The organism is Streptomyces pratensis (genome assembly GCF_037137275.1).
Taxonomy (GTDB): domain Bacteria; phylum Actinomycetota; class Actinomycetes; order Streptomycetales; family Streptomycetaceae; genus Streptomyces; species Streptomyces pratensis_B.
Map to the genome: position 1 here is coordinate 1 of NZ_JBBBEN010000077.1, position 41325 is coordinate 41325.

Below are 41325 nucleotides of genomic sequence, written 5' to 3' on the forward strand. Positions count from 1 at the left end.
CACGTCCGACGGCGCGATCGACAGTTCGAGGGAGTCCACCAGCACCTTGCGCAGCCGGGCCTTTACCGCCTCTGTCTCCTCCATGTTCCTCTTCCCTTCCTCGGTGTCGCGGCGACTCAGAGGTATCCCATCTCACGGAGTCGGCTGCTCGTGTAGTCGTCTTCGTCCGCGGTGTCCCCGGCCGGTTCGGCGTCAGGGGCCGTCGCGTCGCGGGCCGTCACCCGGGGGTCGGAGGCGGGGACCGGGAGGTCCTCGGTGAAGATCCCCGTACGGGGGCTCCCGTCGATGTCCGAGGGCCAGGAGGCGCCCAGGTCCATCAGCAGGGTGGGCAGGGCGTCCACGAGCGGCATCGTGCCTCCGGCGCGTCCCGGGCGCACCCGGGGCGAGCGCTGCGCCCAGATCCCCTGGTGGCGGTGGAGGCCCGTCTGCGCGCTGGGGGCCCACAGCGCGCCGGCGAGGTCGGTGACCGGCAGGACGGACTCGTCCGCGGGCACCATGAGCAGGTCGGGGGCCCGGCCGCGCTGCTGCCCCGGATAGGCCTCCGCGCTCGGCAGGACGGCCTGGAACACCGGTTCGCCGGCCGGCCCCTTGAGGCCGCACAGGAGGTCGACGACCTCGGCCGTGACACGGTCCCGGTCCCTCGGGGCGACCTTGCCCCTGGCCTGCCTCGCCCGGAGGTTGATGTTGAGCCCGTAACTTCCGGGGACCGGCATGTAGACCGCGGTGCGGGCGAAGTCGACGCGCCGGCCCCCGCCGGCGAACCAGCTGGCCTCGTCGGCCGCGGGCCCGTCGCCCGGCTCGGTCGCGAGCAGGCCGGCCTCCTCCAGCAGCTGGTGGACGGCGAGGGCGTGTGTGCCCTGCCCGAGACCGTGGTCGGAGACGAGCGTGACCACCGTGTCCTCGTCCACCAGGGAGAGCAGTTCGCCGACCGCGGTGTCGATGGCCTGGTAGGCCCGGGTGTTGGCCCGGTCCCAGCCGGAGCCGGCGGGGGCCTTCTCGTGGCGCGGGTGCGTCGTGTCCTCGTAGTGCCAGTAGTGGTGCCCGACGCGGTCCGCCTCGGTGAGGACCACCATGACCACGTCGGTGGGCCGGGTCGTCATGAGGTGGCGCACCGAACGGACCCGGGCCTCGACATTGCGTTCGGCCTGCTCCAGGTAGCCCATGTCACCGCGGAACATGGTGGCGAGATCGGACTGGAAGTGGGCCTTGGCCGCTGCCAGTTCGCGAAGCAGCGAGTCGGGGCGGCAGTGCCGCAGCGTGCGTTCGAGCGGCCAGGTGATCTGGTAGCCGGGCAGGTCGGCCGGCGGATGGGACATCGGGATGTTCACCAGCCCGAGGGTGTACTCCTGCGCCGCCAGCCAGTCCCAGGCGCCCGTGCGCCCCAGGTCTCCGGCCCGGGTCAACCGCGCCCTGTAGGAAGGGTCCTGGGTGTCGTAGAACTGGTAGATGCCGTGGTTGCCGGGGTGGCCCGCGGTGACGAAGGTGCTCCACCCCGGAGCGGTGTGCGCCGGCCAGGTGCAGGTCGTCCTGCTACTGGCCGAGGATCGCAGCAGGCGGTCGATGTTGGGCAGCAGCCCACGGGCCGCCAGGGGGTCGATGACATCGAATGTCCCCCCGTCTATACCGATGACGAGGGCGTGCGGCGAAGGTGGCATCAGTCGTCTCCAACTGTGGACAACACCTGCATCAGTAAGCGGCGGCAAGAGGGCCGTCGGTGATTTTGCCGACCGTAACACCGAACGGATGCCTCCCTCCATGGCACCATCAATAGGGATCTTGGGACTGTCCAAAAGGTGCGCCGCGCCACCGCGGCGCCCGCATACCCCTCCCCCTGATCGCCCTTGCCGGAAGCCCCAGCCCAGAGGCGCTTTCACCACCGCTCCCCCTGCGCCGAAATATCAGCCAGGAGCTCTGCGGCATGGCTGAAATATTTCGCTTCCTCGGCCGCGGCCCCTCTCCGGCCCCCTTGATCTTGGGCGTCCCATGCGATCAAGGAGGCAGTGTTGACTTGGCTCCCTCCGGTAGTGGAGCCTCAAGTGGCAAGCCGTACGAGAGTGCCCTTGGCATAAGTCTGTCCTTTTCTCGTCCGGCTCCTCTCATTTCCGGTGACGCCCCATGATTCCTCCCTTCGGGAACGGACGAGGAAATGCGAAGGGCAGCGCACGTTTCGCCCTGCTGATGGAGAGGCCGACCTTCGATGTCTCCGCCTGCGCCCACCCCCCCGGCCCTGGCCGTGGTGGTCCCCACCCGGGGCGACCACGAGCAACTGCGGCTCACTCTCGCCTGCCTCGCAGCCCAGACCGACCCACCGCCCCACGAGGTCGTCGTGGTCGACGACAACGACCTCGGCGGCGAGGACTCCCGCGCCCTGGCCGCCGTGCTGGAGGAGGTGCGCGGGCTCCTGCCGGTACGCTCGGTGACCGGCCCCGGACGCGGACGCGCCGCGGCGCGCAACACCGGGGCGGCGGCCGCGGGCGCGTCCTGGATCGTCTTCCTGGACGCCGACGTGGTGGTGGGGCCCGGTTTCCTGCGCGCGTACGGCGAGGCGGCCCGGCCGGGCCGCTTCCTGCACGGCACGATGCGTGAACTCCCGGCCGCCAGGCGGCTGCTGGGCCGACTGCGGGACGCGCCGCTCGCCGAGGTCCAGGCGAGTGGAGCCGCACTGCACACCGCCCCCTGCGAGGGCGCGGACCGCGGCCCCGCGCGGCGCACGATGACCAACGCGCTGGAGCGCGCGATCGAGTCGATGGCCCGGGGCGCACTGCCGGACGTCGCTCCGTGGCTGGGCCTGGTGGGCGCCAACTCGGCGGTGGAGAAGGAGTCCTGGCACCGGGCAGGGGGCTTCGAGGAGAGCTTCGGCCGGGTGTGGGGTTGCGAGGACCTCGAATTCGGTCTCCGGCTCCACGAGACGGGCCTGCGGCGCCACCTCGTGCCGCGCGCCCTGGGCATCCACCTCAGCCACGTCCGGCGCGACCGGTGGGAACAGCACCGCGTGAACATGGACCGCTTCACGGCTCTGCACCCCCGGCCGTCCGTCCGCGCGCTGCCCGCCCTGCTCGGCGCCGACGGCAGCCCCGAGCGGTATGTGGCGGCCGTCCTGGCCTACGCCCCGGCGCCCGGACGCGGGGACACGCCGTGAGCGCGGCGGCCGGCGCCGGCGGACACGTCGTCATCTCCCCGCACCCCGACGACGCGGTCTGGTCCCTCGGGGGGAGGCTGGTGCGCTGGGTCGCCCATGGCGTCCCGGTCACCGTCGTCACCGTCTTCGACGGCGGGGCGGTCCCGGGTGTGCGGAGCGACGGCGTCCCTCCCGGTGCGGCAGGGAGCGGAGGCCCGCGGGCCGATGACGCGCGAGCGGACGGCCCGACGACGGACGGTGCGCGGCACGCCCGGGAGGCGGTCGACGCCCGGGCGCCCGGCCGCGCGCACGACCGGGACGGCTGGCGCTCGATCGCTCAACCCGACCTCCGGCGCCGTGAGGACCGGGCCGCGCTCACGCTCCTCGGCGCCGCGCACGTCTCCCTCGGCTTCACCGACGCCGCCCTGCGCGCGTCGGGCGGTCGCTACCGGTACAGCTCCGCGCCCCGCGTCCGCGGCCCCCGGCACGCCGACGACGCACCCCTCGCGGTCGAGTTGAGCGCGGCGCTGCACTCCTGTTGCCCGCCCGGCGTCCGCGTGCACGGGCCGTTGGCGGCGGGCCGCCACGTGGACCATGTGCTCGTCAGGGAGGCCGTGGAGCGGCTGGGGCGGCCGGACACGGCGTGGTACGAGGACTTTCCCTACCCCTTGCGCCACCGCGACCACGCGGGCATGGCAGCGGACTACACGCCGCTCACGCCGATGGAGATAGACGCCTGGCTGGCCGGCGCGGCGGTGTACGCGAGCCAGGCGCAAGCGCTCTTCGACGGTACAGACAGGCTGCGCGAGGCCCTCCTCGCCCGGGTCAGGGCCCATGGCGCGGCAGCACAGCTCCCCGGTGCCGAGCGCTTCTGGCTGCGCTCGGCACACGTCGCGACGGACGCCGGCCCCCGGCCGCCGGGCGAACCGCTGCCTCCACCGGACGACCGGAACACCCCCGCGCCCCTCGGACGACCGTGAAAGGAACCCACCGTGCCTCCTCACACTCCGCTGCCGCTGATCGGCAACGACCTCGTCATCAACGAGGACTCGTGCAACCTGAGCTGCACCTACTGCCTCACGGGGCAGAGCAACCTCAAAGAGGGCCACTCGCTGCAGCTCATCTTCGACCCGCCCAAACGTGACGACTACGGGCCGGCCACGGAGCTGGGCAAGCGCATCAACACGGTGGCCGACCAGATCAACGGCCGCTTCGACCTGCCGCTGTTGAAGGTCACCGGCGGGGAGATCTTCCTGGTCCGCGGCATCATGGACTTCCTGGAGGAGCAGTCCCGGCACTACGAGGTGCTGGTCATCCAGACCAACGGCGTCCTGGTCACGGACGAGCATCTGGAGCGGATGCGCTCCTGGGGCAACGTGGTGCTCCAGATCTCGCTGGACAGCCACCTCTACCCGGGCAACAGCTACCGCGTGCAGTCCGAGTCGCTGCACGGAAAGGTGCTGCGCTCGATCGTCCGGGCGCTCGATTCCGGCCTCCCGGTGGAGATCTACGGCGTGCTCAACGACCGCAGCGTGGCCGAGCTGACCCAGTTCGCCGGATGGCTCAACGCGTTCGAGCACCCGCCGACGTTCTTCCCGTTCCCCGTGCGCGGCCCCGACTCCGACAACTTCAAGATACGTCCCGAGCAGGTCAGCCACATCGAGGAACTGGTCGGCCGCTACGACGAGTTCGCCGGCATCCTGCCGCCACGCCCGTACTTCGACCGACTGCTGAGCTTCTACCGCGAGGGCAAGCGGACCTTCCGCTGCCATCTGCCCCGGCTGGTCGTCTCCAGTTTCAGCGACGGCGTCATCACCCCCTGCCCCAACATCTGGTTCTCCGACATGGGCAACATGCTGGGCGACGAGGCCGGACAGGTCCTGGACAAGCTCGGCAGCAGCGGGCTCTACCAGGCGCTGCTCGCCCCGAAGCCGAGGCTGAGCGCCTGCCACGGCTGCTTCACTCCCTGGGACACGCTCTCGATGTACTTCGAGGACGAGATCACTCTGGACGAGCTGTGCGCCGCGCCGACCTACGCCCCGCCGCGCATCCGCGGCATGATCGAGAAGGCCAAGACCGACTACCTGGCGGGCGCCGGTGCCTGAGGTCACCGCGTCCCCCGGCACACTCCTCGACGCCGTCCACCGCCTCGACCCCGGGCGTCCGGCCCTGGAGGGGCTGACACGCGGCGAGCTGACGTCGAGGGCGCAGGCGGTCGCCGAGGCCGTACGGGCTCACGAGGCCGTCGGGGAGGCGGTGGTCCTGCGGATGCCGAACGGCCCCGACTGGGTCGTCGCCTTCCTCGGGCTGCTCGCGGGCGGCTGCCTGCCGCTTCCCGTGGCCCCGGACACCCCCGGCCCCGAAGTGCGGAGGCTGCTCGAACTCGCCGGCGGCGGAAGGGTGCTGGTCTGCCCGGAGCGGCGCGGCGAGGACATCGCGCTCACCGGTTCGCCGGGGGCGCGCGTCGACGGCGGACCGGCGGTCCTGCTGCCCACCTCCGGCTCGACCGGCTCACCCAAGCTCGTACGGCGCGACGAGGCGAGCTGGCTGTCGGAGGCCCGGCGCTACCGCGACGGAGTCGGCGTCACGGAAGAGGACACCGTCGTCCTGCCCGTGCCCCTCTCCCACGCGTACGCGCTCGGCTGGCTGTGCGGCGGGCTCCTGTCGGGCGCCACCCTGCGTCCCGTGCCGCCCACGGCCCTCGGACAGACGGCGCGGGAGCTGGCCGACGGCGCCACCGTGATCGCGCTGGTGCCCGCCACCGCCCGTCTCCTGGCCACCCGGCAGCAGCTGCGCGCCCGGCGCGCGGGCCCGGACTCCCCTGGACCGGCCCCGCGTCTGCGGATCGCCATGGTCGGCGCCGGTCCGGTCGACGCCTCGCTGGACGCCCTGTTCACCGAGGCCTACGGGATCGGTGTGGCCCGCAACTACGGCTCCACCGAGCTGGGATCGGTCTTCGCCGGCCCCGCGGGCCTTCCTCCTCTGTGTGTTGGCGCGCCCCTGCCCGGCGTCGAGCACCGGTTGGTGGACCCGACCACGCAGGAGCCCGCGCCGCAGGGCCCCGGAGCGCTCCAGATCCGTACCGATGCGGTGCCCGACTGGCACGACACGGGCGACCTCGCGGTGCCCGACGAGGGCTCGCTGCGGATTCTCGGCCGCGAGGGCACCGCCGTGCGCCGGGGCGGGCGCTGGGTCGCCCCCTTGGAGATCGAGGCGGTCTTCCGCGCCCACGAGGCCGTGCGCGAGGTGCGGGTCACCGGCAGGCCCCGGGCCCACCGGGGCGAGGACGGGATCGCGGCCGAGGTGGTGGTCGCGCCGGGAGGGCCCGACGAGACGGAGCTGCGCGCCCACGCGGCCCGGCATCTCGCGCCGTACAAGGTCCCGGACGCCATCGTGCTGCGCACCGCCCTGCCGAGGACCGCGAGCGGGAAGACGGCGGCCGCGGCCCGGTACCGGCTCACACCCCGCGCGATCGAAGCGGCCCGCGCGTACAAGGCGTCGGAACTGCTCTTCGCCCTGCACGAGCTGGGCGCTCTCACCGCCTTGGCCGAAGGGGCCGCCCTGGGTCCGCTCAGCGCGGAACTCGGCTGCGACGCACGGGCCCTGGAGGTCCTGCTGGACACGGCGGCCTCGCTGGGCCTGCTGTCCACCGCCGCGGAGCCCCAGGACGCCGCCCGTGTCCCGCTCGCCGAGCTGACCGCCTTCGTGCGTCTGGAGGAGCGGCTCTCCCGCGACCTGGTGACCCGGGAGGCGCTCGCCGCCGTCGCGCGCTCCGGGCAGGCCCGTCGGCCCTTCGAGCGCCGGGTCGAGGACGCGGACCACGCGGAGCTGGTCTCGGTGTACCAGGGGGCCATGAACGGCCCCTCGGCCGTGGCCCGTGCCTCCCTCGGCCTGCGCCTGCTGCGTCCGCGCCCCGGCGCCCGGCTGGTCGAGGTGACCGCGGGGCCGGGCCGCTATCTCGACCGGTTGTTGGCGAAGGACCCGGCGGCGGGCGGCCATCTGTGGCAGGTGGGCCGTCTCAGCGGTCCGGCGGCCGACCGGGTACAGGACGCCGTCGCCGCCGGCCGGGTGAGCACGGGCCCCGGGCTGCCGGTGGGCCGGGCCGACTTGTGCGTGGTCTCCAACGCCGTGCACGACCCCGCGTCGGGCGCGTTGCTGTCCACCGTGCTGGCCGCCCTGAGGCCGGGGGGCCTGCTGCTGGTGGACGACGTGTTCCTCCCGTCCGGCAGGCCGGACGCCGAGGGCGGCGGGCCCGCGGCCGGCGGCGAGCTGGCGCTGGACTGGCTCACCCACGGCGGCACCGCCTGGAGCACCGTCGAGGCTCTCACCACCGGCCTGGCCGAGGCGGGCGCCGACGTCGTGCGCCACCTGCCGTTCGCACCCTCCCCCTGTCATCTCGTCATCGCGAAGGAGGCCGACTGATGGGCGAACTCTCCGCCCGCATCGCGGAAAACATGGGCCAGCGCGGCCGGGTCGTCGTGGTCTCCGGAGCTTCCGGGGACATCGGCAGCGTGTGCGCCCGCCAACTGGCCGAGCTGGGCGCCACGGTGGTGGCGGGTTACCACCGGCGCGAGGAGAAGGCACAGAAGCTCGCCGTCGAGGTCGAGGCGGCCGGCGGGACCCTCGTGCCCGTGCGGGCGGACCTGTCGGCACCGGACGGGCCCGCCCAGCTGGTGCGCGCGGCCGTCGAGCGCTTCGGCCGCGTCGACGGTCTGGTCGCCGCGGCCGGGCTGCGCACCCGGCGGCTGGCGATGGCCACCGACGCGGCGGCGCTGGACGAACTCCTCCAGGTCAACCTCGCGGGGACCATCAACCTCGCCAAGGCCTGCCTGCGCCCGATGATGCGCGCCAAGTACGGCCGGATCGTCCTCTTCGGCTCCCGGGCGGGCACCAGCGGCCTGCCGGGCCACGCCGCCTACGCCGCCACCAAGGGCGCCCTGCAGCCCTGGGCGGCCTCCCTCGCCGGTGAGGTGGGCGGGCACGGCATCACCGTCAACGTCATCGCGCCGGGTGCGATCCGGGCGGAGGTCATGGACTTCTCCCCCGAGGAACGCGACCTGGTCATGAAGTTCATCGGCGCGGGCCGGCTGGGCGAGCCGGAGGAGGTCGCGGCAGCGGTCTCCTTCCTCCTCTCGCCCGCGGCCTCGTACGTCAGCGGCAACACCCTCGTGGTGGACGGCGGTGCGCGCTTTTGAGGCCCGGCGCGTCGGGTGCGCCGCCCCTGCGCATCGCGATCCTGGGGGCCGGCTGGGTGTCGCGCACCGTGTGGCGGCCCCTGCTGGAGGCGCACCCCGCCTTCGAGGTGGCCGCGATCGTGGACACCGACCGGGCGGCGGCCCGGGAGGCGGCGGCCGGGCTCCGGGGGGTCCCCGCCCTGTCCCGGAGAGCGGAGCTGGCAAATCTGGAGCTGGACGCCGCGGTGATCGCGCTCCCCAACCACCTGCACGTGCCCGCCGCCTGCGAGCTGCTGGGCAGGGGCGTGCCGGTGTTCGTCGAGAAGCCGGTGTGCCGCACCCTCGCCGAGGCACGGACCCTGGCCGCCGCCGCCCTGGAGGGCGGGACGGTCCACGCCTGGAGCGCCGCCCGGCACCGCGGTGACGTCCGGGCACTGGCGGGGCTGCTGCCGCGACTCGGCGAGGTGCGGGCCCTCGGCCTGAACTGGACTCGGGCGTCGGGGGTGCCGCAGCTCGACGGCTGGTTCGTCGACCCCGACCTGGCCGGCGGCGGCTCCCTGCTCGACCTGGGCTGGCATCTGCTGGACGTGGGGCTCGACCTGCTGGGCTGGCCGCAGGTGACCCGGGCGCTGGGCACCCTGTCGCTCGACTGGATGGGCCGTGCGGAGGCGACCTCCGACTGGCGTGTCCGGGCCGATGCCGCCGGGCCCGGCGCGGTGCGCGCCGCGCTCGTGGAGGACACAGCGCGCGGCTTCCTGCTCACCGACACGGGGGTGGCCGTCTCCCTGGAGTCGCGCTGGGCCTCGCACCACGCCCTGGACAGCACCACGTTCACCGTCGAGGGGACCGAGGGAGTCGCGGTGCTGCGCTGCACCTTCGGCTTCAGCCCGCACCGGGCGGAACGCTCCTCGCTGACCCTGCTGCGCCACGGCGAGGAGACCGGGGTACCGCTGCCGGAGGAGCCCGTCGGCGTCGAGTACGAACGTCAGGTCGCCGAACTGGCGGCGCGTCTCACCGGCGGTCGTGACGGCGGCGCCGCGGACGGCGCCGGCTCGCTGGCCGAGATCACCTCGCTGGCCTCGTGCGTCGATCGCCTGTACGAGGCGGCCCGCGACCCCGGGCCCGCCCCCACCCTGGAAACCACCCACCCCCGGCTCCGGAGCCGCTAATGGAATCCGCGTACTTCACCCATGTCTGGGGACGGCAGAACGTCACCGTCCGCGAACGCTACGAGCAGTTGTGGCAGGAGGTCGAGGCCGCCGACCGGCTGGGCTTCGACTACGCCTTCTCCGTGGAGCACCACTGCACCCCGCACGAGAGCTGGATGCCCTCCCCGGCGGTGTTCTGCACCGGTGCGGCCCTGCGCACGGAGCGCATCCGGGTCGGCCCCATGGGCTGGGTGCCGCCGCTGCGGCACCCGCTGCACGTGGTCGAGGAGGTCGCCACCCTGGACCAGCTCCTCGGCGGGCGGCTGGAGGTGGGGCTGGCCTCTGGCGTCAGCGAGGAGCCCTTCCTTCCCTTCGGGGCCGACTTCGCGGGCCGCAAGGTGCTGAACCGGGAGTGCGCGGACCTGCTGCGTACCGCCCTGACCGCCGAGGGCCCCTTCGACTTCGACGGCCCCGTCCACCGGCTCACGAACGTGGAACTGTCGTTCGGGGCCCATCAGCGGCCGCATCCACCGCTGTGGATTCCCACGACGGACCGCAACACACTGCGCTATCTGGCCCGCACCGGGGGACACACCTCCTCGACGATGATCGTGCCGCGCGCGGCCATGGGCCTCGTGTACCGCCACTACATCGACTGGTGGCGCGAGGAGGGGCAGCCGGGCCTGCCCCGCATCGGTTACTGGAGCCTGGTGCACGTCGCGGAGACGGACGCCGAGGCGGAGGCGCGCGCGGCCGAGCAGGTGACCGACACCTTCGTGAACACCCTGCGCTACGGCTCGGTGAAGAGGTCGGGCACTCCGGCCGCCCCCGCGAGCCGGCTGAGCACGCCCGACATCCTGGCCGGCAGCGGCGACTTCCGGTTCCTGATGGACCAGAACCTGGTGTTCGTCGGCTCCCCGCGCACCGTGGCCGAGCGCATCAAGGCGGCCGCGTCCGAGGGCCTCTTCAACACCGTCCTCGGCGAGTTCACCTTCGGCGACATCGCGGGCGCGGAGTCCATCGCCTCGATGGAGTTGTTCTCCCGCGAAGTGATGCCCCTGCTGGCCGACTTCACCCCCTACCAGCCCGAGCGGACGGACGAGTCCCCCGTCGCCGTCTCCTGAACGACAGGAATACGCGTTCCATGACTGCACCGGAGAGTGTTCTCATCGGCTTCTCGGGCGGCGACGACGACGCCGGCCGTGCCCTCGCCCGGCGTCTGGCCGACGCCGTGATCGAGCGCGGCGGCCGGGCCGCCGTGCTCAGCGGTGACGCGGTGCCGGAGGTCGCACGGACGGCCGCCCCTCCCCCGGAGGGCCGGACCGCCCTCGCCGTGGAGGTGACGGGCGGGCCCCGGGCGGACGAGCCGCTGGTGGCCGGCGCCGCGGAGCCGGACCCGCTGGGCAGGTTGCTGGGCGAGCTGGAGCGGCACGGGCTGCCGGGGGGCGCCCCCTCGGCGCCCTACAGCGCGGAGGAACAGAACGAGGTCGCCCGTCGCCTCGAAGCCCTCGGGTACATCGACTGAAAGCAGAGGACTCCGTGATGGTGACGTCCCTCGGCGGCACGGCCCGTGATGCCCCCGCCCCGGGCCCGGCCCCCCTCGACGACCTCGTGCGGCGGCTGCGCCAGGTGCCCGACCGGCATCGCCGGTTCGCGGTCACCGCGGCCGGGGTGCGCCGGCTGTACCGCATTCGCCCCGAGCTGCTGGACGAGCTGATCGGCGCGGGGCTGCCGTACGTCGGGGAGGGCGCCGACCGGCTGTACGACGGGTACGACCTCGGCAACGCGGCCCTGCACCTCGGACTCGTCTCGGTGCAGAGCCGCTCCATGCGCTCCTGGTCCAAGGCGCTGCAGTCGGCGGCCGCGCACAAGCCGCGCTACCGCGTCGAGGTCGTCTCCTCCTGCCCGGTGCCCGGGCACCGGGGGCCGTGCCCGTACTCGGTCCTGCTGCCGGACGGCGCCCGGCTCGTCCAGGGGCCCGCGGCCGATGCCCGCCTCGCCGCGTTCGAGGTGTCCCCCTTCTCGGGGTGGCCCGCCCTGCCCGACGCCGTGCGGGCCCTGTTGCGCGAGGTGGACGGGATCGGGTTCTTCCTGCTGCCGGAAGCGGTGCGCTGGGACCCGGAGTTCATGTGGCGCACCCGGATGGCGGACTGCGGGGGCGCTGCCGCGTGGCTGGTCGCGGAGGGCGCCCGCAGAGGGCTGGCGGTCCGGTTCTCCTTCGGGCTGCTGGTGGCCAGGCCGTACTCCACTCCGCACTGCTGGGCAGAGTTCCTGGTCGACGGGGTGTGGGTGCCGGTCGACCCCCTGCTGGTGCGGGCGCTGAACCAGTGGGGCGGGCTGGACGCGGACGCTTTCCCGCCCGACGGCCGGCCCGGGGCGCTCTTCCACCGGCTGACGGACCGTTTCACCAAAGTCGTCAGCCACGGCGGGGTCTGGGCCCACGCGTCCCTGCCCACCGAGCCCGCGGACTGAGGGGTCGTCTCCACGTCCGCGGGGCGGGAGCATCCATTTTCGGCCTTCCTGGTGAGTCGGTTGTGGCGCGGCTCCAGCCGCCCGGAACACGCCCTAGGGTGGTCCATGTCCCTGGAGCCCCATAGGCCCCACCGCTCCTTCGACGACGAGAGGACGGGCATGACACCGCAGCAACTGGCGGACCACGCCTTGGAGTTGCCCGGCACCACGGACGACGAGGCCTTCGGGCCCGGCGCCACGGTGTTCAAGGTCGAGGGCAAGGTCTTCGCGATTCTCCAGGACCCGACGCCGGAGCAGCCGGCGCAGGTCACTCTCAAGTGTGAGCCGAACCTGGCCCTGCACCTGCGGGACGAGTACCCGGCGGTGGGCCCCGGCTACCACGTCGACAAGCGCCACTGGAACACGGTCGTCCTCGACTCCTCCGTTCCCGCGTCCACCGTGCGGGAGATGGTGGACCACTCCTGGGACCGCGTGGTCTCGGGTATGAGGAAGGCCGATCGCGAGCGGCTGACACTCCAGCGCGGCTGAGGCGGTCGCGACCCGCCGACCCTCTCTCCCCGCACCATCGCACCCCCTAAGAGAAAGAGCACCACTCATGGCAGTTCCCCGGCTGACCCTGTTCGCGATCGTGTCGAAGAACATGGCCGAGTCCCTGGCGTTCTACCGCCGGCTCGGGCTCGACATCCCGGCCGACGCCGACTCCGCCCCGCACGTCGAGACGGTGCTGCCCGGCGGCATCAAGCTCGCCTGGGACAGCGTCGAGACCGTCCGCAGCTACGACCCCGACTGGAGCGCCCCCACCGGCGGCCACCGCTCCGCCGTGGCCTTCGAGTACCCGGACCCCGAGGCCGTCGACACCGCGTACGCGGAGCTGGTCGACGCCGGCTACGTCGGCCACATCAAGCCGTGGGACGCGGTCTGGGGCCAGCGCTACGCGATCGTCCTCGACCCGGACGGCATCGCGGTGGACCTCTACGCCGCTCTGCCCGCCTGAGGACTGTCCGATGACGCCGCGCGGGACAGCGGGCGGTGTCGCCCGCGGTGACTGGCAAGGCGCCCGCACGTCTCCGCGCGGGCGGGCGACGCCCGGCGCGGCGCCTCATGGGATGGCCGGCAATCCCTCCCGGCTCCGTCGGAAAGGATCGCCAGCCCCCGGCCCCCTGCCGGGGTTCCTCCCCGTCGCGGTGCAAGGCGACTCACCGAAGGGGCCGAGCCGTTGTCGTACCTCGGGATCGACATAGGCGGGACCAAGACGGCGCTGCTCATGGAGCGGCCCGGCGCCCGCCCGGCGTACATCCGGTTCGACTGGCCCGCGGGAGCGGACGCCGACGCGGACCTGGCCGCTCTCGCCGGGGCCGTCTCCCGTCTCACGGGCGCGGGCGGCCCCCGCACCGTGCGGGCCGTGGGCATCGCGCTGCCGGCCACCGTCCAGGACGGGGTGATGGTCGCCTGGCCCTCCCGCCCCTCCTGGGCGGGGGTGCGGGTCGGCGCCCTCCTGGAGCGGGCGCTGCCGGGCGTCCCGGTCGCCCACGGGGACGACGGCTCGCTGGCCGCCCTCGCAGAGGCCGCCGCGACCGGGGCGCGGGATCTCGCGTACCTGGGCGTGGGCACCGGCGTCGGCGGCGGCCTGGTGCTCGGGGGCGCGTTGCACAGCGGACCGCGTGGCGGGGCCGCCGAGATCGGCCACATGGTGGTCGACCCCGGCGGCCCCGTCTGTGTGTGCGGCCGGGTCGGCTGCCTCCAGGCGGTCGCGTCGGGCACGGCGACCCTGACGCGGGCCGCGGCCCTGCTCGGGGCGCCGGTCTCCCCGGAGGCCTTTGGCGCGGGCCTCGGCCAGGACCGCCCATGGGCCACGGAGGCTCTGCGGCCGACCGTCGCGGCCCTGTCGGTCGCGGTGATCAACCTGGGCGAGCTGGTGCAGTGCGCCGAGGTCAGGATCGGCGGCGGCTTCGGTCACGGGGTGCCGGGACTGGTGGCCGCGGTGCGCGAGGGGTCCCGGCGGCTGGCCCGGCCGGGCGCCCCTGCCCCGGCCGTGCGCAGGGCGGCCGCCGGGGCGCGCGCCTCCCTGCGCGGGGCGCTCCTGCTGGCCCGCGCCACGGCCCCGGGGCCGAGGGCCGGGTCCGCCGGCTGAGCGGACGGAGCGCTCGTCGGGGCCCTGCGGCTCAGCCGGGCAACCGGCCTCCGCCGGGGAGGCCCAGCAGCTCGCGCAGGGCGGGAGCGACGTCGTACAGCGACAGGCCGTCGGCCGGGCCCGGGGCGAGGCCGGGGTGGCTCAGCAGGAAGATCCCGGTGTCCCCGTGGTTGGCGTGGTCGGGGCCGGTGTCGTTCTCCGTGGTGTAGAGGCCCTGTCCCATCCCGAGGGTGGCCAGCGCGCGCCAGCGGAGATTGCCCACGTAGACCAGCAGGTCGGGGGCGATCCCGTTGACTTCCGGGTAGAGCTGGTCCGGACGCATGGCCCGGGTGCCCATCGGCTGCCCGGCGTCGTCGTCCATGCCCTCCAGGGCACGGACGATCTTGTCGAGTGTGCTCTCGTACTCCTTGGCCGGCACGGTGCCCTGGGGTTCGCGGCCCTCCACGTTGAGGAAGACGCGTCCGTAGTAGCCGCCCTCCGCCCAGGCCGTGGTCCGCTTCCAGTCGACCTCGGCCTTGGCCATCGGCGTCGGGCCGGCGGGCTCCTTGGCGAGGACCAGCAGGCCTTCTCGGATCAGCCACTCGTTGATGAACAGTCCGCCGACCATGGGCTGGGCCCCGTGGTCGGACACGACCATGACCGAGGTGTCCTCTGGAAGGCATTCCAGGAACTCGCCGATGTGCCGGTCCAGGGACCGGTAGTAGTCGCGGAAGAGGTTCTCGTACGGATTGCCGGGCTCGTGGCGCGGGTGGGAGGGATCGCAGTACTTCCAGAAGCCGTGGTGGAGCCGGTCGGGCCCCATGTCGACGAAGGAGAAGAAGTCCCACTCCTGGCTGGTGGCCAGGTGCCGGGCCACCTGGAAGCGCTGCTCGCTCAGGTCGAAGATCTGCTGAGAGACCCGGTCGAGTTCGGGTGAGCGGAAGTTCTCCACGTCGAGCAGGTATCCGCCGGTCAGCTTCTCCAGGTCGTCGCGCAGACCGGGTGGAGAGGTGTACTGGGCGCGGGTGGACGGCGCCAGGAAACAGGAGACCATGGCGCCGCGGATCGGTGTGGTCGGGTAGGTGCCGGGGACACCGAGCACCACGCTCTCGCGGCCGGCGGCCGACATCTCGTCCCAGATCCGGGGCGCCTTGATGCTGTGCGACGTCGCGAAGGCGAGCGGCCCGTAGTCGTGGGCCGCCCGGTCGCGGAAGCCGTACACGCCCAGCTCCCCCGGGGTCCGGCCGGACATCATGCACGACCAGGCGGGCATGGTGATGGGCGGATCGACGCTGCGCATCGGGCCCCACAGCGAACGCTGACGCAGGGCGCTGAGGACGGGCATGTCCTCGGCGAAGCGGTCGAAGAGGAGCTGGGGGGTGGCCGAATCCAATCCGATCACGGCGACCCTGCCGGCGTGTGGCATCTGGTTCTCCCTCGGTCGTAGGGGGCCGGACGGTCAGGAGGCGGTGACGAGCCGGGTGAGCGCGCCCGCGGCCAGTCGGTAGCCGAGTGCCCCCATCCCCATGACCACGCCCGCGGCGAGCGGTGCGGTGACGGACGTGTGGCGGAACCCCTCGCGGGCCCAGACGTTGGAGAGGTGCACCTCGATCCAGGGCGGCGCGTAGTCGGCCAGCGCGTCCCGCAGCCCCCAGCCGGCGATCATCAGGGCGCCGGGGTTGACGATCGCGCCGAGCGCGTCGCCGTGGTCCTGGAGCAGGTCGATGAGTTCGCCCTCCCCGTTGCGCTGCTCGGACACCACCTTCCAGCCCCGCGCGGAGATCTCGTCGGCCACCATCTCCTCGATCTGCGCGAGGGTGGTGGTGCCGTAGATCTCCGGCTGCCGAGTGCCGAGCGTGCCGAGATTCGGTCCGTTGAGCAACAGCACATGGCTCATTACCGGCCCCCGCCCACCACGCCGAGGACGAGATCGCCGTCCAGCCCCAGCGGCCGTACCCCTATCGAGGCCAGCACGGTCGGGGCCACGTCCACCATGTCCACGGGGGCGTCGCCGTCGGGGGCAGGCGCGCCCCGGCGGTAGAACAGGGCGTTGTCGCGGGTATGGGTGCCGGTCAGCATGGCGTCGGCCCGTACGACCCCGTGCCCTCCCCAGGCGCCGCGCAACTGCACGCCCTCGGCCGGCAGGACCAGCAGATCGGGGGCCTGGGGCAGCAGGGGCCCCTCGTACAGGGCGTCGGCGCGCAGCACCTGCGAGACCAGGAGCGGACCGTCCACGTCGGAGCCCGCCCGCGTCCCGTCCGAGCGCAGTCGCAGGAGTTCGTCGGCGATCTCCGCCGCCATGTCCTTCGCCTCCGCGTCGGAGAGCCGGCCGCCGGGGAAGCGACTCTCGCGGTGGAGGTAGATGCGGGCCGGGTCCAGCGCGAAGGCGGCGCTGCGGGAGTCGAGGTCGGTGAGCTTCTTCGTGGAGTCGAGGTCGGCCAGGTAACCGGACTCCCGCAGCCAGGTGTTGACGTAGCACTGCCGGTCGGCCGGGCCGAATCCGTGGTCGCTGACCAGGAACAGTTCGTCGTCCGGGCGCAGCAGGGCCACGAGTCGGCCCACACACGCGTCGACCAGGCCGTAGAAGTCCCGTACGGCCTGGTGCAGGGGGTCCTCGGGGTCGGCCACGGCTCGCCACAGGAAGTGGTGCACGCGGTCGGTCTCGGTGAAGACCGCGACTCCCAGCTCCCAGAGCTCATGGGCGAGAAGGTGCTCCAAGGCGTCGGTCCGGGCGCGCAGGGCCCGGATCGCGCGGTTGAGAAACCCCTCCGGGTCGGCGACCACGTCGCCCACCTCGACGTCGAGTTCGTAACCGAAACGGCGGAGTTCGGGCAGGACCCGGGCGGGGGTGACCGCCTGTTCGAAGTTGGGCGCGACGAATCCCGCGACCAGGACGCTGTCCATGGCGACGGCGGGGTAGGTGCCCGGCACGTTGACGCACACCGTCCGCCGTCCCGCCGCCGCGGCCAGCGCCCAGAGGGCGGGCTCGCGCAGGTGCAGCAGGTTGGGGAAGTGCACGCGGTAACCCTCGCCGGGGACCAGGTCGGTGAAGCCGAAGATCCCGTGGCGGGCCGGATTGGTGCCGGTGAGGAAAGTGGCCCAGGAGGTGGAGCTGATCTCCGGTACGGGGGCCCGTAGTTCTGCGCAGACGCCCTCGGCCAGCAGGCCCGCGACATGGGGCAGCACCCCTTCGGCGGCGAGCTGGGTGAGCAGAGTGCGGGGCATACCGTCGAGCCCGATGATCAGGGCGCGCTCTGCCATGTGTCCCGTCTCCTCTCGTCAGGATATGGGGGTGTCGGCGGGGGCCATGCGCTGGCCGACGTAGTCGGCGAGGAGGTCGAGGTCGTCGATCAGTCTGATCGACAGATCCTCGTCGGCGATCTCCACGCCGAATTCGCTCTCCACCCAGATGAGGAACTCGATGGTGTTGATGGAGTCCAGCCCCAACGCCTCCACGAGTCCCCGGTCGGGCACGTCCGACGGCGCGATCGACAGTTCGAGGGAGTCCACCAGCACCTTGCGCAGCCGGGCCTTGACCTCATCCACAGTGCAACGTCCTTTCACGGGGCCGAGCGAGCCGGGAGGGCGACGTGATCCCTGGCGACAGGGGGTGTGTGCGGCGCCGGGCGCCGGTGACGGCAAGGGTCCGCACCATGGGGAAGATCGCCGGAAAAGAGAGTGAGCGGGTGTCACATGACAGGACTCGAACATCATCTTGTTGCCAACGCCGATTCACAGTAAGCCACATGAGTGCGCCCCGGGAATGCCCTTCTGGCCATTTGCCGAAGAACGTGCCCGGAAAACGGAAGCCGACAGCCGGGCCCCGCCCCCGTATTCCGGTGCGTCGTCGCACGTCTGGCGGCTGCGGGAACTCACCGCTAACGTGCTTCCCCTCGGCAAGCGGGACTCAGCGCGGTGTTGACGTGCTTCGCGGAGGCTTGCTAGATCTGGAACCAAAGGCGGCGTGCGACATTCCCAGCCGCCGTTCTCCCTCAGGACCGCGCGCCGCAGCTCAGACCGCCGGGTCTCCACGTCGAGCACCACCCCCGGCCGGTCCTCGGTGACCCCGCCGGCTGCGGACCCCCGTCACCGCGACCGGAACGAACGCACGCCTTCCCCGAGCGGCCGGCCCCCTCCCGCCAACGACCGAGAGGCACGTCCATGTCATCCAACCGGGTCGATGAGGTTCTGACGTTCCCCGCGTGGCCGCAACACGGACCGGAGGAACGCGCGGGGCTGCTGCGGGCTCTGGAGCAAGAGGGCTGGTGGCGCAACGGCGGCAGTGAGGTCGACTCCTTCGAGGAGGAGTTCGCCGCTCTGCACGGAGCGCCGCGGGCGCTCGCGACCACCAACGGGACGCACGCCCTGGAGCTGGCCCTGTCGGTGCTGGGCGTCGGGCCGGGCGACGAGGTCCTCGTCCCCGCCTTCACGTTCATCTCCTGCTCGCTCGCCGTGCAGCGCACCGGCGCCGTGCCCGTCCCCGTCGACGTGCGGCCGGACACCTACTGCCTCGACGTCGACGCGGCCGCGCGCGCGGTGACTCCGCGCACGAAGGTCGTCATGCCCGTGCACCTGGCCGGGCAGTTCGCGGACATGGACGCCTTGGCGGAGTTGAGTGCGGCCACCGGCGTGACCGTCCTGCAGGACGCGGCGCACGCGCATGCCGCGCGTTGGCGCGGGCGGCGGGTGGGCGAGTTCGGCTCGATCGCGGCCTTCAGCTTCCAGAACGGCAAGCTGATGACGGCGGGCGAGGGCGGGGCCCTGCTGCTGCCGGACGAGGAGAGCTACCAGGAGGCCTATCTGCGCCACGGTTGCGGCCGACCGCCGAAGGACCGGCTCTACGAGCACCGTACACAGGGCTCCAACTACCGCATGAACGAGTTCTCGGCCGCGGTGCTGCGCGCACAGCTGACCCGGCTGGAGGAGCAGGTCGCCGTGCGGGAGGAGCGCTCACGCCATCTCATGGCGGCCCTGGCGCGCATCCCCGGCGTGGTCCCGCAGGGCCGGGACGAGCGCGGTGACGTCAAGTCTCACTACATGGCCATGGTGCGGCTGCCCGGCACGACGGCGGAGCGCCGTCTGGCGCTGGTGGACAGGCTGATGTCGCACGGCGTCCCGGCGTTCGTCGCCTTCCCCCCGGTCTACCGCACCAGTGGTTTCTGGGAGGGCCCGCACACCGGAGGCGTCGACGACCTCGCCAAGCGCTGCCCGGTGGCAGAGGAGATCGGCGCCGACTGCCTGTGGCTGCACCACCGGGTCCTGCTGGCCGACACCCCGGTCCTGGACCGGCTGGCCGAGGTGTTCGCCTCCGCGCTCCTCGCCCGCTGAGCCCCGGGCGGGGCGAGGCCCTCTCCCCACCCGCCGCTCCCCTCTTTCCCCTCCCCGACTCGCCCGACGCTGGAACACGCGGCGGCCTCCTGTAAGGAAGCGTGAGCACATGACGGCGCATCACGGGTATCGCACGGTGGTCCTCGATCTGGACGGCGTGCTCATCAACAGCTTCCAGGTGATGCGCCAGGCGTTCGCCCTCGCGTATCACGAGGTGGTGGGCGAGGGCGAACCTCCCTTCGAGGAGTACCGCACCCACCAGGGCCGCTACTTCCCCGACATCATGCGCCTGATGGGGCTCCCCCTCTCGATGGAGAAGCCCTTCGTCGAGGCGAGCCGGAGTCTGATCACGGAGGTGAAGGTGTACGAGGGCGTCCCGTCGGTGCTGGAACGGCTGCGCGCGTCGGGGATCGGTACGGCCATCGCCACCGGGAAGTCCGGCGGGCGGGCGCGTGAGGTGCTCGACGTGGTGGGTCTGCTGCCGCTGCTCGACGCCGTCGTCGGCAGCGACGAGGTGCCCCGCCCCAAACCCGCCCCCGACATCGTCCTGGAGGGCCTGCGCCAACTGGACGCGGGGCCCGAGAGCGCGGTGATGGTGGGCGACGCGGTCATCGACCTCCAGGCGGGCCGCGCCGCGGGCACGGCCACGGCGGCGGCCCTGTGGGGCGAGACCACCGCGGGGCCGCTGCGCGAGGAGCGGCCCGACCACGTACTGCACGAGCCGCTGGAGCTGCTCTCCGTCGTTCTCGACGAGGCCGCCCGGTGAGCGCCCCGGCGGCGGGGCCGCGCCGCAGTGTCCTCGCGCCGCAGGGCGCCCGTCTGGAGCTGGCCGGGCTCAGCGGGGCGCAGGCGTGGCGGACCGTGGCCGAGACGGCCGAGCTGGCGCGGGCCTCCGGATACGACACGCTGTGGCTGGAGGACCGCACGGACACCGCGCCGCGTCGTGAGCTGCAACCGGTGATCGAGGGGTGGACCGCTCTCGGCGCGCTGGCGGCGACCGTCGCCGACATCGGGCTCGGCCTCCTCAGCGCCCTGCCGCCGCACCGCGATGCCGTCGTCCTCGCCAAGCAGGCGGCCTCGGTCGACACCGTGTCCGGCGGGCGGTTCCAGCTCGGGCTGCCCACCGCCGACCATCTCGCCGAACACGTCGCGGCGGGGAGAGCCGTGCTGGGCGCCGGCGCCGCACCGGCGCTCGCCGAGACTGTCCAGGCCCTGCGGACGCTGTGGTCCGGCGTTCCCGCCGTGCTCGACGGTGATGCGGTGAAACTCGCGGGGGCACACGCGGTGCCCGCCCCCGCCCAGTCCCCGCTGCCTCTGGCGGTGCGCGCGGACGCGGCGCGCCCGGACGCGGCCGCCCTGCTGCCGGAGGCCGTGGTGCGCGCCTGCTCGTCCGTCCAGTGGCAGGGCGAGCCGGAGGAAGTGGGCCGCGCCGTGCGGGAGTTCGGTCGGCGCCGGGAGTCCTTACGACTGGACCCCGCGGGCGTGCGGCACGCCCTGTTCGCGGAGTGCCGCGTCTTCGACGACCGGCTCGGGCTGGAGCGCTGGCTGTCGGACCCGCACGTGGTGGTGTTCTGGAGCCACCACCCCGACCTGCTGGCCCGGCGCAGCCTGTACGGGACCGTGGAGGGGGTCGTCGGACGCGCCGGGCGCTACACCGCGAGCGGCATCGAGGAGTTCGTCCTCTGGTTCCGCGACTATCCCGCGACCACGAGCCTGCGCCGCTTCGCCGAGGAGATCGCGCCCCGGGTGCCCACGGCCCAGCCCGCGGAGGTGTGAGCGATGAGGCCCGACACCGCGACCAGCGCCTTCCTCTCCGCCGACTGGCTGGCCGGCACCGCACGGCTGCCCGCGCCGGACCCGGCGCCCCGCAGTACGGTCGCCTACCGGCTGACGGTCAGCGATCCGCCGCCCGGCACGGCGCCCGTCGCGGACGTACTCGTCGACCTGGCGGGCGGCCGGCTGGGGGTGGGCCGGGCGGACGGGGAGCCGCCCGGTCTGCTGATCACCGCTCCGTACGCCGCCGCGTACGACCTGTTGCTGGGCCCCGGCCGGGCCAGGGTGGAGATCCTGGAACGCGGTGACGTGCGGGTCGTCGGCAACTTCAGCCTGCTGTTCTTCATCGACGCCGCTCTGGAACGCGACCGCGCGGGGCAGGTCTCGACCCTGCGTGCGGGCACCGCCGTGCCGCCCGGGGCCACCCGCGCCCCCGGAGCACGCGGCGTGCCGCGGCAGCACGACGACGGCCTCTCTGCGTCCCCCTCGGACGCCGAGGCGGTGGAACGTGCGGCGCAGGCCCTGCCCCGCACGGTGCGCGAGCTGCGCCGCGAGGTGGGCGACTCGACGCCCGGGGCGCAGATCTACGTCTCGCTGGGCGGTACGACCGTGGCCGACGCCGGACTGGGCACGGCCCGCCCCGGCGTCGCCATGACGGCCGACTCCATGCCGTTGTGGTACTGCTGCGCCAAGCCGCTGCTCTCCGTGGCGCTGGGCCGGCTCTGGGAGCGGGGCGACTTCGACCCCTATCTGCCGGTGGCCCACTACCTGCCGGAGTTCGCGGCGGGCGGCAAGGCGGCGATCACCTCGATGGAGCTGCTCACGCACACGACGCCCGTCCCGACCGGTCAGGACCCGCTGCACGGTGTGGTGGGGGCGGCGGACGAGGTGCGGCTGCGGCGGGCGTTCGACGCGGTGGTGACAAAGCGGGCGCCGGGCACACCGGCCGGTATCAACTACAGCCAGTGGTGGGCGTGGTTCGTGCTGGCGCGCCTGCTGCCGGTGCTCGACGGACGCGACTACGGCGCCTACGTCGAGGAGGAGATCCTGCGCCCCTGCGGGATGGACCGCACCCGGCTCTGCCTGACGCCCGAGGACTACGACGCGTACGGGGAGCGGCTCCCGCTGATCCACGTGAGCAACCTGGGCGGCCCTCCGCAGCCCACGTGGTTCTGGTCGACCCGGGGGGCCACCACCCGGTGCATCCCCGGGGTGAACACCCGGGGGCCGCTCAGCGACCTGGGCCGGCTCCTGGAGATGCTGCTCGCCGCGGGGGCCGCGCCCGGCGGGCGCGTCCTGTCCCCGACGAGCGTGGCCGCGCTGATCGGCCGGCACCGCACCGGAGTGCGCGACCGGTACGGGAACGCGGACTGGGGCTTCGGCGTGCGTCTGGAGTGCGCCTCGCTGGGCCAGGAGTTCGTCAGCTTCTCCCGCCACGCCTCACCGCGCGCCTTCGGCCACGACGGATTGTGGACGGCCACCGCCTTCGCCGACCCCGAGACGCACCTCGCCGTGGCGATCCACCTGAACGGCAAGGTGGAGCACGAGCGGCACCAGGAGCGCATGTTCCGCATCACCGACGCCGTCCACCAGGATCTGGGACTCGCCTGATCCCCCACCTACTGCCGCTCCGCCCGGCACCGGGCGTCCGGCGTACCGCCCACGAGAAAGGCGCCCGATGGCACAGCAGCCCGCCCCTCCCTCCCTCCCCGTGTCCGACGAGGTCGGTCGGCTCTACGACCGCTACACCGACCTCGGCAGCGTCACGCTGGGGGAGAACCTGCACTTCGGTTACTGGGACAGCCCGGACAGCACCACACCGCTGAACGAGGCGACCGACCGTCTCACCGACCTGATGACCGACCGGCTGCGGATCGGCCCGGGCTCCCGCGTCCTCGACCTCGGCTGCGGGACCGGCGCCCCGGGCAGCCGGATCGCCCAGCGCACCGGCGCCGAGGTGACCGGCATCTCGGTGAGCCACAAGCAGGTGGAGCTGGCCAACAAGCACGCCGCCTCGCTGGACCTGGCGGACCAGGTCCGCTTCGAGCGGGCGGACGCGATGGACCTCCCGTACGCCGACGCGTCCTTCGACGCCGTCATCGCGCTGGAGTCCATCATCCACATGCCGGACCGGGCGCAGGTGCTCAGCCATGTCGCGAGGGTGCTGCGCCCCGGCGGCCGGCTGGTGCTCACCGACTTCTTCGAGCGCGCCCCGATCCCGGAGTCGGGCCGGCCGGCCGTCGAACGCTATCTGCGCGAGTTCATGATGACCATGGTCCAGGCGGAGGACTACCCGCCGCTGCTGCGCGGGGCCGGTCTGTGGTTCGAGGAGCTGACGGACATCAGCGAGCCCACGCTGCGCCGCACCTTCATCGAGCTGTCCGCCCGGCTGACCGGGTCGGCCCCGGAGCTGTCCGCCGACTACGGCAGCGAGCTGGTCGACCAGTTCAATCCGGGCGATCTCATCGACGTCCGGGAGTTCGGCCATCTGCTCGTCGTCGCCGTGCGCCCCGATGCCTGAGGCGCGGGAGCCCGAAAGCGGCGTCGGCGACCTCTACGACCGGGTCAACGACGTGCTGGCGGAGGCCATGGGCGGCTTCCTGCACGGCGGCTACTGGAGGGGGCCGGACGACCCCAGCAGCGTGGAGGAGGCAGGCGTCCGGCTGACCGACTTCGTCTCCGACCGGCTGCGGCTCGCGCCCGGGGACCGGGTCCTGGACGTGGGCTCGGGCAACGGCAGGGCGACGGCGCACATCGCACGCCGCCACGGGGTGAGCGTCACCGGCATCACGCTCAGCCCCTACCAGGCCCGGCAGGCGGCGGAGCTGGCCGAGGCCTACGGGCTCGCCGACTCCGTGGATTTCCAGGTCCACGACATGCTGGACCTCTCCTTCCCGGAGGGGTCCTTCGACGCGGCGTACGCCATCGAGACGGTGTGCCACGCCCAGGACCGCACCGACGTCTTCTCCGGGCTGGCCCGGGTGCTGCGGCCGGGCGGGATGGTGACCGTGACCGACTTCCTGCTGGTGCGGCCGCTGGAGAGCGAGGACCACCGCTCGCTCGTCGAGGACGCCATGAAGAACTACCAGCAGGGCCCCATGCTCACCCGGAGCGCGTACGAGGAGTGCGTGCGCGCGGGCGGTCTCGAAGTCGTCGAGTTCCTCGACATCGGCGAGTTCGTGCGTCCGTCGTACCGGATCGTCGGCGGCGCCCTCGCCCGGTCCGAGGAGGCGCTGCGCGACCTCGTGACCGAGGAGGAGTTCCGGTACATGGTGAACGACCTGGGCCGCTTCGGGGACATCACCGAGCTGGGATACGCGGTGGTGACCGCCCGTCGGCCCGAGGCGCCGACCCCGAAGGCGAGGAGCTGAGCCATGCCCGGTACCGAGACGACCGCAGCCCCCGCGGGCCGGTGGTCGGTGGCGTCCGCACCCGGCCGGCTGCCGCTGCTGGGACACCTGGTCCCGATGCGGCGGCGCCCGCTGGAGTTCCTGACCTCGCTCCAGTACGAGGCGGATCTGGTCCGGCTGGAGATGAAAGGGCAGCCGCTGTACATGGCCTGCCACCCGGAGCTCATCGACCAGATACTGAAGGAGCCCCGCACCTTCGACCGGGGCGGCCCCTTCTACGAGAAGACCCAGCTGCTCATGGGCAACAGCCTGGGCAACTGCCCCTACGCCGACCACCGGCGCCAACGGCGCCTGGTGCAGCCGTCGTTCCGTCGGGAGCGCATCGCCTCGTATCCGGAGGTGATGCGCGAGGAGGTGGAGGCGGAGACGGCCCGGTGGCGGCCGGGCGGGACCATCGACGCCAACGCGCGGATGCACGCGATCACCGCCCGCATCGGCGCGCGCGTGCTGCTGTCCACCGACATCGGCACGGACCATGTCGAGCAGATCGTGCGCTGCCTGCCCGTCGTCCTCAAGGGGATCTACCGGCGGATGGTCGCGCCGATCGATCTGCTCCACCAGCTCCCCGGGCCGGAACGCCGTGCCTTCGAAGGCGCCCTGGAGGAGTTGCGCGTCCTCATCGACACGGTCATCAAGGACTACCGGGCCGCCGGGACCGACCACGGGGACCTGCTGTCGGGGCTGCTCGGGGCCCGCTACGACGACGGGGACCGGCTCTCCGACCAGGAGATCCACGACCAGGTGATGAACTTCCTCACCGCCGCCACCGAGACCACCGCGACCGCCCTCGCCTGGGCCCTGCAACTCCTGGGCCGGGAACCGGAGCACGAGCGAAGGCTCCAGGAGGAGGCGGACGCGTGGGCGTCGCGGGCGTGGCCGAAGGGGCACGGCCGGGAGGACCTGCCCCACACCGGGCGGGTGATCACCGAGGTGCTGCGGATGTATCCACCGGGCTGGTTCGTCACACGGGTCGTCTCCCGGGACACCGAGCTCGGGGGGCAGCCGCTGGCCGCGGGAACGGTCGTCTTCTACAGTTCCTACGCCCTGCAACGCAACCGGTCCCTGTTCCCCGACCCGGAGCGCTTCGATCCCGACCGGTGGACGCCGGAGCGCTCGGGAGAGGTGCCGCGCGGCGCGATGATCCCGTTCGGCTCCGGCAGCCGCAAGTGCATCGGCGACGACTACGCGATGGCGGAGACAAGCGTCGCGCTGGCCACGATCGCCGCCCGCTGGCGGCTGCGGCCCACTTCCACGACCGATGTCCACCCGACACCGCGCGCCCTGGTGGGCATGGGGCCGCTGCCCATGGTGACGGAACCACGCGCCTGAACCGCCGCGCGTGTGCGGCGCCCGGCGCCCCGGTGGGCGCCGCACAGGTCAGAGATCACGTCGGCCGACGTCGACGATCCGTTCGGGCACGAGCCGGACGAACACGAGGTCCTCGTCGGCGGGGGCCGCCCCGCCGAGGAACTCCGCGTGCGACAGCCCGGTGTACTTGCGGGAGATCGCGTCCATCAACCCCGCGTGCCTCGCGTGCGGTTCGAGTTCCGCGGCACCCCACAGCGACACATAGGTGTACGGGGCCTCGGGCGGGTGCAGCAGGACTCCGGCCCGCCCCGAGCGCCTCAGGTCCCGCTCCTTGCGGCTGCCCCGCTCGATGCCGAACAGCAGGTGCGAGCCGTCATGGGTGGCCCACACGACGGACTGGTGCGGTGTCCCGTCCGGCCCCGCGGTGGCCACGACGGCGAAGACCGGCGCGTCCAGCAGCCTCCTGGCCCGCTCCGTGAGCGGGACGCCGGTCATCGTGCCTCCGGGCCGTGCAGCGGGCGCCGGCGCAGGTACGGGTCGGACAGCACGCGCGGCACGTAGTGGTTGTCCGCCCGGTTCAGGTCGACGCCGGGCGGCACGATGGCGTCCAGCCGGTCCAGGACGTCGTCGTCCAGCACCACGTCCGCGCCGGCCAGCAGGTCCGTCAACTGTTCCGGGGTACGAGGGCCGATGATTACGGCGGTGACGGCGGGGTGGGCGCGGACGAAGGCCAGGGCGAGGTGGGTGAGGGGGACACCGGCCTGTGCCGCGACCTCCTTGAGCGCCGTCACCGCGCGCGCCTTGGCGACGTTCTCCGGCACCGCCAGGTCGAATCTGCGCGCCTCCAGAACGGCGCGGCCCACCCCCGGCCTGATGTCCTTGCCGGTCAGCCAGCCGGCGCCCAGCGGCCCCCAGGCCAGCACGCCCATGCCGTGCCGTCGCGCGGCGGGCAGGATGTCGGTCTCCGCACCGCGCGCGAGGAGCGAGTACTGCGGCTGCTCGCTGCGGAAGCGGACGTGGCCGCGGCGCTCCGCGGCCCAGTGGGCCTCGACGAGCTGGTCGGCCGGGAAGTTCGACGTGCCGACGGCCAGGACCTTCCCCGACCGTACGAGGTCGGACAGCGCGGAGAGCGTCTCGTCGATGTCGGTGTCCGGATCGACCCGGTGCACCTGGTACAGGTCGAGGCGGTCGGTGCCGAGCCGGCGCAGCGAGCCCTCGACGGCCCGCATGATCCAGCGGCGGGAGTTGCCCTGGTGGTTGGGGTCCTCGCCCATGGGGCTGTGGAACTTGGAGCACAGCACGAGGTCATCCCGGCGCCCCTTGATCGCCCTGCCGACCATGCGTTCGGAATCTCCCTCGCCGTAGATGTCGGCCGTGTCGACGATGTTGATCCCGGCGTCCAGGGCCAGCCGGACGACCCGTGCGGCCTCGGCCTCGTCCGTGTTGCCCCAGGAGCCGAACATCATGGTGCCCAGAGCGAATTCGGACACGGAGATGCCGCTTCGGCCCAGTATTCTTCGCCGCATGCGCCGTACGCCTCTCTGTCAGCCAACAGACGGGTCGTGGTCGTATCACTGTGACCCCCCGCCTCCCGATCGCACCAGAGCGCGTCCCCGGCCTGCCCCGTCCTCACGTGCGCGACCCACGCCAGGTGCCGCCCCGCCCGGCGCGTCGCCCGCCGGCCGGGGACGGCCGCGGCGCGGTTGGCGCCGACCCACCCCGCGAGGTACCCATGCCTGCATCGCCCAGGATCATCGACCGTGCGGAGCGGTTCATCTGGCTCTCCGCCCGTGTGCTGGAACAACACCGCTTCTCCTACCACTTCCTCGGTGGTGAGGCGGACGCCGTGGAGCGGGCCCTGGCGGCGTACGCCCGGCCCGACGGCGGCTACGGCTACGCCCTGGAGGCCGACGTGCGCGGCCCCGCCCCGCAGCCGCTGCACGCCGCGACGGCCCTGCTCGTCCTGGACGAGATCGGTCGCTGCGACCCGGCGCGCACCGCGACGCTCCTCGACCACCTCCCCTCCCTCACCTCCCCGGACGGCGGCGTCCCCGCGATCCACCCCGGAGGCGCCGGCTACCCCTCGGCCTCCGTGCTCCCGCTCCGGGAGGACCCGCCGGGGGCGCTGCTGTCCACCGGCGTGATCGTCGGAACCCTGCACCGCAACGGCATCACGCACCCGTGGCTGGACGCGGCCACGGAGTTCTGTTGGGAGGCGGTCGACGCACTGGAGGGCTCACACCCGTACGAGGTGGAGGCGGCGGTCGCCTTCCTCGACGGTGTCGCCGCCACGGACCGGGATCGCGCCGCCGGGTCGGCCGAGCGGCTGGGGGCGCTGGTGCGCGACGAGCGGCTCGTGGTGACCGACCCTGCCCGCGCCGAGGAGTTCCCCGTCCATCCCTCGTACGCACCGGGCGAGTACCACTATGTGTACGACGTCGCGCGCACCCCCGGTTCACTGGCACGCGGCTGGTTCTCCGACCGTGAGGTCGACCTGGCGTTGGAGCATCTGTGCGCCTCGCAGGAGAGCGACGGGGGCTGGCCCGTGCTGTGGCGGGTGTGGGCGCCCGGCACGCTCGCCGAGTGGCGTCCCATCGTGACGCTGAACGCCGTGCGCACGCTCCGGGCGTACGGCAGAATTTGAGCGCGCCGCCCGCCTGAGGGCGCGCCCCGGCCCCCTCCCGGTCAGCTCCGCTCACGCCCCATTTCAGCGAGGGTGGACACCACCACGCTCTCGGGGACGTCCTCGACCCGTTCCACGCCGGACGGGCCGTCGAGCACGAAGGTGAGGCCGGTCGTCGCTTTCTTGTCCTGGCGCATGAGCGCGACCAGTTCGGCCGCCCGCACGCCCGCGGGAAGCCGCTCCCGCAGCCCGTAGGCCCTCACGGTCTCCAGGTGCTCGGCCACCCGGTCCCGGCCGACGCGCCCCAGGGCGCCCGCCAGCCGGCCGGCGAACACGGTGCCGATCGCGACGCCTTCGCCATGACGCACCGCATAATCGGTGGCGCGTTCCAGCGCATGGCCCAGGGTGTGGCCGTAGTTGAGAATGTGGCGCAATCCGGCGTCCCGTTCGTCCGCGGCCACGACGGACGCCTTGAGCCCGACGCTCGCGGCGATCTGTTCGTGCACCGGCAGTCCCCGCAGGTCGCCGGCGCCGATGAAGTGGCAGCGGGCTATCTCGCCGTACCCGTTGGCCCACTCCTCCCGGGGGAGGGTGCGCAGCAGTTCGGTGTCGCACAGGACCGCCCGGGGCTGCCAGTACGCGCCGATCAGGTTCTTGCCCTCGGGCAGGTTCACCGCCGTCTTGCCGCCGACCGCCGCGTCGACCTGGGCGAGGAGGGTGGTCGGCAGGTGCACGACCGCGACTCCCCGGTGGTAGAGGGCGGCTGCCAGACCCACCACGTCGGTGGTGGTGCCGCCGCCGCAGGAGATGACGAGGTCGGCCCTGGTGAGACCGAACGCGGCGAACTCACGGCACAGTTCGTGCACGGTGGCCAGCGTCTTGTGGTGTTCTCCGTCCCGGGCCCTGATCACCCGGTGCGCCACCCCCGGGTCCGGCACGGCCCCGGGGGGCCGCGCCGACACCACCACCGCACGCGCCGCTCCGGTGCGCGCCACGATCCCGGGGAGCAGCGAGCGCACCCCGGGACCGATGTGCACGGGATAGGAACGCTCACCCAGCTGTACGTCGATGCGCCGCGCAGTCGTCATGCGACCAGTCTGCGGATCGGAGCGCGCACCGAACAGACCGCCGTCGGCCAGGCGTTCCACCGGTCCGCGGTCGGGTCACTCGGCCCCGGCGCGCCGCTGTCTGGGCAGCAGCGCCACCATGAACGTACTGGCCAGGATGATCAGTCCGGCCACCAGGAAGGCGCGCCCGTACCCGGAGGCGAGCGCCGCGGCGCCCTCGCCCGCGTGGGCCGCACGACTGGTGGAGACCGACGCCAGCAGCGAGAGTCCGATGGCTCCGCCGATGGTGCGCGAGGTGTTGACGAGGCCGGCCGCGAGGCCCGCCTGGCTCAGCTCCACGCCCGCGGTCGCGGACACCGCCAGCAGGGTCATCATGAGTCCCGCGCCGAAGGACAGGAGGATGCCGGGTCCCAGCAGCGTGCCCAGGAACGTGCCGTCGGCGCCCATGAAGCTCTGCCAGACGAAACCGCCCGAGGTGAGCAGGCCGGCCACCAGGAGCAGGGAGCGTCCGTCGATCCAGTGGAGCAGGCGTGGCGCGAACTGCGAGGCGACGATGATGGAGACGGTGTGCGGCAGAAGGGCGAGCCCGGTCTCCACGGCCGAGTAGCCGAGAACGTTCTGCATGTAGAGCGACAGGAAGTACCACATGGCGTAGAAGCCGGTGCCGCTCACGAGCGTGATGGTGTTGGCCACGGAGACGGAGCGGACCCGGAACAGGCCGAGCGGCATGATGGGCTCACTGGTGCGCGACTCCACCGCGACGAAGGCCACGAGTCCGGCGCAGCCGGCCAGCAGCGGCACCAGGGTCTCGGCGGCCGTCCAGCCCTTCACCTCGATCCGCGAGATGCCGTAGGCCAGGCTGCCCACGCCGACGGTGACCAGCACAGCGCCCAGCACGTCGATGCGTTGGCTGCTCGGCCGGTGGCGCTCCTTCAGCCACACCACGGCCATGACCAGCGCGACGAAGCCGAGCGGCACATTGATCAGGAGCACCCAGCGCCACGAGAGATAGTCCGTGAGCAGACCGCCCACGAGTCCGCCGAGCGCGCCGCCTCCCGTGCCCACGGCCGTCCACGCGGCGACGGCCCGCACTCGTTGCGGGCCCTCGGTGAAGGTGGTGGTGAGGATCGTCAGCGTGGCGGGGGACAGCAGGGCCGCCCCGATGCCCTGGAGCGCGCGCGCCACGATCAGCATCCACGGTTCGACGGCCAGCCCGCCCAGCAGGCTCGCCAGCGTGAACACGCCCAGACCGACGACGAAGGCCTTCTTGTAGCCGAACAGGTCGGAGGCCCGGCCGCCGAGCATGAGGAGCCCGGCGAAGGTGATGACGTAGGCGTTCACCACCCACTGCAGGCCGCCCTCGCCGATGCCGAGCGCGGAACGCATCGACGGCAGCGCGACGTTGATGACGGAGATGTCGAGGACGACGACGAACTGGCCTACGCAGGCCGCCAGGACGGCCACCCACAGGGGGCCGCGTGAGCCCGGCGACGTCTCCTCGCGCTCAACCTCTGAAGATAATTTTTCCACGTCCGGCGTCTCCTCGGTTCATGCCTGGCGATCAATGGAGCACCGGTGGGCTCGGCCCGGACCGCGAGGGGGTCGCGGCCGCGCACGGGCGGGTACCACCGGCTCACCGAGCGTATCGATGATGCCGACCCGGTCAGAAATAGCCGTCACGTTTCCGGTCTTCCATCGCGGCCCCCGAGAGCCTGTCGTCGGCGCGGGTGGCTCCCCGCTCCGACAGCCGGGAAGCGGCGATCTCGGTGATGACCTTCTCGACGGTGTCGGCAGCGGACTCGACCGCGCCCGTGCAGGACATGTCGCCGACCGTGCGGTAGCGCACCCTGCGCTTCTCCAGGCGCTCTCCCCCCGCGGGCCCGCCCCACCCGCCCGGGGCCAGCCACATGCCGCCCCTGGCGAACACCTCCCGCACGTGCGCGTAGTAAATGGCGGGCAGCTCGATCTTCTCGCGCCGGATGTACTGCCAGACGTCCAGTTCGGTCCAGTTGGACAGCGGGAAGACCCGGACGTGCTCACCGGGCGAGTGGCGGCCGTTGTACAGCTGCCACAGTTCGGGGCGCTGACGTCGGGGGTCCCAGCCGCCGAACTCCTCACGCAGGGAGAAGATCCGCTCCTTGGCCCGCGCCTTGTCCTCGTCGCGGCGCGCGCCGCCGAGCACGGCGTCGAAGCCGTTGCGGGCGATGGCGGCCAGCAACGGCACGGTCTGCAGGGGATTGCGTGTCCGGTCGGGGCGCTCCTGGAGCTCCCCGCGGTCGATGAACTCCTGCACCCGCGCCACGTGCAGGCGGAGCCCGTGGCGGGCGACGGCGCGGTCCCGGTAGGCCAGCACCTCGGGGAAGTTGTGCCCGGTGTCGACGTGCAGCAGCGGAAAGGGAACGGCCGCCGGCGCGAAGGCCTTCAGCGCCAGGTGCAGCATCACGATGGAGTCCTTGCCGCCGGAGAAGAGGACCACCGGCTGTTCGAACTCTCCGGCCACTTCCCGCAGAATGTGGACGGCCTCCGACTCCAGCAGGTCGAGATGGGACAGGACCGGGTCCGTGCTCAACAGCGTCCTCCACGAGGTCGGAGCGGCTTGGGAGCGTTTCGCGCCGGGGTCGTCGGGCGGCCGGGGCACGAACGCCCGTCTCTGTGGTCCTGTGGTTCTGAGCGGTGGTGCGGTAGGTCGTGCGGACGGCTCCGACAGGGGCGGCGAGCGCCCACCCGCTCGGCCCTGCAGCTCATGCGATCGTCGCCCGGCGTCCGGCCCACCGACCACGTGGCGCGGTAGCACAAGCAGGTGCGCAAGCCTTCGGGCGGAGTGAGCAAACTGTGACAACTACCGTTCTCGACAGTCAAGTTGGCCTTCGTCCCCCGCGGCGATCTGACCGAAAGTCTCCCCTCCGCCCACTCCTCCTGTCCATGCCGACCGTCCGGTCGCCCTCTGGAAAGACCCGCGCCCCGCTGTTAGCTTGACGCTGCACGCACTGAAGGGGCTCCTGGAGGGGCCTGTTCGCGAAGCGGCGAGGAGAGCGAGTGGACGAGACGACGGCCCCCGCCATCAGCGGCGCCACCCGCCTCTTCGCGGTGATCGGCGACCCCGTCGCCCAGGTCAAGGCGCCCGCCCTGCTCAATCCGCTCTTCGCCCGCCTGGGGCGGGACGCGGTCCTCTTCCCGGTGCACGCCGAACCCCGGAACTTCGCACAGGTGATCACAGGGTTGCAGCGCACCTCGAACGTGGACGGCCTGCTGATCACCGTCCCCCACAAGATCAGGGCGTGCGCGTTCGCCGACGAACTGGGGCGGGGCGCCGCGGTGTCCGGCAGCGCGAACGCGATGCGCCGGGAGGAAGACGGCCGGTGGCGGGCGGACAACTTCGACGGGCAGGGATTCGTCGCGGGGCTGGGCGCCCGCGGTCACGCGCCGGGGGGAAAGGTCGTCCGCCTCTGGGGCGCCGGTGGAGCGGGCCGCGCCATCGCCGCGGCGGTCCTCGAAGCCGAAGCGGCCCATCTGCTGGTGCACGACCCGGACCGGGCCAAGCGCGAGGAACTGCGCGGCCGGCTGGAGGAGCACTGGCCCGGCAGGGTCACCGCGGTGGACTCGGCCGACGGGACACTCGACTGCGACATCGCCGTCAACGCCACTCCGCTCGGCATGCGCCCCTCGGACCCTCTGCCCTTCGACCCGAAGCCGCTGGGCGAGGGCACCCTGGTCGCGGACATCGTCATGGAACCCCGAGACACCCCCCTGCTCCGGACGGCGTCGGCACACGGCCTGCCGACCCTGCGCGGCCACCACATGCTCGACCAGCAACTGGGCCTCTACGAGACGTTCTTCGGGCTCCGGAACCAGGCCTCTGCGGAGCACTAGGGGGTGTCCGGCGGTCCGGCGCGAGCGGCCGCCGCCGGTGAAGTGGCCGACCCGAGCGGCCGTCGGCCTGCCTCATCCCGCGCGGGCCTCGCTCAGAGGCCGCTTCTGCCCGTCGCCCAGTGCACCTGCGTACGCACCGCGTAGCGGGGCCAGGCCCGCTCGGCGCACAGGTGGCGCACGACAGCACGGCAGGTCGTCGCCTCGCCCGCGACATAGGCGGTGCCGACCCCGGGCGGCAGTTCCAGCCGCCGTACGGCGTCCAGCAGCAGGCGCGAGGCCACGGCGGAAGCGCGGCCGCGGTGCACCCAGGGCAGGGAGCGGGAGCCGTAGGGCGCGGAGAACTCCTCGTCCGGCCCGGTGGTCTCCAGCACCCCGTGGGCCGCGGCCTCTGCCGGCAAAGCGGCCAGCATGGTCAACAGGGGCACCGCGCCCGTCTCCTCGCCGACGAAGACGTGGTAACGCGCTTTGGGGTCCAGTGAGATCCGGTTCCTCGGCGCGCCCACCCTGGCCCGGGTCCCCGCCTCGACCGAGTCGGCCCACCGACTGCCCGGCCCGCCCGGCCGGTGCAGGGCGACGCGCAGCGTCAGCCTGGCCCGTGATGGGTCGGCCGACCAGACGGAGTACGTCCGCAACCGCGGGACGCCCGCCTCGTCGGGCACCTCCACCGGCAGGTGCGCACCCGGTTTGCCGCGCAGGACCGTGAGAGCGGGGCCCACGAGGGTCAGCTCCCGCATGTGGGGGGTGACCTCACGCACCTCGGCCACCTTCACGTCCACCATCCGGGTGTCCTGGAACCGGTGCCGTCCGCCCGCGCCCCGCCCGGGCATGCCGGAGATACTCACCCGTCCCCCTTCCCGATCCGCTCACCATCGATCCGCCCGGCCGCCCGGTGCCGCTCCGCGCACTCCACGGCCCCTGCCGACGCCCCGGCCACCCTACCCACGCGCGTCCCGCGCCCCGCCCACTTCGGCCACGCGCCCCTCACGCTCGGTGGCGGTCGGCCCGAAGCCGCACGCGAGCGCTCCAGGGCCGCGCTCCCTCGGCCGCCGGCGACGGACGGGTGTCGGCGACTCCGCACCAGAAGTCGGGCCGGACACAGAACGCCCCCTCGGGGCGTCGCAGACCTCACCGGGACCGCCCAGCAGCCGGGAACGAGAGCCGGCGCCCCCCACAGAGCGGAAGGGTGTGCGCCCTGCGGCGTCTTTGCGCCACACGACGCCGAAGTGGCGTGAACGAATGTTGCCCGCTCCCCCGCGCCGTGCGCACTGTGGAAGCGCGGGAGCGCTCCCACGCTCCCGACACCCCTGCCGGGCCCTCCGGCTCCCCCCACCGAAAGAAGAAACCATGAATTGTCATGCACGCACCAAGAAGGCCGGGCGCAGTCTGACGCTCGTTCTGAGCACCGTCGCAGCGGTACTTCTCAGCATGATCACCTGGAGCGGCACAGCCGTGGCCCACGGATCGGTCGTGGACCCGGCGTCCCGCGCCTACGACTGCTGGCAGCGCTGGGGCAGCGACTTCCAGAACCCGGCCATGGCACAGCAGGACCCGATGTGCTGGCAGGCGTGGCAGGCCAACCCCAACGCCATGTGGAACTGGAACGGCCTGTACCGCAACGGTTCCGGGGGCGACTTCCAGGCGGTCGTCCCGGACGGACAGCTGTGCAGCGGCGGCCGGACGGAAGGCGGTCGCTACAACGCACTGGACACCGTGGGCGCCTGGAAGACCTCGGACGTCGCCGACGACTTCACCATCAAGCTGTACGACCAGGCCAGCCACGGCGCGGACTACTTCAAGGTCTACGTCAGCCGGCAGGGCTTCGACCCCACCACCCAGGCGCTGCGCTGGAGTGACCTCGAACTGGTGGCGCAGACCGGCCGGTACGGACCCAGCCAGAACTACTCGATCCCCGTGAGCACGTCGGGCTACACCGGTCACCATGTCCTTTACACGATCTGGCAGGCCTCGCACATGGACCAGACGTACTTCCTCTGCAGCGATGTGAACTTCGGCTGACCTCGCTGCTCACCGGGCAGTCCCGCCGGGCACCCCACGGCCGGCGGGACTGCGCCTACCCGTGCCCTGACGTCCTCCTGTGTGTGAACACCACCGCCGCGCAAGCGTCTTCGACTCTGGAGCCGACATGTTAAGAAGTCGCTGGGCCGGGCAGCTCCTGCTGGCCCTCCTGCTGACCACGCTCACCGTGTTGCCCGCCGCCGGCCACTCCCTCGCGTCGGCACCTCCCGCAGCGGCGACCGCCACACCGGCCGGTACGGCGGCGGACCCCTCGTCCGTCCCTCTGCCGTCGCTCCACGCGTCCACCACCCAGGTCGCCTCCGGACTGAGGCGGCCCACCGCCGTCGTCGCCCCCGACGACGGCACGGACCGGCTGTTCATCACCGAGAAGTCCGGAACCGTGCGGACCTACCACCCTGAGACTGGCCTGGCCCGGGAGCCGCTCCTCGACATCACGTCAGCCGTGGACGAATCGGGCAACGAGCGCGGTCTGCTCGGCATCGCCGTTCCGTCCGACTTCGCCGACAGCAACAGCCTCTACCTCGCGTACACGGCACTGCCCGACGGCGCGGTCACTCTCGCCCGCTACCGGCTCGACGATTCCCGTCTGGAGGTCCTGCTCTCCCAGCCGCACGCCGAGTTCAGCAACCACAACGGCGGCCAGCTGGCGTTCGGCCCCGACGGCCATCTCTACTGGAGCATCGGTGACGGCGGCGGCTCCGCGGACCCCCTCGGCGCCGGACAGCGACTGGACACCCTGCTGGGCAAGATCGTGCGCATCGACGTGAGCCGCAGCTGCGGCCCGCTCCCCTACTGCGTGCCCGGCGACAATCCGTTCGCGGACACTCCCGGCGCCCGCGAGGAGATCTGGCTGTACGGGCTGCGCAATCCGTGGCGGTTCTCCTTCGACAGCGTCGACGGCTCGATGTGGATCGGCGACGTCGGCCAGGGCCGGTGGGAGGAGGTCGACCACCTCATGCCCGGACAGGGCGGGCTGAATCTCGGCTGGTCCTGCTACGAGGGCCTGGAGAAGTTCGCCGGCGGCGACTGCCGGCCCGGCGAGACGTACACCGACCCGGTGTTCACCTACTCCCCCTACACCGGCGGTTGCTCGGTCATCGGCGGCCACGTCTACCGGGGCCGGGACCACGCCGACCTCGTCGGCGGCACGTACATCGCCACCGACTACTGCTCGTCCACGGTCTGGGCCTTGCGCCCCGACGGCGAAGGCGGTTACGACCAGGCCGAGATCGGGAGGACGCCCACCCAGGTGACGGCGATCGGCACGACCGTCGACGGAGAGTTATACGTGGTCAACGACCTGCCGGGCGGCCTGCACCGCGTGTCCTTCGAGCGGGAGGAGCCCACCTGCCGCGTCGACCGCACCGTGCAGGCATGGGGCACCGGCACGACGGTCGATCTGACGGTCACCAACACGGGCAGCACCTCGGTGAGCGGATGGACGCTGGAGTTCCCGCTGGCCCTCGGCCAGACCGTCACCTCGGACTGGAACACCGGCCTGACCCAGGGAAGCAACACGATCAGGGCCGTCAACGCCTCCCACAACGCCACGATCGCTCCCGGCGCGAGCATCACCCTGGGCTATCTCGCCACCCATACGGGTGACTTGTCGCCCCCGCCGCGGTTCATGCTGAACGGGGACGCCTGCGCCATCGGTCGCTGAGGTCAGCTGCTGCGTCGGGCGAGGTCATGGACGAGGACCAGGACGGCTACCGCCATCACGAGCACGTGCAGCCATCCAGGGGCGGCCGAGGCGTCTGCGGCTGCGATCGTCGTCAGCGAGGTCATGGCGATCTCTCCTTCGTTCGTTTCGTCCACGTGAGTGCGACCGTTGATCACCGACCCGCCGCTCGTATGGGGCGGGCGTGCCGGCCGCGTTCACTCCGTACGGCTTCGTGCTGGAGCGCCGTCGGAAGCTGGCCTTCGTGTACCCGTACTGGGCGACGGCAGGCATCGAGACCGTCCGCCTTCACCCTGTCGGCCGCTCCGGGACCGCTTGCGGCAGGCGCCAGGGGCCCCGCCGAGCCCTATCGTGGCCGACCACGGAAGCGGTCGAGGCCTGAGCTGGTCCCCCAGGGGGGTCTACCTCACCGGTGAGGGCGGACGCCGCCCGCCGGCCCTGCTCGTCACCCCGGGCCGGTGGGGCGACGCCCCGCAGTTCGCCCCGATCGGGGAGCGTGACCGTGTCGCCCGCCTTGACGGCGGGCGGCCCCGGACTCGGCCTGGCCGTCTCAACGACGGCAAACCGCACTGCTCTCGCCGCAACCGCCGCTCCCTGCGACGACGTCAGATCAAGCAGACCAGTCCCGAACCGAAGAACCAGCGGGCCGACCGCCAAGCCCGCGGCAGCAAGGGCGGCCGCCCCGCCGCTTCCGACAGGACGAGCTACCGGCGCAGGAAAGAAGTCGCGCGAACGGTCAACGCGCTGAAGAACTTCCGGGCCGTGGCCACGAGATGCGACAAGCGCGTCTGCGTCTTCCACGGCACCGTCACGCGCGCCTCCATCAGACTCCGGCTCCGCCCATGATCGCTCCTGGATCTAGTAACCGGTTGTGCCGTCGAGCAGCTCGCGCAGGATGTCCAGGTGGCCGTTGTGGCGGGCCGTCTCCTCTGTGAGGTGGTGCAGAATCCAGCGGAGGTCGACGTGGAGGCCGTTACGGATGGTTCCCTGGGCCTGCTTGCCCAGGTCGTTCCCGGCGACCAGTTCGCGGTAGCGGGCGCTCTGTTCGGCGTATGCGTCGAGCAGCTGCGTGAGCGGGAAGTCGACGGCGATCCGCATCTCACGGTCGGGGTCCTCGTCGGTCATGGGGGCCCGGTCTTCCTCGCCGAGGAAGACCACCTGGAACCAGTAGTACTCGACCCAGCGAAGGTGGTTGATCACTCCGCTCATGGTCATCAGCGGTGAGCCCGGCAGAATCGCCTTGCGGGCGTTCTCCGCGGAGACGCCTTCGCACTTGGCGCGAGCGGTGCCGCGTGCGTAGTCGAGAAACGTGGTGAGCTGGGCACGCTCGTCCCAGGCAGGCGGCGTGTCATCGATTCTTGTCATCGCGCGAAGCGTCCCCGATCACTGCGGCCCCTGTCGACGGATTTGTCGACGGCCCCCACCTGCTACGCCCAGCTCCTTGTCCGGCGGGTCGATACAGCGATCCAGCGCCGGTGGGCCCCGGGGAGATCCGCCGGCCAGGCCCTGGCGGACGAGCAGTGGGCCCTGATCGAACCGATGATCACTGCCGGGAAGCAGGACAGGAAGCGCGGTCGGCGACCACTGAACCCGGGGCCTGCGATCTCAAGGGAGGTGGGTTGGGCACGCGATCTTCCACCAGAACCGGACAGGTTGTCAGGGACACTGACTACCGGGAGCAAGTCAGCATCCACGGTGCCCTGCTGGGCATCGCCATCGAGGTCGTCCGCCACAACCCGGATGGCCAGGGCAAGAGCCTGGTCCCGTAGACCGAGAGGTGGCCCGTGAAGCAGCTCGCCGGCACGTCAATGCTGCACCGGTACCTTGCGCGCGAGTAAGACCACCGGCCCGGCACCTCCGCCTCGCGCGTCTCCTGGGCCTCGATCGCGAACATGGCCCGCAGCCGCCTCGGACACCTCACACGCCAGGGTTTCCGGACCCATACCCGAACGAGGCCGCTCCCAGAAACGAACTCGACGCCGCGCTTAGCGGGCTCGAACCGGCACAGCCGACGGCTGCCACTCTCGCCTGAGCAGGCCGAACACCCACGAGTCGGACACCTCGCCGTTCACCCCGCAGTCCTCCCGCAGCGTCCCTTCCCGCACGAATCCGATCTTCTCCAGTACCCGGGCGGATGCCCCGTTGCGCGTGTCGGTCTCGGCCTGCACTCGATTCAGGTCCAGCGTGTCGAATGCCCACTGCAGCACGGCGTGCGCGGCCTCCGTCGCGAAGCCGCGGCCCCACACCGCATCGTCGAGGACGTAACCCAACGACGCACTGCGGTAGTCCGGGTCCCACCCGGTCAGGCCGCACCAGCCCACGAAGGCCCCGTCAGAAGCACGGTCGATGGCCACCCGCGCCCCGGTGCCTTCGTCCGCCATCTTCTGGCACATCGCGATGAAACGATCGGCGCGGGCCCGTTCGGTCCACGGTGGGGAGTCCCAGTACCGCATCACGTGCGTGCTGCTGTGCAACGCGAAGAGCGGGTCCGCATCGGCGTCGGTGAAGGGCCTCAGTCGCAGGCGAGCGGTGCGCAGTATGGGGGTGGCCAACGTCATGCGGACCATCTTGTGTCCTCACGGGGCGGGCAGAACACCGAATATCCGATCCCGGTCCCGCCCTCTCAGCCGAAGCAGCGCCCATCGGCAGATGGTGCACGGCACGACTGCTTGGCCTGCCCCCCGGCGCCCCAGCCAGGAACAGCCCCGCACCGACCTCGCCCGCCACGGTCTTCTCGCCCAGCCCGGGCCGGGGGGCCACCACTGGAACGGACTCAACGACCTCTGAGTGGGCGGTTCGTGGGTTGATGTCCGTTTCTGCTTGAGGGTGGAGCGAGACCGCTGGTGGGGCTCTGTCAGCTATGGCTTTCTGGCGAAACTGCCGGTGTCGGCTTCGATGAGGATCCCGAGTCTGACCAGGCGTTTCAGCTTGGCGCGGGTGCCCTCGACGTTCTTCGGCAGCAGCTCGTGGCCGAGGGCTTGGCAGACGTCCCTGGCCCGTATTGGTCCGGTCGCGTGGTTGAAGGCGGCGAGGATGCGGGGGTAGTCCGGGTGCCCGGGCAGTTCCGGTGCGGCAGCGGGAAGCCGGTCGGCGAGGCTGGTGACGGTAGTGCGGGTGATCGCGAGATGCTCCAGATGGGTCTCGGCCTCCCGCAACCGGTTCTGCAGGCCGTCGATCTGTTCACGGAGGTCGTCGGCCAGGGCCCGGGCGGCTTGCTCCTGCAGTTCCAGGGCTTCGAGCAACGGCTGGATGTTCATGCTGCGACCGCCTGTGCCTCGCGCCAGGTGGGGGTGTTCGCGCCGGTGAGCCGGCGGGTCATGACGTGGGTCATGGCCCAGTAGACGCGTGAAACGGAGGAGGAAGGGTGGTGCTCGTAGTCGCGGACCAGGCGCCGGTGCAGTATCAGGGTTCCGTAGGTCTGCTCGACCCTCCAACGCTTCGGCTGCGGCACGAATCCCTTGATCTGCGGGTCGCGGGCGACGATCTCGACGTCGATGCCCAGGCCGGCGCCGTGCGCGACGACCTGGTTCTTGAAGCCCTGGTCGACGAGAGCCTTGCGAACGGTTCCGCCGGCCTGTTCGGCGACCTGGTCCAGCAGGACGATGCCCGCGGCATTGTCATGGGTGTTCGCGGCCAGGACGACGACCGCGATGACCAGTCCAAAGACATCCACAGCCAGTCCGCGCTTGCGGCCGGGCACGCGCTTGGCCGGGTCATGGCCGCTCGTGTCGGCGGGGACCCCGGCGGCCACATGGACACTCTGCGTGTCCAGGACCACCAGGGCCGGGTCCTCTAATCGCCGGGCGCGTTCGCGGACCTGGCACCGCAGGAGTTCGTGGATGACCTGGTCGGTCCCGTCATCCCGCCAGGCGGCGAAGTAGTAATAGGTCGCGCTCTTCTGCGGCAGGTCATGCGGAAGGTAGGCCCACTGGCAGCCGGTCCGTCCCTGGTACAGGATCGCGTTCACGATCTCCCGCATGTCGTAGGCACCTTGATGGCCGCTGACCGACCGATGCCGCCCCTTCCATGCGGTGATCACCGGCTCGATCAACGACCACTGCTCGTCCGATAAGTCACTCGGATACGGCTTGCGTTCACTCACCCGGTCACATCACCACATCAACGACCGTGAACCGGCAGATTCCGCCTCGACGCCACACCATCAGGCGACAGCAGATCCGCTCAAAGACTCACGAACCGCCCACT

Annotated in this window: 40 protein-coding genes and 1 pseudogene; 25 read left to right on the forward strand and 16 right to left on the reverse strand. The window is 72.2% G+C overall.

Translation table 11 applies throughout. The features are described from left to right. Window positions 1–116 precede the first annotated feature (116 nt). Window positions 117–1655 carry an alkaline phosphatase family protein gene (locus V9U70_RS09120; protein WP_336673982.1) on the reverse strand — a complete coding sequence of 513 codons (1539 nt, stop codon included), beginning with the start codon at window positions 1653–1655 and terminating at the stop codon, window positions 117–119. A gap of 542 nt (window positions 1656–2197) precedes the next feature. Here V9U70_RS09120 and V9U70_RS09125 point away from each other — a divergent pair. The 12 genes from V9U70_RS09125 (at window position 2198) to V9U70_RS09180 (ending at window position 14043) form a co-directional block, all read left to right on the forward strand. Beyond that, window positions 2198–3139, forward strand: a complete 942-nt coding sequence (locus V9U70_RS09125) for a glycosyltransferase family 2 protein (RefSeq protein ID WP_336673983.1) — start codon at window positions 2198–2200, stop codon at window positions 3137–3139. Further along, the gene (locus V9U70_RS09130; protein ID WP_336673984.1) at window positions 3136–4098 is read left to right on the forward strand and encodes a PIG-L deacetylase family protein; all 963 of its coding nucleotides are present in this window, start codon (window positions 3136–3138) and stop codon (window positions 4096–4098) included. Before V9U70_RS09125 ends, V9U70_RS09130 begins: the two co-directional genes overlap by 4 nt. A 12-nt stretch (window positions 4099–4110) precedes the next feature. Continuing rightward, the gene (locus V9U70_RS09135) at window positions 4111–5223 is read left to right on the forward strand and encodes a radical SAM protein (RefSeq protein ID WP_336673985.1); all 1113 of its coding nucleotides are present in this window, start codon (window positions 4111–4113) and stop codon (window positions 5221–5223) included. Continuing rightward, on the forward strand, window positions 5216–7540 hold the full coding sequence (locus V9U70_RS09140) for an AMP-binding protein (protein WP_336673986.1): 2325 nt from the start codon (window positions 5216–5218) through the stop codon (window positions 7538–7540). Before V9U70_RS09135 ends, V9U70_RS09140 begins: the two co-directional genes overlap by 8 nt. Further along, the gene (locus V9U70_RS09145) at window positions 7540–8313 is read left to right on the forward strand and encodes an SDR family NAD(P)-dependent oxidoreductase (RefSeq protein WP_336673987.1); all 774 of its coding nucleotides are present in this window, start codon (window positions 7540–7542) and stop codon (window positions 8311–8313) included. Before V9U70_RS09140 ends, V9U70_RS09145 begins: the two co-directional genes overlap by 1 nt. Continuing rightward, window positions 8310–9461, forward strand: a complete 1152-nt coding sequence (locus V9U70_RS09150) for a Gfo/Idh/MocA family protein (RefSeq protein ID WP_336673988.1) — start codon at window positions 8310–8312, stop codon at window positions 9459–9461. The genes V9U70_RS09145 and V9U70_RS09150 overlap by 4 nt, the downstream gene beginning before the upstream one ends. Beyond that, window positions 9461–10564, forward strand: a complete 1104-nt coding sequence (locus tag V9U70_RS09155) for an LLM class flavin-dependent oxidoreductase (protein ID WP_336673989.1) — start codon at window positions 9461–9463, stop codon at window positions 10562–10564. Before V9U70_RS09150 ends, V9U70_RS09155 begins: the two co-directional genes overlap by 1 nt. A 20-nt stretch (window positions 10565–10584) precedes the next feature. Continuing rightward, window positions 10585–10965 carry a hypothetical protein gene (locus V9U70_RS09160; protein WP_336673990.1) on the forward strand — a complete coding sequence of 127 codons (381 nt, stop codon included), beginning with the start codon at window positions 10585–10587 and terminating at the stop codon, window positions 10963–10965. 17 nt (window positions 10966–10982) lie between these two features. Continuing rightward, window positions 10983–11912 carry a transglutaminase domain-containing protein gene (locus V9U70_RS09165; RefSeq protein ID WP_336673991.1) on the forward strand — a complete coding sequence of 310 codons (930 nt, stop codon included), beginning with the start codon at window positions 10983–10985 and terminating at the stop codon, window positions 11910–11912. Window positions 11913–12017: 105 nt separating this feature from the next. Further along, the gene (locus V9U70_RS09170) at window positions 12018–12440 is read left to right on the forward strand and encodes an MmcQ/YjbR family DNA-binding protein (protein ID WP_336673992.1); all 423 of its coding nucleotides are present in this window, start codon (window positions 12018–12020) and stop codon (window positions 12438–12440) included. Between the two features lie 67 nt (window positions 12441–12507). Further along, window positions 12508–12906, forward strand: a complete 399-nt coding sequence (locus V9U70_RS09175; protein ID WP_336673993.1) for a VOC family protein — start codon at window positions 12508–12510, stop codon at window positions 12904–12906. Between the two features lie 222 nt (window positions 12907–13128). Beyond that, complete coding sequence (locus tag V9U70_RS09180; protein WP_336673994.1) at window positions 13129–14043, forward strand: ROK family protein; 915 nt, start codon at window positions 13129–13131, stop codon at window positions 14041–14043. Window positions 14044–14074: 31 nt separating this feature from the next. Here the strand turns inward: V9U70_RS09180 and V9U70_RS09185 are convergent, their stop codons facing one another. From V9U70_RS09185 to V9U70_RS09200, 4 genes are read right to left on the reverse strand one after another with little or no spacing between them, the layout of a single operon-like run. Further along, window positions 14075–15448, reverse strand: coding sequence for an alkaline phosphatase family protein (locus V9U70_RS09185; RefSeq protein WP_336673995.1), 1374 nt, complete (start codon window positions 15446–15448; stop codon window positions 14075–14077). Window positions 15449–15481: 33 nt separating this feature from the next. Further along, complete coding sequence (locus tag V9U70_RS09190) at window positions 15482–15919, reverse strand: type II 3-dehydroquinate dehydratase (protein ID WP_336673996.1); 438 nt, start codon at window positions 15917–15919, stop codon at window positions 15482–15484. Further along, window positions 15919–17283 (reverse strand): alkaline phosphatase family protein, encoded by a 1365-nt coding sequence (locus tag V9U70_RS09195; protein WP_336673997.1) that lies wholly within the window; start codon window positions 17281–17283, stop codon window positions 15919–15921. The genes V9U70_RS09190 and V9U70_RS09195 overlap by 1 nt, the downstream gene beginning before the upstream one ends. Window positions 17284–17301: 18 nt before the next feature. Next, the gene (locus tag V9U70_RS09200; protein ID WP_336673998.1) at window positions 17302–17568 is read right to left on the reverse strand and encodes a phosphopantetheine-binding protein; all 267 of its coding nucleotides are present in this window, start codon (window positions 17566–17568) and stop codon (window positions 17302–17304) included. Window positions 17569–18183: 615 nt separating this feature from the next. On the opposite strand from V9U70_RS09200, the gene V9U70_RS09205 reads away from it, so the two are divergent. The 7 genes from V9U70_RS09205 (at window position 18184) to V9U70_RS09235 (ending at window position 25862) form a co-directional block, all read left to right on the forward strand. Further along, window positions 18184–19350: an aminotransferase class I/II-fold pyridoxal phosphate-dependent enzyme gene (locus V9U70_RS09205; protein ID WP_336673999.1), complete on the forward strand. Its 1167-nt coding sequence runs from the start codon at window positions 18184–18186 to the stop codon at window positions 19348–19350. 109 nt (window positions 19351–19459) lie between these two features. After that, complete coding sequence (locus V9U70_RS09210; protein WP_336674000.1) at window positions 19460–20116, forward strand: HAD-IA family hydrolase; 657 nt, start codon at window positions 19460–19462, stop codon at window positions 20114–20116. Continuing rightward, window positions 20113–21126 carry an LLM class flavin-dependent oxidoreductase gene (locus tag V9U70_RS09215; protein WP_336674001.1) on the forward strand — a complete coding sequence of 338 codons (1014 nt, stop codon included), beginning with the start codon at window positions 20113–20115 and terminating at the stop codon, window positions 21124–21126. The genes V9U70_RS09210 and V9U70_RS09215 overlap by 4 nt, the downstream gene beginning before the upstream one ends. 3 nt (window positions 21127–21129) lie before the next feature. After that, window positions 21130–22734 carry a serine hydrolase domain-containing protein gene (locus V9U70_RS09220; protein WP_336674002.1) on the forward strand — a complete coding sequence of 535 codons (1605 nt, stop codon included), beginning with the start codon at window positions 21130–21132 and terminating at the stop codon, window positions 22732–22734. Window positions 22735–22801: 67 nt separating this feature from the next. Continuing rightward, window positions 22802–23644 carry an SAM-dependent methyltransferase gene (locus tag V9U70_RS09225; RefSeq protein ID WP_336674003.1) on the forward strand — a complete coding sequence of 281 codons (843 nt, stop codon included), beginning with the start codon at window positions 22802–22804 and terminating at the stop codon, window positions 23642–23644. Next, window positions 23637–24494 carry an SAM-dependent methyltransferase gene (locus V9U70_RS09230; protein WP_336674004.1) on the forward strand — a complete coding sequence of 286 codons (858 nt, stop codon included), beginning with the start codon at window positions 23637–23639 and terminating at the stop codon, window positions 24492–24494. Before V9U70_RS09225 ends, V9U70_RS09230 begins: the two co-directional genes overlap by 8 nt. Window positions 24495–24497: 3 nt before the next feature. After that, window positions 24498–25862 (forward strand): cytochrome P450, encoded by a 1365-nt coding sequence (locus V9U70_RS09235; RefSeq protein WP_336674005.1) that lies wholly within the window; start codon window positions 24498–24500, stop codon window positions 25860–25862. Window positions 25863–25910: 48 nt separating this feature from the next. On the opposite strand, the gene V9U70_RS09240 is transcribed toward V9U70_RS09235, so the two are convergent. Together V9U70_RS09240 and V9U70_RS09245 are read right to left on the reverse strand one after the other, a co-directional pair. Further along, a complete protein-coding gene (locus V9U70_RS09240; protein WP_336674006.1) occupies window positions 25911–26336 on the reverse strand; it encodes a PPOX class F420-dependent oxidoreductase in 426 nt (141 codons plus the stop codon). Continuing rightward, window positions 26333–27367: an aldo/keto reductase gene (locus V9U70_RS09245; RefSeq protein WP_336674007.1), complete on the reverse strand. Its 1035-nt coding sequence runs from the start codon at window positions 27365–27367 to the stop codon at window positions 26333–26335. Before V9U70_RS09245 ends, V9U70_RS09240 begins: the two co-directional genes overlap by 4 nt. Before the next feature lie 206 nt (window positions 27368–27573). Here V9U70_RS09245 and V9U70_RS09250 point away from each other — a divergent pair, with 206 nt between their 5' ends. Continuing rightward, window positions 27574–28485 (forward strand): hypothetical protein, encoded by a 912-nt coding sequence (locus tag V9U70_RS09250; protein WP_336674008.1) that lies wholly within the window; start codon window positions 27574–27576, stop codon window positions 28483–28485. Window positions 28486–28526: 41 nt separating this feature from the next. Here the strand turns inward: V9U70_RS09250 and V9U70_RS09255 are convergent, their stop codons facing one another. The 3 genes from V9U70_RS09255 to cysD form a co-directional block, all read right to left on the reverse strand. Next, complete coding sequence (locus V9U70_RS09255; RefSeq protein ID WP_336674009.1) at window positions 28527–29552, reverse strand: 3-dehydroquinate synthase family protein; 1026 nt, start codon at window positions 29550–29552, stop codon at window positions 28527–28529. Between the two features lie 75 nt (window positions 29553–29627). Further along, window positions 29628–31061: an MFS transporter gene (locus V9U70_RS09260; RefSeq protein ID WP_336674010.1), complete on the reverse strand. Its 1434-nt coding sequence runs from the start codon at window positions 31059–31061 to the stop codon at window positions 29628–29630. A 133-nt stretch (window positions 31062–31194) separates the two neighbouring features. Continuing rightward, the gene (gene cysD, locus V9U70_RS09265; RefSeq protein ID WP_336674011.1) at window positions 31195–32100 is read right to left on the reverse strand and encodes a sulfate adenylyltransferase subunit CysD; all 906 of its coding nucleotides are present in this window, start codon (window positions 32098–32100) and stop codon (window positions 31195–31197) included. Between the two features lie 467 nt (window positions 32101–32567). Between cysD and V9U70_RS09270 the strand changes: the two genes are divergently transcribed. Beyond that, window positions 32568–33401: a shikimate dehydrogenase family protein gene (locus V9U70_RS09270; RefSeq protein ID WP_336674012.1), complete on the forward strand. Its 834-nt coding sequence runs from the start codon at window positions 32568–32570 to the stop codon at window positions 33399–33401. A gap of 92 nt (window positions 33402–33493) precedes the next feature. Here the strand turns inward: V9U70_RS09270 and V9U70_RS09275 are convergent, their stop codons facing one another. Then, a complete protein-coding gene (locus tag V9U70_RS09275) occupies window positions 33494–34243 on the reverse strand; it encodes a siderophore-interacting protein (protein ID WP_336674013.1) in 750 nt (249 codons plus the stop codon). 502 nt (window positions 34244–34745) lie between these two features. Here V9U70_RS09275 and V9U70_RS09280 point away from each other — a divergent pair. Further along, a complete protein-coding gene (locus tag V9U70_RS09280; RefSeq protein WP_336674014.1) occupies window positions 34746–35417 on the forward strand; it encodes a lytic polysaccharide monooxygenase auxiliary activity family 9 protein in 672 nt (223 codons plus the stop codon). A gap of 127 nt (window positions 35418–35544) precedes the next feature. Continuing rightward, window positions 35545–37101, forward strand: a complete 1557-nt coding sequence (locus V9U70_RS09285) for a PQQ-dependent sugar dehydrogenase (RefSeq protein ID WP_336674015.1) — start codon at window positions 35545–35547, stop codon at window positions 37099–37101. Between the two features lie 2 nt (window positions 37102–37103). Here the strand turns inward: V9U70_RS09285 and V9U70_RS09290 are convergent, their stop codons facing one another. Next, entirely contained in the window at window positions 37104–37226 is a 123-nt protein-coding gene (locus V9U70_RS09290; protein ID WP_336674016.1) for a hypothetical protein, read from the reverse strand. Between the two features lie 250 nt (window positions 37227–37476). Here V9U70_RS09290 and V9U70_RS09295 point away from each other — a divergent pair. Then, window positions 37477–37965: pseudogene (locus V9U70_RS09295) on the forward strand (IS5/IS1182 family transposase); the annotation flags it as partial. A gap of 12 nt (window positions 37966–37977) precedes the next feature. Here the strand turns inward: V9U70_RS09295 and V9U70_RS09300 are convergent. Further along, the gene (locus V9U70_RS09300) at window positions 37978–38484 is read right to left on the reverse strand and encodes a DinB family protein (RefSeq protein ID WP_336674017.1); all 507 of its coding nucleotides are present in this window, start codon (window positions 38482–38484) and stop codon (window positions 37978–37980) included. Window positions 38485–38738: 254 nt separating this feature from the next. On the opposite strand from V9U70_RS09300, the gene V9U70_RS09305 reads away from it, so the two are divergent. Beyond that, a complete protein-coding gene (locus tag V9U70_RS09305) occupies window positions 38739–38888 on the forward strand; it encodes a hypothetical protein (RefSeq protein WP_336674018.1) in 150 nt (49 codons plus the stop codon). A gap of 216 nt (window positions 38889–39104) precedes the next feature. Here the strand turns inward: V9U70_RS09305 and V9U70_RS09310 are convergent, their stop codons facing one another. The 3 genes from V9U70_RS09310 to V9U70_RS09320 all read right to left on the reverse strand — a co-directional run bounded on the left by V9U70_RS09310 (window position 39105) and on the right by V9U70_RS09320 (window position 41221). After that, window positions 39105–39677, reverse strand: a complete 573-nt coding sequence (locus V9U70_RS09310; protein WP_336674019.1) for a GNAT family N-acetyltransferase — start codon at window positions 39675–39677, stop codon at window positions 39105–39107. A gap of 300 nt (window positions 39678–39977) precedes the next feature. Beyond that, window positions 39978–40376, reverse strand: coding sequence for a hypothetical protein (locus V9U70_RS09315; RefSeq protein WP_336673093.1), 399 nt, complete (start codon window positions 40374–40376; stop codon window positions 39978–39980). Continuing rightward, window positions 40373–41221 carry an IS5 family transposase gene (locus V9U70_RS09320; RefSeq protein WP_336673094.1) on the reverse strand — a complete coding sequence of 283 codons (849 nt, stop codon included), beginning with the start codon at window positions 41219–41221 and terminating at the stop codon, window positions 40373–40375. The genes V9U70_RS09315 and V9U70_RS09320 overlap by 4 nt, the downstream gene beginning before the upstream one ends. Window positions 41222–41325 lie beyond the last annotated feature (104 nt).

Excerpts from the sequence above, each read along its gene's own strand:
- V9U70_RS09120 (WP_336673982.1), bottom strand. The coding sequence starts at position 1,655 with ATGCCACCTTCGCCGCACGCCCTCGTCATCGGTATAGACGGGGGGACA.
- V9U70_RS09125 (WP_336673983.1), top strand. The coding sequence starts at position 2,198 with ATGTCTCCGCCTGCGCCCACCCCCCCGGCCCTGGCCGTGGTGGTCCCC.
- V9U70_RS09145 (WP_336673987.1), top strand. The coding sequence starts at position 7,540 with ATGGGCGAACTCTCCGCCCGCATCGCGGAAAACATGGGCCAGCGCGGC.
- V9U70_RS09155 (WP_336673989.1), top strand. The coding sequence starts at position 9,461 with ATGGAATCCGCGTACTTCACCCATGTCTGGGGACGGCAGAACGTCACC.
- V9U70_RS09160 (WP_336673990.1), top strand. The coding sequence starts at position 10,585 with ATGACTGCACCGGAGAGTGTTCTCATCGGCTTCTCGGGCGGCGACGAC.
- V9U70_RS09165 (WP_336673991.1), top strand. The coding sequence starts at position 10,983 with ATGGTGACGTCCCTCGGCGGCACGGCCCGTGATGCCCCCGCCCCGGGC.
- V9U70_RS09170 (WP_336673992.1), top strand. The coding sequence starts at position 12,018 with ATGTCCCTGGAGCCCCATAGGCCCCACCGCTCCTTCGACGACGAGAGG.
- V9U70_RS09175 (WP_336673993.1), top strand. The coding sequence starts at position 12,508 with ATGGCAGTTCCCCGGCTGACCCTGTTCGCGATCGTGTCGAAGAACATG.
- V9U70_RS09185 (WP_336673995.1), bottom strand. The coding sequence starts at position 15,448 with ATGCCACACGCCGGCAGGGTCGCCGTGATCGGATTGGATTCGGCCACC.
- V9U70_RS09190 (WP_336673996.1), bottom strand. The coding sequence starts at position 15,919 with ATGAGCCATGTGCTGTTGCTCAACGGACCGAATCTCGGCACGCTCGGC.
- V9U70_RS09195 (WP_336673997.1), bottom strand. The coding sequence starts at position 17,283 with ATGGCAGAGCGCGCCCTGATCATCGGGCTCGACGGTATGCCCCGCACT.
- V9U70_RS09205 (WP_336673999.1), top strand. The coding sequence starts at position 18,184 with ATGTCATCCAACCGGGTCGATGAGGTTCTGACGTTCCCCGCGTGGCCG.
- V9U70_RS09210 (WP_336674000.1), top strand. The coding sequence starts at position 19,460 with ATGACGGCGCATCACGGGTATCGCACGGTGGTCCTCGATCTGGACGGC.
- V9U70_RS09220 (WP_336674002.1), top strand. The coding sequence starts at position 21,130 with ATGAGGCCCGACACCGCGACCAGCGCCTTCCTCTCCGCCGACTGGCTG.
- V9U70_RS09225 (WP_336674003.1), top strand. The coding sequence starts at position 22,802 with ATGGCACAGCAGCCCGCCCCTCCCTCCCTCCCCGTGTCCGACGAGGTC.
- V9U70_RS09230 (WP_336674004.1), top strand. The coding sequence starts at position 23,637 with ATGCCTGAGGCGCGGGAGCCCGAAAGCGGCGTCGGCGACCTCTACGAC.
- V9U70_RS09235 (WP_336674005.1), top strand. The coding sequence starts at position 24,498 with ATGCCCGGTACCGAGACGACCGCAGCCCCCGCGGGCCGGTGGTCGGTG.
- V9U70_RS09240 (WP_336674006.1), bottom strand. The coding sequence starts at position 26,336 with ATGACCGGCGTCCCGCTCACGGAGCGGGCCAGGAGGCTGCTGGACGCG.
- V9U70_RS09245 (WP_336674007.1), bottom strand. The coding sequence starts at position 27,367 with ATGCGGCGAAGAATACTGGGCCGAAGCGGCATCTCCGTGTCCGAATTC.
- V9U70_RS09250 (WP_336674008.1), top strand. The coding sequence starts at position 27,574 with ATGCCTGCATCGCCCAGGATCATCGACCGTGCGGAGCGGTTCATCTGG.
- V9U70_RS09255 (WP_336674009.1), bottom strand. The coding sequence starts at position 29,552 with ATGACGACTGCGCGGCGCATCGACGTACAGCTGGGTGAGCGTTCCTAT.
- V9U70_RS09280 (WP_336674014.1), top strand. The coding sequence starts at position 34,746 with ATGAATTGTCATGCACGCACCAAGAAGGCCGGGCGCAGTCTGACGCTC.
- V9U70_RS09285 (WP_336674015.1), top strand. The coding sequence starts at position 35,545 with ATGTTAAGAAGTCGCTGGGCCGGGCAGCTCCTGCTGGCCCTCCTGCTG.
- V9U70_RS09290 (WP_336674016.1), bottom strand. The coding sequence starts at position 37,226 with ATGACCTCGCTGACGACGATCGCAGCCGCAGACGCCTCGGCCGCCCCT.
- V9U70_RS09300 (WP_336674017.1), bottom strand. The coding sequence starts at position 38,484 with ATGACAAGAATCGATGACACGCCGCCTGCCTGGGACGAGCGTGCCCAG.
- V9U70_RS09310 (WP_336674019.1), bottom strand. The coding sequence starts at position 39,677 with ATGACGTTGGCCACCCCCATACTGCGCACCGCTCGCCTGCGACTGAGG.
- V9U70_RS09315 (WP_336673093.1), bottom strand. The coding sequence starts at position 40,376 with ATGAACATCCAGCCGTTGCTCGAAGCCCTGGAACTGCAGGAGCAAGCC.